The organism is Massilia sp. UMI-21 (genome assembly GCA_015277795.1).
GTDB lineage: Bacteria > Pseudomonadota > Gammaproteobacteria > Burkholderiales > Burkholderiaceae_D > Telluria.
In genome coordinates this window covers 1,893,104-1,950,774 of record CP063848.1, presented here as the reverse complement: position 1 = coordinate 1,950,774, position 57,671 = coordinate 1,893,104, and the positions used below count along the sequence as shown (strand labels likewise).

The window sequence follows — 57,671 nt, the reverse complement described above, 5'->3', positions numbered from 1 at the left end:
AAACTGCAGTGCGTCACGCGCGGCAAGAAGACCAATGTGGCGGTGGGCGACATCGTGCACCTCAAGCGCACCTCGAACGACCAGGCGGTGATCGAGAAGATCGCCGAGCGCACTACCCTGCTCTACCGCTCGGACCAGTACAAATCCAAGCTGCTGGCGGCCAACATCTCGCGCCTGTTCATCGTGGTGGCCACCGAACCGAGCTTCGCCGACGACCTGGTCTCGCGTTCGCTGGTGGCGGCCGAGGCGGCCGGCATCGAGGCCCACATCATCCTGAACAAGGTCGACGTCGAGGAACCGCTGGCGCGCGCCCGCGAGCGCGTCGGCCTGTACGCCGCGCTCGGCTATCCGGTGCACGAACTGTCGGCCCGCACCCGACCCGAGCAGGCGGTCGAGACCCTGATGCCGCTGCTGGCCGGGCAGTCGTCGATCTTCATCGGCCAGTCGGGCATGGGCAAGTCGTCCCTGATCAACCTGCTGGTGCCGGACGCCGACATCGCCGTGCGCGAGATCTCGGAGGCGCTCGACACCGGCAAGCACACCACGACCTTCACCCGCCTGTACTGGCTGCCCGGCGGTGCGCCCGACAGCGCGGCGATCATCGACTCGCCCGGCTTCCAGGAGTTCGGCCTGTACCACCTGACCGAGGGCATGCTGGAGCGCGCCTTCGTGGAGTTCACGCCATTCCTGGGCGGCTGCAAGTACTACAACTGCCGCCACCTGGCGGAACCGCAATGCGCGGTGCTGGACGCGGTCAAGGAAGGCAAGATCGCGAAAATGCGGCACGCGCTGTACGGGCAGCTGCTGCACGAATCTTCCCAGACTTTATATTAACCGTAGGGTGGTCGGCTTCGCCGACCGCGCGTCCGACAAACGGCTGCCCTGCCGTGACGCAAGCAGGATGTGAACGCGCGGTCGGCAGAGCCGACCACCCTACGAAAAACCGCTTTCCCTAACGTCAGGTAAAACCCCTTATAATTCAAGGGATAACACTCAAGCAAAGACGCAAAGACGATATGCCAGTCGCAAAGCCCATCAAGCACTTCCTGCAGTTCTCCGACTTCTCGCTCGATGAATTCGAGTACGTCATCGAGCGCGCCAAGGTCATCAAGCAAAAGTTCAAGGCCTACGAGGTCTATCACCCTCTGGTCGACCGCACCCTGGTGATGGTGTTCGAGAAGAGCTCGACCCGTACCCGCCTCTCTTTCGAGGCCGGCATGCACCAGCTGGGCGGCGCGGCGATCTACCTGAACACGCGCGACAGCCAGCTGGGGCGCGGCGAGCCGGTGGAAGACGCCGGCCAGGTGATGTCGCGCATGTGCGACATCATCATGGTGCGCACCTTCGGCCAGGAGATCATCGAACGCTTCGCGGCCAACTCGCGCGTCCCGGTGATCAATGGCCTGACCAACGAACACCACCCCTGCCAGGTGCTGGCCGACGTCTATACCTTCTACGAGCACCGCGGCCCGATCGCCGGCAAGACGGTGGCCTGGATCGGCGACGCCAACAACATGCTGTACTCCTGGCTGCAGGCGGCCGAGGTGTTCGGCTTCCACCTGAACGTTTCCACGCCCGCCGGCTACGACCTCGACCCGTCGCTGGTGTCGACCGCGCGCTACACCCTGTTCGACAACCCATCGGATGCCTGCGCGGGCGCGCACCTGGTCAACACCGACGTCTGGACCAGCATGGGCTACGAGAAGGAAAATACCGAGCGCCTGAAGGCCTTCGACGGCTTCATCGTGGATGCCGCCAAGATGGCGCGCGCCGCGCCCGATGCCCTGTTCATGCACTGCCTGCCGGCCCACCGCGGCGAAGAAGTCGCCGCCGAGGTCATCGACGGCCCGCAGTCGGTCGTCTGGGACGAGGCGGAAAACCGCCTGCACGTGCAGAAAGCCCTGATCGAGTACCTGCTGCTCGGCAGGATCGACAACTGAGCGAAGACAAGTCATCAAGTAATCGTTTTTTTCACCCACCACCAACCTGTTTGATCGTCGGCCCCGTTGTGTTCAACGCGGGCCGGCTGACCATCCCGACCCCACCTCCCCTCCCACACTGGAATCACCCATGAGCGACATTAAAAAAGTAGTCCTCGCCTACTCCGGCGGCCTCGATACCTCGGTCATCCTGAAATGGCTGCAGGATCACTACAACTGCGAAATCGTCACCTTCACCGCCGACCTCGGCCAGGGCGAAGAACTGGAGCCAGCGCGCGCCAAGGCGATCAAGTTCGGCATCAAGCCGGAAAACATCTACATCGACGACGTGCGCGAGGAATTCGTGCGCGACTTCGTGTTCCCGATGTTCCGCGCGAACACCGTGTACGAAGGCGAATACCTGCTGGGCACCTCGATCGCCCGCCCGCTGATCGCCAAGCGCCTGATCGAGATCGCCAACGCCACCGGCGCCGACGCCATCTCGCACGGCGCGACCGGCAAGGGCAACGACCAGGTGCGCTTCGAACTGGGCGCCTACGCGCTGAAACCCGACGTCAAGATCATCGCTCCGTGGCGTGAATGGGACCTGCTGTCGCGCGAGAAACTGCTGAAGTACGCGGAAGACGCCGGCATCGAGATCGACATGAAGCACAAGAACGGCGGCGCGCCCTACTCGATGGACGCCAACCTGCTGCACATCTCCTTCGAGGGCCGCCACCTGGAGAACCCGAGCGCGGAAGCCGAGGAATCGATGTGGCGCTGGACCGTGTCGCCGGAGCAGGCGCCGAACGAAGCCGAGTACCTCGACATCGAATACGAAAAAGGCGACATCGTGGCCCTGAACGGCAAGCGCATGGGCGCGGCCGAGGTGCTCACCGAACTGAACCGCCTGGGCGGCAAGCACGGCATCGGCCGCCTCGACCTGGTGGAAAACCGCTACGTCGGCATGAAGTCGCGCGGCTGCTACGAAACCCCGGGCGGCGCCATCATGCTCAAGGCGCACCGCGCGATCGAATCGATCACCCTGGACCGCGAAGTGGCGCACCTGAAGGACGACCTGATGCCGCGCTACGCCAGCCTGATTTATAACGGCTACTGGTGGGCGCCGGAGCGCGTCGCGCTGCAGACCCTGATCGACCACACCCAGCAGACCGTCAACGGCTGGGTGCGCGTGAAGCTGTACAAGGGCAACGTGATCGTGGTGTCGCGCGATTCGAAGACCGATTCGCTGTTCGACATGAACATCGCGACTTTTGATGAAGACGGCGGCGCCTACAACCAGGCCGACGCGGGCGGCTTCATCAAGCTCAACGCGCTGCGCATGCGCATCGCCGCCAAGGCGCGCGCCAAGCGCGGCCAATAAGGCACCGACACCGCTCGAGAAAACCGCCTTCGGGCGGTTTTTTTTGTCGAAAAACTTTACGCATGGCCTGGACGGCTGTTGCTGGCGCGACCAAGTGATTGAATCCGCTAAACAATTTCCTCCTGGCACAACAATTGCTTGTTCGATGGCAACTTAACCAGGAGATGTCCATGCGTATCCTCACCCGTGCCGTGCTGCCAGTAATCGCATCCTTCGCCATGCTGGCCAGCAGCCAGGCCGCTACCATCATCGATACCGGCGCCGGCGGCACCACCAGCGGCTACGCATTGGCTTCCTGGCAATGGCTCGGCAATGAATTTGACCTGGATAAGGATTACACGATCACCGGCATCAACGGCTGGATGAGCTCGTGGAGCGGCGGCGCCGTGCAGATGAACGTCACCAACATCATCGCTGGAAAGCCGGGAAGCGCCCTGTATTCGACCAGCTTCACCATCGGCGCCCAGCAGGGTTCCGCGTGGGTAGGCGCGTCCGGCCTGGCCTGGGACCTGCTGGCCGGCACCTATGCGGTGACCTTCACCCCGACCGACAGCCATTTCGACGCCGCCATGGCTTTCGACGCGCCGTCGCCGAGCGGCCAGCTGCACGTCGGCATCGGCGGCGACTGGTACCAGGTGCCTGGCGGTCTCGGCCTGCAGGTGTTCGGCGTCGCGGCGGATGCCGGCGAGGTACCAGAGCCTGCATCGCTGTCGCTGATGGCCATCGCCCTGGCGGGCATCGCGGCCAGCCGCCGCAAGCGCGCCTGAGGGTGGAGAAGCATGGGTTGCGGTTTGCGTACACGCAGCCCGCTTTCCCGCCGCGAACGCAACGATAGCAGGATGGACAAACAATCCCTCGTGTACATCCTCGCCAGCCGCCCGTCGGGCACGCTCCATATCGGCGCCGCCTCGAAGCTGATCCGCCCCGACATCAGCGCCTAGCTCGCACTATTCCTCAAATCGGCCACCGGCTCATGCCCGAAGCGCTGCGACAGCAGGCAGTCGACCAGCGCCCGGGCGCAGTCGCCTGGCGCCACCAGCACCCCGCCCTCCTTCATGTCGACGAAGCGCTGCTTGAGCGGAAAGCGCGCGTCCGGCGTGGCCCGGATCTCCGCCTGCATGTCGGTATCGATCACCCCCGGCGCCAGGCTGACGCAGCGCACCCGCGGGTCGGCGTCGAGCGCGACGGCGCGCGCGTGCTGGTCGAGCGCCGCCTTGGTGGCGCAATACACGCTCCAGCCCGGGTAGGCGCTGCGCCCGGCGCCGCTCGAGACATGCAGGATGCGCCGCTCGGCCTGCGGCGCAGCCTGCACGAAGGCGCTCGAGAGCGCCAGCGGCGCGCCGACGTTCAGCGTGGTCGCGCGCAGCACCGCCAGCGGGTCCTGCTCGGCCAGCGGGCCGACCGGCGTCACCACGCCGGCATTGTTCACCAGCAGCGCCGTGTCGCAGCCGGCCAGGAAAGAGCGCAGCGTATGCCCGCCCAGCCAGGCCGCCAGCGCCGCGCCGTCGCTCAGGTCGACGACGGCCTGCTCCATGCCCTCGCTCGACGCCGCATGTCCGCGCGCCAGCCCCAGCACCGGGATGCCGCGCGCCATCAGTTCCGCCGCGATGGCGGCGCCCAGGCCACGCGAGTGGCCGGTCACGACTGCCTTGATCATGCCTGTCTCCTCAGATGAACACCGGCTCCGGTTCGAGCGCGACGCCATATTTTGCCGCCACATCCGCCTGGATCGCACGCGCCAGCCGCACCACGTCCTCGCCCCGGGCCCCGCCCAGGTTGACCAGCACCAGCGCCTGCTTCGGATAGACGCCGGCCGCGCCCAGCGCCCGGCCTTTCCAGCCGCACTGGTCGATCAGCCAGCCGGCGGCCAGCTTCTCGCTGCCGTCCGGCTGCGCGTGGTGCACCAGCGCAGGATACTGCGCCAGCAGCCGCGCGCAATGGGCGCCCGTGACCACCGGGTTCTTGAAGAAGCTGCCTGCGTTGCCGATCTCCGCCGGGTCGGGCAGCTTGCGGCGCCGGATCGCCTCGACGATGCGTCCGACGTCCTGCGGGCTCGGCGCAGCCTTTTCCGCAGCCTTTTCCGTCGCCTCTTCCACCGCCCGGGCCAGCTCGGCATAGCGCAGGTTCGGGGCCCAGTCCTTGGGGAGCGCGAAGGTGACGTCCAGCACCACCAGCGCGCGCCCTTCCGGGTGCTTGAAGATGCTGTCGCGGTAAGCGAAGCGGCAGGCCGCCGCGTCCAGCGTGCGCAGCTCGCCGCTTTCCAGGTCGTAGGCCGTGAGCGAGTGAAACACGTCCTTGGTTTCCGTCCCATACGCCCCCACATTCTGGATCGGCGCCGCCCCGACCGTGCCGGGAATCAGGGACAGGTTCTCCATCCCGCCCAGGCCCTGGGCCAGGGTCCACCGCACGAAGGCGTGCCAGTTCTCGCCGGCCCGGGCCCGCACCAGCAGCTTGCCGTCCTGTTCGCCCAGTACTTCCTTGCCGCGTCCGACCATGTGCAGGACGATGCCGTCGAAGTCGCGGGTGAACAACAGGTTGCTGCCGCCACCCAGCACCAGGCGCGGCAAGGCGCCGAGCACCGGGTCGCGACGCAGCGCATCGAGCTCGGCGGCGCCGCTTACCGGCAGGTAATGCCGGGCCCGCGCCGGAATGCGGAAGGTGTTGAGGGAGGCGAGCGGGTAGTCGTGGAGGATGGGCAGGTCGGCTTGCATAGGGTGGCGGAGTTTTTTGCCCATTATAGGGGCAAGCCCGCGGCACGCTGTTGCCGTGTGGGCAAATCTGGTGGCCCGAGCAAGGCGTTGTCCGTTAAAATAGAGGGATTCGTCTATATGCATCATCAAGAAAAAGGAAATCGCCATGCCGTCGTTTGATGTCGTCTGCGAAGCAGACATGGTTGAAGTGAAGAACGCCGTCGAACAGTCGAACAAGGAAATCACCACCCGCTTCGACTTCAAGGGCAGCTCCGCCAACGTCGAGCAGAAGGAGAAAGAGCTGACCCTGTTGGCCGACTCCGATTTCCAGCTCGGCCAGGTCAAGGACGTTCTCATCAACAAGATGGCCAAGCGCAAGGTCGACGTGCGCTTCCTCGACGAAGGCAAGGTCGAGAAGATCGGCGGCGACAAGGTCAAGCAGGTCATCAAGGTGCGCAACGGCATCGAGACCGAGGACGCCAAGAAGATCACCAAGCTCATCAAGGAAAGCAAGATGAAGGTGCAAGCCAGCATCCAGGGCGAATCGGTGCGCGTCACCGGCGCCAAGCGCGACGACCTGCAGGCTGCCATGGCCATGCTGCGCAAGGACGTCCAGGAACTGCCGCTGGCCTTCAATAATTTCCGGGACTGAGGTCCAGCGCCCGATACGGCGTGGCAGCGCCCGCGCCCGGGAGTAGAATGACGACTGTGCACTGCGGTCAGTCAATGCATATGTACGCGTAGGGAACTACGGCGGTTTAAGGATTGCAATGAAACGTGTTGATGATTTCCGCCTGCGACTGGGCAACAAGGACTACGTGCCGATCATGATCGGCGGCATGGGCGTGGACATTTCGACCTCCGAGCTGGCCCTGGAAGCCGCCCGTCTCGGCGGCATCGGCCACATCTCGGACGCGATGGTGCAGGATGTGTCGGACCGCAAGTTCGACACCACCTTCGTCAAGGACAAGACCAAGCTCTACAAGTTCAACATCAACAACATGAACAAGGCGGTGGTCCAGTTCGACCTCGACCGCCTGGCCGAAGCGACCCGCCTGCACGTCGGCTCGACCATGGAAGCGAAGAAGGGCGATGGCCTGATCTTCGTGAACTGCATGGAAAAGCTGACCATGAACGCGCCCAAGGAAACCCTGCGCACCCGCCTGTCGGCGGCGATGGACGCCGGCATCGACGGCATCACCATGTCGGCCGGCCTGCACCTGGGTTCTTTTGAGCTGATCAAGGACCATGCACGCTTCCGCGATACCAAGCTCGGCATCATTGTCTCGTCCGTGCGCGCCCTGCAGCTGTTCCTGAAGAAGGTCTCGCGCCTGAACCGCCTGCCCGACTACATCATCGTCGAAGGCCCGCTGGCGGGCGGCCACCTCGGCTTCGGCATCGACGACTGGCGGCAATACGACCTGCACACCATCATGGACGAGATCCATGCCTTCATGCGCGAGCAGGCGCTGGACATTCCGGTCATCGCCGCCGGCGGCATCTTCACCGGCTCGGACGCGGTCGGCTTCCTGGAAAAAGGCGCCGGCGGCGTGCAGGTGGCGACCCGCTTCACCGTCACCCACGAGTGCGGCATGCCCGACCACGTCAAGCAGGAATACTTCCGCGCCAGCGAGGAAGACATCATCGTCAACGGCGTCTCGCCGACCGGCTACCCTATGCGCATGCTCAAGAGCACGCCGGCAATCGGCTCCGGCATCCGCCCGGGCTGCGAATCCTACGGCTACCTGCTGGACGCCACCGGCAACTGCGCCTACATCAACTCGTACAACCGCGAGGTGCAGGCCAGCCCGGACGGCAAGAACATCACGGTGTTCGACAAGACCTGCCTGTGCACGCACATGCGCAACTTCAACTGCTGGACCTGCGGCCACTTCACCTACCGCCTGAAGGACACCACCCACCGCCTGGCCGACGGCAGCTACCAGATCCTGTCGGCCCAGCACGTGTTCGAGGATTACCAGTTCAGCGTCGACAACCAGGTTGCCTTGCCGCCGAAACAGGAAACCGCCGCGGCCTGACAGGCCCGCACCGGCTGTTCCCTATCTTCAAAGCCACGGTCCGCCGTGGCTTTGTGCTTCATGCGCCGCGCATGGCCGAAGGCGTGTAATCTGGTTGCCCCACGAGCGTTTTCGCGAAGGGTGCCGGCATGTCGACCATCGAAGCATCTGCGCAGGTGTGTTTCCTGACCGATGACGAGGGCAAGATCGTGACCTGGAATCCCGCCTGCGCGGCGCTGTTCGGCTGGACGCCGCAGCAGGCCCCGGGCCGGGCACTCACCGACCTCGTCGCCGCGGACATCGGCTGGCCCGCCCTGGCCGCTTCCGGCGGGGCCAAGCTGCCGATGCGCTTCGCCGGCGCGCGCGCAGGCCTTGCCACGCTGTCCCTGCTGCGCCAGTACGACGCCCGCGGCGAGCCGCGCGGCTGGGGCGCGGCCGTCTTCGTCGCACCGTCCGAGGCGCTTTCCGAGGCCGAGCGCATCGGCCGCACCCCGCTGTCCGACGTGGTCGACCTCCTGCCCGGCACCTTCTACGCGGTCGACCGCGAAGGCCGCCTGCTGCTGTGGAACCACAACCTTGAACGCCTCACCGAAATGACGCCCGACGAGCTTGCCGCCGCGCGGGTGAGCGACATGGTCGAGCCGCGCGAACGCCCGCTGGCGATGGAAAACATCCGGCGCGTGTTCGAGGAAGGCGCCGAGGTCTCGATGGAAATCAACTACGTCTCGCGCAGCGGGCGCGAGACGCCGATGATGGTGGGCGGCGCCCGCGTGCGCTGCAACGGCGGCCAATACCTGTTCGGCATGGGCATCGACATTTCCAGGCGGCGCGAACAGGAACGCCAGCTGCGGCTGCGCGAGCGGGCGCTGCACGCGGCCAGCAACGGCATCGTGATCACCCGTTGCGCCGGGCGCGACAACATCATCGAATACGTCAACCCGGCCTTCGAGCGCATCGCCGGCTACCCGGCCCGGGACGCGATCGGGCGCGATGCGCGCTTCATGGCGGCGCCCAACTTCGACGCCCACGAGCGCAGCCAGGTGCGCCTGGCCCTCACCGAACGGCGCGCGGTGAACGTGGTGTTTCGCAACATGCGCAAGAACGGCGATATCTTCTGGAACGACCTGAGCATCACGCCGGTGCGCGACGAGCACGGCGAGGTGACCCATTTCATCGGCATCCTGCAGGACGTCACCGCGGTCAAGCAGCGCACCGAGCACCTCGAGCACGAGATCAACCACGATCCCCTCACCGGCCTGGCCAACCGCACCCTGCTCTGGGACCGGCTCGACCACGCGGTCCACCTGGCCCAGCGCCATGCCTCGATGGTGGCGACCGTGCTGGTCGACCTGGACAACTTCAAGACCGTCAACGACACCTTCGGCCACGAGGCGGGCGACGTGGTGCTCAAGGTGGTGGCGCGCCGCTTGCTGTCGGCGGTGCGCGACAGCGACACGGTGGCGCGCATGTCGGGCGACGAATTCGTGCTGGTGCTGGTCGACCAGCCCTCGGTGCGTTTCACGCTGCGCATGGCCGAGCGGCTGCGGCGCGCGATGACGTTGCCGGTGGCCGTCGGCGGCAACGAAATCCCGGTCGGCGCCAGCATGGGCGTGGCCTTATTCCCCCAGGACGGCAACACGCCGGCCGAACTGGTGCGCGCAGCCGACATGGCGATGTACCACGTCAAGGGCAACGGCGGCGGCGTGCACTTCTTCTCGCCCGAGATGCGCCTGGCCAGCGAAAAGCGCGCCGCGCTGGCCGACAGCATCCGCAGCGCACTCGAGCACGACGAACTGTTCCTGCTGTTCCAGCCGCGCATGGACGCGAAGAGCGGCAAGGTGCGCGGCTTCGAGGCGCTGTTGCGCTGGCGCCATCCGAAGCACGGCATCATGCTGCCGGCCAGCTTCCTGGCCGAGGCCGAAGAGTCCGGCAAGATGATCGAGATCGGCGACTGGGTGCTGGACCAGGCCTGCGCCTTCCTGCACCAGCTGCGCCAGCTCGGCTACACCGGCCTGCCGGTGTCGGTCAACGTCTCGTACCGCGAGTACAGCCGGCACGGCTTCGTTCCCGGCGTCGCCGCGCACGTCGCCCGCTACGAACTGCCGCCCGGCAGCCTCGAGATCGAGATCCCCGAGGCCGACCTGATCCGCAATCCCGCACTCGGACGCGACCTGTCGGCCCAACTGCGCGAGGCCGGCGTGGCGCTCTCGCTCGACGAGTTCGGCAAAGGCATCTCCGATCTCTCCTTCCTGCGCCAGCTGTCGGTGCGCCAGGTCAAGCTGTCGAAAGCGGCGGTGCGCGATATCGCCACCGAGGGCGAAGGCTGCAAGCTGGCCAAGACCCTGATCGACATCGGCCACAACCTCGACCTGGCGGTGGTCGGCGAGGCGGTCGAGACCGAAGAGCAGGTGAATTTCCTGCGCTCGCACGGCTGCGACCAATTGCAGGGACAGTGGTTCAGCGAACCGCTGGCGCCGGATGCGGTCCGCACGATGCTCGACCAGCGCTATCACGTCTAGTACAGCCGCGCCACTTCTGCGCATGGCCGCAACTTTCATCGGAAAGTGCTTGTAATAGTTCGATGTTTAGCTAATAATCATTCATGACTTCCGTTTTCAAAGCCCTGTCCGATCCGACCCGCCGCGCCATCCTGCAGCATTTGCAACAGGGGCCGATGGGCGCCGGCGAACTGGCCGACCTGTTCGACGTATCGAAACCGACCATGTCGGCCCATTTCGCCGTGCTGGTCCAGGCCGGCCTGATCGCGCCCGAGAAACAGGGGCGCACGATCACTTACCGGCTCAGGCTCAGTGTGCTCGAAGACGCCCTGCTCGGGTTTGCGCAAGCCTTCGGGCTGAACGTCACCCGGCCCACCCCGCCCGCTGTTCCACCTACGAAGGAGTAAGCATGAAACCGTCCCCGTCCCCACGTTTTTCCGCATTGCTCCACGCCGTCCTGGCGGCTGCCGCCATCCTTGGCATCTCGGCCCTGCTGGCCTGGGCCGCGCCGGCCTACCTCGATCCGGAATGGGCGCGGCGCCTCGGCGGCGCGCTGCTGGGCGCGGTCGTGGTGGTGTACGCGAATGCGGTCCCGAAGGCGCTGGCGGCGCGCATGCGCTGCACCTCGGCGGCGGCTGACCAGGCCGCGCGCCGCTTCGCGGGCTGGGCCCTGGTGCTGGGCGGGCTCGCCTACATGCTGGCCTGGCTGGTGGCCCCCATCGGCTTGGCGGGCATGCTCGGCGGCCTGGCGCTGGGCACGGCCGTGACCTGCGCCGCGCTCGGCTGCATCCGGATCGGCGCACGCCGCTCCAGCAACTGAGCGAGGAGCCGCCATGCTTGCCATGTTCATGGGTCTCAAGACGATCACGCCGGCCGCACTGCATGCCCGCCTGGGCGCCGACCGGCCCGCGATCTTCGACTTGAATGCGCCACATTCGTGGCGGGCCGCGCGCGTGCCGGGCGCCATCCACCTCGGCGTCGATTTCGATCCGTCGGTCCTGCCGCCGGACCGCGCGGCCGGCCTGGTCTTCTATTGTTCGAACCCACTGTGCAGCAAGGCGCCGCGCGCGGCGCGGCGCGCCGGCAAGCTCGGCTACACCGATGTGCGCGTGATGTCGGCCGGCATTACCGGCTGGCTGTCCGCGCAGTTGCCGACCGACAGCGGCGACTGAACTTGTCTGGTCACCCGTCCTTGTTGATGCGGTTGACCAGGGCGCCGAGCACGTCCTCGGCCAATTCATTGTCCACCTGGCAGGTGCCGGCATTTTCATGCCCGCCTCCGCCGTACTCCAGCATCAGGGCGCCGATGTTGGTGGCCGAGGTCCGGTTCAGGATCGACTTGCCGGTGGCAAACACCGTGTTCTGCTGCTTCACGCCCCACAATACGTGGATCGAGATGTTCGTCTCCGGGAACAGCGCATAGATGATGAAGCGGTTGCCCGCATAGATCACCTCTTCGTCGCGCAGGTCGAGCACCACCAGGTTGCGGTGGAGCTTCGCACAGCGCCGGATCTGCTGCTTGCAACGCTCGCTGTGCTCGAAGTACAGCGTGGTGCGCTCGCGCACGTCGGGCAGTTCCATGATCTGCTCGATCGCGTGCCTGGCGCAGTAGTCGATCAGGGCCATCATCAGCTGGTAGTTCGAGATCCGGAACTCGTGGAAGCGGCCCAGGCCGGTACGCGCATCCATCAGGAAGTTGAGCAGGTTCCAGCCCTGCGGAAACAGCACCTCGTCGCGCGTGAAACGGGCCGCGTCCGCCTTGTCGACCGCCGCCATCATGTCGTCCCAGGCCGCCGGGAAAGTCCTGGCGCCACCGTAGTGGTCGTACACCACGCGCGCCGCCGACGGCGCGTCCGGATGGATGACATGGTTCTCGCGCACGCCGGTATTGCGGATGGTTTCCGACAGGTGGTGGTCGAAGACCAGGTGCGCCGCCGGCACATACGGCAGGTTGGTCGTGATGTCGCGCCGGGTGATGGCGATCTTGCCGTCCTGCATGTCCTTCGGGTGCACGAACAGGATGTCGTCGATCAGGTCGAGATGCTTGAGCAGCACCGCGCACACCAGGCCGTCGAAGTCGCTGCGGGTAACGAGTCGGAATTTATCGTGGTCGGCTGACATCTGCACATCCTTTCAGGAGTCGAAAACGGGACAGCGAGCGGGTCGGGAGCGGTGGGAGCACACCCGAAAAATCATACCTTGCAATGTTTCCGCTTGTCAGCCTTTGCGATGGCGCATCCTGGCTCGGCTGGACGCAATCCATTCCCCGGATCGTGCAGACTGTCGCAAGGGGCTGGCCCCATGGGCGCGCCAGGCGTAAAGTTGCATCATCCCAACAGTTGTAGCGGACCGAAATGTTGTATTTCCGGTACGCGCAAGCGCCGACGCGGTACACTCGCCGCTTGCACCAGATCGAACGAACCAATATGCAAGCAAGGAACACAAGCCCGCACTTTTTCTCGAGCGTCCTGTCGTGGCTCTACCGCGGCTTCGATGCCGTGGCGACCTGGGTCACCCAGCTGTCGTGGTGGAAGTTTTTCCTGTTTGCGATCCTGACCTTGATGGCCGGCGCGATCCTGCAGGAAGAATTGTTTTCCGGCCCGGCCGAAGAAGAAATCACGCGCGCCGAGCGCGACGCCAGGCGCGGCAGCGATGCCGCCATCCTGATCGACGAGAGCGGCATCCGCTTCCACCCGCGCAGCCGCGCGCGCGGCGGCGCCGCCACCGGACCGGAAGCGCCGGCCGCGCCGCCGGAGCCGTCCGGGCTTCCTGATGCGCCTGATGCGCCCGACGCCCCGCCGGTCCCGCCTGTCCCGGCCGCGCCAGCCGCGCCGGCCGCCCCTGCCATGGGCGCCAACGGCGAATCGGTGCACATCGAACTGCCGCCGCAGATCAGCGAAGAACTGTCCAACGCCATCGACGCGGCCGTGGAAGACGCTGCCGAGCAGAAGGTCTCGCGCTACCACAAGCAGGCCTCGACCTGGTTCATGAACTTCGTGGTGCTGTTCGTGCTGGCCCTGTTCGGCACCAAGGCCCTGGTCGGGGGCAAGAAACGCGCCGAAGCGCAATCCCAGGTGGCCAATGCCGCGGCCGAACGCGAGGCCATGCAGCGCCAGCTGTCCGAGACCCGGATGCAGATGATGCAGGCCCAGGTCGAGCCGCATTTCCTGTTCAACACCCTGGCCTCGGTCGAACACCTGATCCGGGTCGATCCGCCGCGCGCCTCGGCCATGCAGCGCAGCCTGATCCAGTACCTGCGTGCGGTGCTGCCGCAGATGCGCGACAACGCCGTGGTCACCGGCCTCGGGCGCGAAGTGGACATGGTCACGGCCTACCTGGACCTGCTCAAGATGCGCATGGAAGAGCGCCTGACGGTCGTGATGCAGGTGCCGGACGGCCTGCGCAGCGCGGCCTTCCCGCCGATGATGCTGCAGTCGATGGTCGAGAACGCGATCAAGCACGGCCTCGAATGCAAGCCCGAAGGCGGCACCCTGAAGATCACCGCCGAGGTGGTCGACAGCAAGCTGCTGGTCACCGTGACCGACGACGGCGTCGGCTTCGGCGTGGTGCCGAGCGACGGCACCGGCCTGGGCCTGCAGACCATCCGCGACCGCCTCAAGCTGCTGCACGGCGACGCCGGCCAGCTGCACATCGCCGCCAACAGCCCGAGCGGCGTGATCGCCATGATCGAGGTGCCCTACCAGCTGTCGAAATGAGCGGCCAGCCCATGCTTGCCTGGCGCGCGGTTTCGTTGAATAATTATCAAATCCTTCAGCCACAGAGACGACCATGCCTACAGCCGCACCCACCGCGATCATCGCCGACGACGAACGACTGATGCGCGACCAGCTGCGCCTGCGCCTGTCCGAGGCCTGGCCGGAACTGGACATCGTCGGGGAAGCGAAGAACGGCGAGGAAGCAGTGCAGCTGGTCGAGCAGCTCCGGCCGGACCTGACCTTCCTCGACATCCGCATGCCGGGCAAGACCGGCATGGAGGCGGCGCGCGAGATCGGCGACCGCAGCCAGATCGTGTTCGTCACCGCCTACGACCAGTACGCGGTGGAAGCCTTCGAGCGCGGCGCGATCGATTACGTGCTCAAGCCGACCGAGCCGGAGCGCCTGAAGCTCACCGTCGACCGTCTCAAGGCGCGCCTGGAGCGTCCGGGCGAAGCGGCCAGCGTCAACGACAGCGTGCAGGCCATGCTGTCGCAGCTGGCCGAGAAGATCGCCGCGCCCAAGCCCAAGCACCTGCAATGGATCCAGGCCAGCATCGGCCAGGACCTGCGCATGATCCCGGTGGAAGACATCCTGTTCTTCCGCTCCGACGAAAAATACACCTGCGTGCAGACGGCCAGCTTCGAAGCCCTGATCCGCAAGCCGGTGCGCGACCTGGCCGAAGAGCTCGACCCTTCGCTGTTCTGGCAGATCCACCGGGCCACCCTGGTCAACGTCAACGCCATCGAAGGCGTGACGCGCGACATCCGCGGACGGCACCTGGTGCTGGTCAAGGGACGGCCCGAGAAGCTCGAGGTAAGCCGCAGCTTCCTGCACCTGTTCAAGCAGATGTGAGGCACGCCCGCCCGGGCCGTCCCGGGCGCCATGGCCCCTTTGTCTCCCGTCAACTCCCTCCGCTTCGCCTCGCCGTAATGTAGAGCTCCCGGCCTCCCATCGGCCCTCATTGGCAGCTTCGCGCATGACACCACAGCGACGCCCCCGCCGGCATGCGCCGGGCACGGCGGTTCTCGTGTTTTCCTTCCTGGGCGGCTATTACGTCGGGCATACGGCGGCCGCGCTGCGCCGGGCACGCAGGGTGCACCGCCCGGTCCGCGCCTTCGACGGGCGGCGCATCGTCAACAGCGCCAGCGACGCCATCCTGTCGATCGACGAGCACGCCGTCATCCTGTTCGCCAACCCGGCCGCGGCCCACATGTTCGCCAGCAGCGTCGGCGCCATGCAGGGCTGCTCGCTGGCGCGCTTCATCCAGCCACCCCACCGCGACGCCGCGACGCCCTACGACTACTTCCCGGCCGGCGGCGGGCGTGCGGGCCGGCGCGCCACCGACTACGCCGTCACCGGCATCCGCACCAACGGCCAGCTGTTCCCGATCGAAGGCTCGATCTCCAGCGTCGAGCACGACGGCCACGAGATCTGCACCGTGATCCTGCGCGACGTCTCCGAGCGCCACCTGGTGCAGCAGAAACTGGCGCGCTCGCACGACCAGCTGCGCCAGCTGTCCTCGGCACTGCAGACCATCCGCGAAGAAGAACGCACCCACATCGCGCGCGAGCTGCACGACGACCTCGGCCAGCTGCTGGCCTCGCTGCGCATGGACCTCACCCTGCTGCAGGGCGGCAAGCAGCTGCCCGAACCGAGCCAGCGCCTGATCGAAGGCATGGAGAGCAATCTCCTGATGGCCATCGCCTCGCTGCGCCGCATCGCCACCAATCTGCGCCCGCGCGCGCTCGACGAGGGCGGCCTGTATTTCGCGCTGCAGGGCCTGCGCGACGACTTCGTCGAACGCCACGGCATCGCCTGCACCCTGCTGGCCGACGAGGCCGAACTGCGCCTCGACGACACCGCCAGCACCGCCATCTTCCGCATCGTGCAGGAAGCCCTGACCAACATCGCGCGCCACGCCGGCGCCACCCAGGCCGTCCTCAACCTCGACCGGGTCGACGGCGCGCTGCTGCTCACCATCCGCGACGACGGCCGCGGCATCCGCAGCGAAGACATGGAAAAGAAGGAATCGCTGGGCCTGGTGGGCATGCGCGAGCGGGTCTGGGCCATGGAGGGCGAGATCACCATCAGCACCGACGACGACGTCGGCACCCGCATCGATATCGTGCTGCCCCTGACCGGCCGCATCATCGGCGAGGAACCCAAGGGCTGAGCGCATCACCGAGCTCCCTTGGCTGTCCGGCATATCAGGATGTCACCAAGCGGAAACATTCCCTCTGTACTATCCGCTTCGATCCGAGTGTTTCAATCACTCGACACCCTGTCCAAACCAAAGGAGCTCTACATGAAGTGCAAAACCCTGGCAGCCGCGCTGCTGTCTTCCCTTCCGCTGTTCGCCCACGCCCAGACCAACGTCACCGTCTACGGCGTGATGGACGCGGCGATCGCCGTGGAAGACACCGACGCACCGGGTGATAGCCGTCGCACCGTGATCAATTCGGGCAACCAGTCGAGCAGCCGGATCGGCTTTCGCGGCACCGAAGACCTGGGCAACGGCCTGAAAGCGCTGTTCAACATCGAAGCCGGCGTCGCCCTCGACACCGGCGCCGCCGATTCCTCGCTGTTCGGCCGCCGCGCCGTGGTCGGCCTGCAGGGCGCCTTCGGCACCCTGACCGTGGGCCGCGAATACAGCCCGATCGCCGCCGTGGCGGGCGCCAGCGACATCCTGGGCCAGGGCATGTTCGGCAGCAACCTGTCGGCCTTCAGCGGGAACCGCCTGACCCGCCGCCTGGCGAACTCGGTCAACTACAAGAGCGAGGCCATGAGCGGCTTCAGCGTCAACGCCGCCTACTCGACCGGCGAGAAGACCGTCGAGCCCTCGGGCGACCTGATGGGCGTGTCGGTGGAATACAAGAACGGCGGCCTGTACCTGGGCGCCGGTTACCACAACGTCGAGCGCCTGGCGACCGGCGACGACAAGGAATACGCCTTCGGCGCGGGCTACAAGTTCGGCGCGGTCGAAGTCAAGGGCAACTACATGGTGGCGGACCAGACCGGCGCCAACAACGAGTACGAGAACGCCAACCTCGGCGCCGCCTACACGTTTGGCCCGAACAAGGTGTTCGTCAACTTCCAGCAGCAGAAGCTCGAGACCGGGGCCAAGGGCAACACCGTGTCGCTGGCCTACACCTACAACGTGTCGAAGCGCACCAATTTCTACACGACCTACGCCCAGCTGCGTAACAACGGCCGCGGCGTGTTCGGCATCAACTCGTCGTCGACCAACGTCACGCCGCCGGCCACCGCGCCGGGCGCCGATCCGTCGGTGTTCAGCCTCGGCGTGCGCCACACGTTCTGATCGCCCGGCGCCACGCGGCCCGGCCGCGTGCGACCCGACATGCCGGCAGCGCCGGCATGTTCTCATTCCGGTGCCGGCCGTCGCGCCGCTCCCCGTCCCTGGATTGACCCGCTCACCTTCGCGCGTCACGCGAACCTGGCCAAGTTTTCAAGTTTAATACGTTCGTGCGGCCATGCAGTGCTTCGCAGGCCTGAACACGCATGCACCTCAAACACGGTGCACACGATTGAAATAATTAGCGATTGCTCAACTTTGCTTACGGTATGATCGTCGGCAAAATTAGCAATTTCTGTTCCCGATTCTCGGCTCGAAGGGGTAGCGCATGACGACAGCGGCACGGAGGCTCGACGGGGCCCTGAATGGGTCCATCAACGGTTTCGACCTGGCGCACGGACCAGACGCCTTGCGCGAGACCATCGAACAACGCATGGCTGCCTTGCTGGCCGATTCCGGCGACCAGGCCGACCTGCTGGCCGCCGCCATGCGCGCCGGCGCGCTCAGCGCCGGCAAGCGCATGCGGCCGCTGCTGGTGATGCTGGTGGCGCGCGACCTCGGCTGCACCTCGCCGGCCCTGGCCGACGTCGCCTGCGCGGTCGAGATGGTGCATGCGGCGTCCCTGATGCTGGACGATATGCCCTGCATGGACAACGCCCGCCTGCGGCGCGGCCGGCCCGCCATTCACGTCCAGTACGGCGAAGACGTGGCCATCCTGGCCTCGGTGGCCCTGCTCAGCCGCGCATTCGGCGTCCTGGCGAGCGCCGTCGACATTGCTCCGGTGACGCGTGCGCGCCTGGTGGCGCGCCTGGCCGAGACGGTCGGCGCCCAGGGCCTGGTGCGCGGCCAATACCAGGACTTGCACGGCGCGGACCTGCAAGGCGGCGCGCGCACGCCCGACGCGATCGCCACCACCAACGAACTCAAGACCGGCGTGCTGCTCGGCGTCGCCGTCGACATGGCGGCCATCATCGCCCAGGCGGACGAAGCGGCCTCAGCCTCGCTGCGCGCCTTCGCGTTGGCGGCCGGCCACGCCTTCCAGATCCGCGACGACTTCCTCGACCTGCCGGGCAAGGACATCGCCCTCACCGGCGCCGACAGCGGCAAGGACACCGGCAAGGACCTCGGCAAGGCCACCCTGCTCGCTTCGCTCGGCTTCGAGGAAGCGCAGCGCCGCCTGGCCCGGCACCTGCACGATGCGCAGCAGCACCTCGAAGACGCGCTCGGCCCGCGCGCCCTCACGCACCGGTTCATGGCCGGCCTGTTTGCCCAAGGCCGCGCCCGCCTGCGCTTCGGCGATGCCGCCGCGCCCGCAACGGCAGCAGCAGCCGCCGATCCGGTGCGCAGCTGCGAAGTGCTGGTGAACTGAAGCAAGGGATCCTCATGGCGCACTTCGGGGTCGTCGCACCCGCGTTCTACAGCCACTACAGCGCGCTGGGCGCGCTCGCCGGCGAACTGGTCGAGCGCGGCCACCGCGTCAGTTTCGTGCACCGGCCGGACGCGGCCGCCTATGTGAAAGATCCGCTGCTGGGCTTCCATGCGGTGGGCGCCGCCAGCCACCCGCCCGGCTCGCTCGCGGCCGCGCTGGAGCGCGCCGCCAGCCCGGGCGGGCCGCTCGGGTTGCGCCGGGTCATCCTCGACATGGCGGCCGCTACCGACATGCTGTGCCGCGAGCTGCCGCGCGCCATCGACGCGCTCGGGATCGACGCCATCATCGCCGACCAGATGGAAGCGGCGGGCGGACTGGTTGCGGAAGGCCTCGGGCTGCCCTTCGTCTCGGTCGCCTGCGCGCTGCCGGTCAACCGCGAGCCCGGCATCCCGCTGCCGGTGATGCCCTTCGACTACGCCGACGACGAACGCGCGCGCAAGGTCTACGAAGGCAGCACCCGGGTCTACGACTGGATGATGGGGCCGCACCGGCGCAGCATCGCGGCCAATGCGCGGCGCCTGGGCCTGTCCGCGCGCGACGGCCTGCACGAGTGCCTGTCGCCGCTGGCCCAGGTCAGCCAGACCGTGGCCGCCTTCGACTTCCCGCGGCACGGCTTGCCGGCGCACTTCCACCACGTCGGCCCGCTGCGCGCCACCGGGCCGCGCGCAGGCGCGCCGGCGCGGCATTTCATGCCCGACATCGCGGCCGGCCGCCCCTTCGTGTTCGCCTCGCTGGGCACCATGCAGGGCGGGCGCTTCAAGGTATTCAAGCGCATCGCCCAGGCCTGCCGCGCGCTCGACGCGCAGCTGCTGGTGGCGCACTGCGGCGGGCTCGATGCGCGCCAGGAGCGCCTGCTGGCACAGGCCGGCGCCACCTGGGTGTGCGCCTTTGCCGACCAGCAGGCGGTGCTGGAACGCGCCGACGCGGTGGTGTCGCACGCCGGTTCGAACACGGTGATGGATGCGATCGCCGCGCGCACCCCGATCCTGGCGCTGCCGATCGCCTTCGACCAACCCGGCACCGCGGCGCGCATCGTCCACGCGGGCCTGGGGCTGAAGGGCTCCGCGCGCTTTTCCGGCAGTGCGCGGCTGGCGCAAGACTTGCGGCGCCTGCTCGACGACGCCAGCTTCGCCACCCGCCTCGACGCCATGTCCGCCAGCCTGGCCGAGGCCGGCGGCACCCGGCGTGCGGCCGACATCGTCGAAGCGGCGCTGCGGGCTGGCCGGGCCGCGCCGGAAACACCCAGCGTGGCCGCCCTTGGATAAGCCGGTTGCCGATCGCGTCGACTACGACCTGGTGCTGGCCGGCGGCGGGCTGGCCAACGGCCTGCTGGCCTGGCGCCTGCGTGCGCTGCGGCCGGAGCTGCGCATCCTGCTGCTCGAAGGCGGCGAACACATCGGCGGCAACCACACCTGGTCCTTCCACGACAGCGACCTGAGCCCGAGCCAGCGCGGCTGGATCGCGCCGCTGGTGTCCAGCCGCTGGCCGCGCTACGCGGTGGCCTTTCCCGATCTGGCACGCACGCTCGAAGGCGGCTATGCCAGCATCACTTCCAGCGACTTCGCGCGCGTGATCGAGCCGGCGCTGGGCGCCTCCCTGCTGACCCGGGTGCGGATCGCATCGGTGACGCCGACCACGGTCGTGCTGGCGAACGGCCAGGCCATCCATGCGCGCGCCGTCATCGACGGACGCGGCATGCGCCCCACCACCCGGCTCTCGCTCGGCTACCAGACCTTTCTCGGCCAGGAGCTGCGCCTCGCGCGGCCGCACGGCCTGGCGGCCCCGGTCATCATGGACGCCGCCGTCGAACAGCAGGGCGGCTACCGCTTCGTCTACCTGCTGCCCTTCGGCCCGGACCGGATCCTGGTCGAGGACACCCATTATGTCGACAGCGCCGCCTGGGAGCCGGAGCGCCTGCGCGCCAACATCGCCGCCTATGCGCGCGGGCGCGGCTGGCAGGTCGCGGCCGTCGAGCGCGAAGAACAGGGCTCGCTGCCGATCGTGCTGGCCGGCGACTTCGACGCCTTCTGGGACGACCTGCACGGCCAGCCCAGCAGCGGACTGCGCGCCGGCCTGTTCCACCCGACCACCGGCTATTCGCTACCGCACGCGGTGCGGCTCGCCGAGCACATCGCCGGCCTCGACGACCTGGGGGCCGCGCCGCTGTTCGCGAGCATCCGCGCCGCGGCGCGCCGCGAATGGCAGGATCAGCGCTTCTTCCGGCTGCTCAACCGCATGCTGTTCCTGGCCGGCCGGCCCGAGGCGCGCTGGCGCGTCATGCAGCGCTTCTACGGCCTGCCGGCGCCCCTGATCGCCCGCTTCTACGCCGGGCGGCTGGGGCTGGGCGACAAGGCGCGCCTACTCAGCGGCAAACCGCCGGTGCCGGTCGTCCAGGCACTGGCGGCCGCATGCAAGATCCACCCCGACCAGATCAGGAAACCAGCATGAACCAGAAACAGAACGCCGTGGTCATCGGCGCCGGCTTCGGCGGCCTCGCGCTCGCCATCCGCCTGCAGGCCGGCGGCCAGCAGGTCACGCTGCTCGAGAAGCGCGACAAGCCGGGCGGCCGCGCCTACGTCTACGAAGACGAAGGCTTCGTGTTCGACGCCGGGCCGACCGTGATCACCGATCCATCCTGCATCGAAGAGCTGTTCGTGGCCAGCGGCAAGCGCCTGGCCGACTACGTCGACCTGCTGCCGGTCGCGCCCTTCTACCGCCTGTGCTGGGAAGACGGCAGCCATTTCGACTACGCCAACGACCAGGAGGCGCTCGACCGCCAGATCCACGCGCGCAACCCGGCCGACGTCGAAGGCTACCGGCGCTTTCTGGCCTATTCGAAGGCCGTGTTCGACGAAGGCTACCTGAAGCTGGGCGCGGTGCCCTTCCTGTCGTTCCGCGACATGATCTCCGCCGGCCCGCAACTGGCGCGGCTGCAGGCCTGGCGCAGCGTCTACAGCCTGGTGGCGCGCTTCATCCAGGACGAACACCTGCGCCAGGCGTTTTCCTTCCACTCGCTGCTGGTGGGCGGCAACCCGTTCGCGACCAGCTCGATCTACACCCTGATCCACGCGCTCGAGCGCAAGTGGGGCGTGTGGTTCCCGCGCGGCGGCACCGGCGCCCTGGTGCGCGCCATGGTGCGCCTGTTCGAGGACATCGGCGGGCGCATCGAGGTGAACGCGCCGGTGGCGCGCATCGAGGCATCGGGCAAGCGCGTCACCGGCGTGCGGCTGGAAGACGGCCGCCTGTTCCCGGCCGATGCGGTGGCCTCCAATGCCGACGTGGTGCATACCTACGGCACCCTGCTCGGCGCGCATCCGCGCGGCGCGGCCGAAGCGCAGTCGCTGCGCAAGAAGCGCTTCAGCAATTCGCTGTTCGTGCTCTACTTTGGCCTGAACAAGCACCACGAGCAGCTGCAGCACCACACGGTCTGCTTCGGCCCGCGCTACCGCGAGCTGATCAAGGATATCTTCCAGGGCCAGCAGCTGGCCGACGACTTCTCGCTGTACCTGCATGCGCCCTGCGTGACCGACCCTTCGCTGGCCCCGCCCGGCTGCGGCAGCCACTACGTGCTGGCGCCGGTGCCGCACCTGGGCAATGCGCCGATCGACTGGTCGGTAGAAGGCCCGCGCTACCGCGACCGCATCTTCGACTATCTCGAGCAGCGCTACATGCCGGGCCTGCGCAGCCAGCTGGTCACCAGCCGCTTCTTCACCCCGGTGGACTTCCGCGACCAGCTCAACGCCCACCTGGGCTCGGCCTTCTCGCTCGAGCCGATCCTGACCCAGAGCGCCTGGTTCCGCCCGCACAACCGCGACAGCGAGCTGGCCAACCTCTACCTGGTGGGGGCCGGCACCCATCCCGGCGCCGGCGTGCCGGGCGTGATCGGGTCGGCCAAGGCGACGGCCGGGCTGATGCTGGCCGAGGCGGGCGTCCTCGGGCAGGAGCTGCGGGCATGAGCGAAGCCTTGATGGACCATGCGACCCGCACCATCGAGGTCGGGTCGAAAAGCTTTGCCGCCGCGGCGCGCCTGTTCGACCCGGCCACGCGGCGCAGCGTGCTGATGCTGTATGCCTGGTGCCGCCACTGCGACGACGTGGTCGACGGCCAGGAGCTCGGCTTCCAGGTCGCGGGCGCGGCCCCGCACGATGCTGCCGCCGCGCTGGCGCTGCTGGAATCGCAGACGCGCCGCGCCTACGCCGGCGAGCCGATGCGGGAGCCGGCCTTCGCCGCCTTCCAGGAAGTCGCGCTGCGCCACCGGATCGACCCGCGCTTCGCGCTCGACCACCTGGCCGGCTTCGCCATGGACGTCGAGGGCGCGCGCTACGAGACCATCGACGACACCCTGCGCTACTGCTACCACGTGGCCGGCGTGGTCGGGCTGATGATGGCCTCGATCATGGGCGCCCACGATCCACGCGTGCTGGACCGCGCCTGCGACCTGGGCCTGGCCTTCCAGCTGACCAATATCGCGCGCGATATCGTCGAGGATGCCGGCATCGGCCGCTGCTACCTGCCGGCGCAGTGGCTGCGCGAAGCGGGCATCCCGCCGGACGAGCTGGCCGATCCGCGCCACCGCGCGGCGCTGGCGCGGGTCGCGGCGCGGCTGGTGGACTATGCCGAGCCCTACTACGACTCGGCATGCGCCGGCATCGCCGCCCTGCCGCTGCGCTCGGCATGGGCGATCGCCAGCGCGCGCAATGTGTATCGCCAGATCGGCATCGAGGTGAAGCGGCGCGGCGCGCGCGCCTGGGACGTGCGCGTCGGCACCAGCAAGGCGGCCAAGCTGCGGCTGCTGGCGACGGGCGCCGGCACGGCGCTGGCTTCGCGCCTTAGTGTGCGTGATCCTGCGGCGCGCCCGCGCGATCCGGCGCTGTGGCAGCGTCCGGGCGGCGCGGTGGACGTCCCCCGTGCTGCGCATGCAAAGCCTGCTTGAGCTTGTGCACGGGCGGCGCGTACAGGAAACCGAAGGATACGGCGCCGTCCCTGCCCTCGACCGCATGGTGCATGCGGTGCGCCTGGTACAGGCGCTTGAGATAGCCGCTGCGCGGCGTATGGCGGAACGGCCAGCGCTGGTGCACCAGACCGTCGTGGGCGACGAAATACAGGAAACCGTAAGCGGTCATGCCGGCGCCGATCCATTGCAGCGGCCAGGCGCCCCTCGTGCCGAACCAGATCAGGGCGATCGCCAGGCCGGCGAACACCACGGCGTACAGGTCGTTCTTCTCGAACCAGCCGGTGCGCGGCTCGTGGTGCGAGCGGTGCCAGCCCCAGCCGAACCCGTGCATCACGTACTTGTGCGCCAGGATGGAAAACACTTCCATGAACACGACGGTGAACAGGACGATGAGAGCGTTGAGCAGCATGGCGCGGGGACGGTAGAAAGGATATCGGGAGCCTAACACATACGTGTTCACGCACGGCTGCCATTACCCCGCCGCCGCGGTTCAGCGACGGTACACGCATTGTTATTATCAAAGAAAGGACAAGCATGCATCAACTCCGCACCATCCTGCTCTCCTGCGCCATGCTGCTGGCCGCGCTGCCGGCATCGGCTGCGACCGTCGAAGTCAGGGTCACCAACGTGGCCGGCGGCAAAGGCAAGGTCAACGTCGCCGTGTGCGACCGCGCCCGTTTCCTCAAGCAATGCGCCTACAGCGCCTCGGTGCCGGCCCGGGAAGGCGAGACCGTCGTCACCCTGAAGGACATTCCACCCGGCACCTGGGCGGTGCTGGCCTACCAGGACGAGAACGAGAACATGGAACTCGACCGCAATTTTATCGGCATCCCGAAAGAGAACTACGGCTTCAGCCGCGATGCCGCCAGCCGCTTCGGGCCGCCCGGTTTCGAGGACGCGGCGATCGAGGTCCGCGAAGGCACGACGCTCGCACCGATCCGCCTGCACTGAAACCGTGCCGCCCTGCCCCGCCGGCGAGCCGCGCAGTCGGCCGGGCATGCTGCAGCGCACTATTCGGGGGCGCCCGTTTCAGGCTAAAAAATAACAATAGGAATCAAACAAGGCTTCGGGTATCGTTGCACACCACACGCGGCCGGGCAGCGTTTCCGGCCATGGTTCGCACACAAGACTTGTTACGGGGATCACGACAATGAATGAGTTGGTCAACACCATCAACGGCTATGTCTGGAGTACGGCGCTGATCGCGCTGTGCCTGGGCACCGGCCTGTATTTTTCCATCCGATCGCGCTTCCTGCAGCTGCGTCACGTGCGCGAGATGACGCGCCTGTTACTGGACGGTAAAAGCTCCGACCAGGGCGTCTCCTCCTTCCAGGCACTGACCATGACGCTGGCCGGCCGCGTCGGCACCGGCAATATCGCCGGCGTCGCCACCGCCCTGACCTTCGGCGGCCCCGGCGCCATCTTCTGGATGTGGATGGTGGCCTTCCTCGGCGCCAGCTCGGCCTTCGTCGAATCGACCCTGGGCCAGGTGTACAAGGAATCGATCAACAAGCAGTTCCGCGGCGGCCCCGCTTTCTACATCGAGAAAGGCCTGGGCATGAAGTGGTATGCCCTGATCTTCGCCTTCACCACCATCCTCGCCACCGGCCTGCTGCTGCCCGGCGTGCAGGCCAACTCGATCGCCGAGAGCCTGAAGAACGCCGCCGGGGTCGACACCACCATCACCGGCGTGGTGCTGGCGATCGCGCTGGCCTTCATCATCTTCGGCGGCGTCAAGCGCATCGCGCACTTCGCCGAATTCGTGGTGCCCTTCATGGCGCTCGGCTACATCGTGGTGGCCTGCATCATCATCTCGCTGCACATCGAGCAGCTGCCGGGCGTCGTGGCGCTGATCTTCCGCTCGGCCTTCGGCCTGGACGCGGGCTTCGGCGCCATCCTCGGCATGGCGATCCAGTGGGGCGTCAAGCGCGGCGTGTACTCCAACGAAGCCGGCCAGGGCACCGGACCGCAGGCTTCCTCGGCCGCCGAGGTCAGCCATCCGGCCAAGCAGGGCCTGGTGCAGGGTTTCTCGGTCTATGTCGACACCCTGTTCGTGTGCTCGGCCACCGCCTTCATGCTCCTGATCACCGGCCAATACAATGTCCAGGCGCCGGACGGCACCCCGATGTTCACCGGCATCCAGGGCGTGGCGGCCGGCCCCGGCTACGTCCAGACCGCGCTGGAAAACATCCTGCCGGGCTTCGGCTCGATGTTCGTCGCGATCGCCCTGCTGTTCTTCGCCTTCACGACCATCGTCGCGTACTACTACATCGCCGAAACCAATATCGCCTACATCAATCGCCGCATCGGGCGTCCGTGGATGACCTTCCTGCTGAAGATCGCGCTCATCGGCGCCACCTTCTACGGCACCATCCGCACCGCCGACGCCGCCTGGGCCTTGGGCGACCTGGGCGTGGGCCTGATGGCCTGGCTGAACATCGTGGCCATCCTGCTGCTGCGTAACGTGGCCTTCAAGTGCCTGCGCGACTACGAGGCCCAGAAAGCCGAGGGCAAGGATCCGGTCTTCGATCCGGTGGCGCTGGGCATCAAGAACGCCGACTACTGGGTGCAGCGCAAGGCCGAAGCCGCCCTGCGGGAAAAATCGGGCGGCGTCGCGGCGACCGATACCGCCCACTAGGATTGCCGCGGCAGCGGCCGCACCGCCCGGAGCGGCCGCTTGTCAACGCTGCTATAATGGCCACGGGTGTTCGTGCCAATGTCGGCACGGCAGGATGCGCGATGGTCGGGCCGCCACGCGGCTCTTTTGCGACCTTACATGACCGACATGATGCCATCCCGCCCCTGCCCGAGCTCCCCCGCCACACCTGTCCTTTCCCGTGTTTCCCGTGTTTCCCGTGTTTTCCATGCCGCCCGAGGGGCCGCATGATGCGCATCGAACGTCGCCTTTCCCAGACTTTCAAGGAATTCATCCATTCGAGCAAGGCCGGCGGCATCGTCCTGATCGCCTGCACGCTGGTGTCGCTGGCGCTCGCCAATTCGGCGCTCGGCCCGGCCTACCTCGGTTTCTGGCACCAGTATGTGGCAGGCCTGAGCATCGAGCACTGGATCAACGACGCCCTGATGGCGATCTTCTTCCTCCTGATCGGCCTCGAGCTCGAGCGCGAACTGTACAACGGCGAGCTGTCCGACCTGAGAAATGCCATGCTGCCGATGCTGGCCGCCGCAGGAGGCATCGCGGTGCCGGCCCTGATCCACTTCGGCCTGAACGGCGGCACGCCGACCCAGGCCGGCGTCGGCATCCCGATGGCGACCGACATCGCCTTCGCGCTCGGCGTGCTGGCCCTGCTCGGCAGCAAGGTGCCGGCCTCGCTCAAGATTTTCCTGACCGCGCTCGCCGTGATGGACGACCTCGGAGCGATCGTGGTCATCGCGCTGTTCTACACCAACGAACTGTCCTTCCTCTACCTGCTCGGCGCGCTGGCCGTGTTTGCCGGCCTGCTGGCGATGAACCGCGTGCTGCGCATCATGGCGCTGCTGCCGTATCTGCTGGGCGGCGCGCTGATGTGGTTCCTGATGCTCAAGTCGGGGGTGCATGCGACCATCGCCGGCGTGTTGCTGGCCTTTGCGATTCCCTTTTCGGCCAGGGAAGACGATACGCACTCGCCCTCGCACCGGCTGGAACACGTCCTGCACAAGCCGGTCACCTTCCTGATCCTGCCGCTGTTCGCGCTGGCCAACACCGGCATCGTGATTGGCGCGGGCTGGGCCACCGAACTCCTGAGCCCGAACAGCATGGGCATCATCCTGGGCCTGGTGGCCGGCAAGCCGGTCGGCATCTTCCTGTTCAGCTTTGCGGCGGTGACGCTCGGGCTGTGCCGCCTGCCGCTCGACCTGGCCTGGCGCCACGTCATCGGGGCGGGCCTGCTGGGGGGCATCGGCTTCACGATGTCGATCTTCATCACCAACCTGGCCTTCACCGGCGCGCTCGAGGCCATCAACGCGTCCAAGATGGCGATCCTGGCCGCCTCGCTGGTGGCGGGCGTGGCCGGCTTCGTCTGGCTCAAGCTGCTGGGAGCGCCGCTGCCCACGGATACCGACACCGACACCATGGACTTCGAAACCGATGAGGTGACACGGCCCTGAAGACCGTGAAGCCGCCGGGCGCGGGCCCGGCGGCTTCACGGCTCAGCGTGCTTTCGCCCGGGTCGACATCGCCACGATCGCGCTGCCGGCCGCGACCACCAGGGCGTCTTCGATCAGGCCGCTACGGGTCTGGCCGATGCGCGCCATGGCCTGCTTGCGGCCGGCAAGCGTCAGGTAGGCAAGCGGCACCGCGGTGGCGACCGCCGCCACCGCGCCGGCCTTCTCCCGGCCATGGGGCGCCAGTGCCGCGCCGGCAATGCCTGCGCTCATCACGCGCGCCAGCAGCCCCAGGAACACCGTGCGGTCCGGCGCGCTCTTCATCTTGTCGCCGTAGAGCTCCCCGGCACCCATGGCAAGCGCGCCATATTTGAACAGCGGACGATCGAGAAGGAAGAGTTCTCCCGGCGTATCGCGCCGTGCCAGGCGTGCCGTGGCAAGCGTGGCCATCGGGGTCATGGAACGGGCGCTGGCGACGGCGCCGATCAGAATGGAAGACAGCAGGCTGGAAGTGCGCATGATGGTGGATCCCTGTGCAAAGTGGTTGGTCGGCGCGTCGATGCGATCCGGCCCCCGGCAGCCCTGCTCGCCCGAAGCGAGCTTCCCGCCTGTTGAAGGCGGCCTGATCCGCATGACAGTCACTCGACTGTAGCGTCCGCGCCATTTTGATGTCGCCACCCAGGTTTCGGCGGCCGCCAGGCAGGCGCGGCGCCGTCCACCTGCCGCCATCTTCAGGCGGACAGGCCTTTTTGCAGCAACTCGGCCACCAGCTGGTTCAGGTCGAGATCGCGTTCCTTGGCGAGCTGTTGCAGTTGCTGGACCAGGTCGCCATTGAGCTTGACGGCAAACGGCACCAGTCCCAATGCGCGGTCACGGTCACGCTGCGCGCGGCGGTCGGGGGCGACGGCCTTGCCCGCCGCACCGAAGCTGGCGCCTTCCGCGCCCATCTGGTTCATCAGTTTCTTCGCGTCGCTCTTTGCCAGGTCGGTTCGTTTCATCGTCTGCCTTTCCATTATCGAAGCTGGATTCTACCCGCGAACGGGACGGCTGACGATGCACGCATCCGGTTCTGTTAGCCCAGACGCCCATTCATTTCTGGTCGCGTCGCTGGCCGCGCGCCGTATCGAGCAGCGCCAGCAGCGCGGCGGCATGGCCACCCCGCGGCCAGCCGATCAGGTGTCCGGCCAAGCGGCCATTCTCGAGCAGGAAAAACTCGGGGGTGTTGGCTTCGGCGAGCACGGCCCATTCCCGTCCCGTAGGCAACCCGCAGGGGCAGCGTAGGATTCGCCGCGTTCCACTCCGCCAGGTATCCGAAGGGAATCGGTGCGCGCGGCGGCGTCAGCAGCTTGAGCCCGACCTGGCGCAGACGCGCCAGCAGGACCGGGTTCGAGCGCAGGGCGGCGAGCGCGTCGTGCGAGAAATGGCAGCCGGAACCGACCACCATCACCAGTTCGATACCGGGAGGCGGATCGGCCGCGGCTTCCAGCCGGCTCGCCAAGCCGGCCCGGCAACGATCACTTCAGGCGGCAGGTCAGCGCCCAGCAGCTGTCCCAGCGCCCGATCTTGATCTCGCGCACAGCCGTACCCAGGCGCTTGCGCAGGGCGCTGTCGGTCGGGTAGTTCTTGGGCAGCTCGTGACGATTACCCTCGGCATCCATGAACTGGGCCCAGGTATTGCCCTGCTGGTCGGTGCGCGCGACCGTGGGGCTGGCGCCTTCGACGTATTCGTCGTCGATCAGCACCAGCAGCGCGTTCGCGCCGATGCGCGCGCGCAGGCCGGCCAGGAAGGCATCCTGCTCCTCCTTCTTGAAGTGCGACCACAGGAAGCCGGCGAACACGGCCGTGAATTTCCCGAGTTCGGCCGGCAGCTCATTGGTCAGATTCAAGGCGTCGACCACGCGGTAGGTGACGTTTTCCAGCCCTTCCCCGTGCTCGCGCGCCACGTTCAGCATCGCTTCGCTGACGTCGGTCGCCAGCACCGAGGTGGCCGTTTCGGCGATGACGTCGGTGAAGTAGCCGGTGCCGCAGCCCAGTTCGAGCACGGTATGGCCGCGCATCAGCTCGGCGACCTGCTCGGCCACGTCGTCGAGATCGTCCTGGCGGTCCTCGTCGCTCTCGTCGTGGAACTGGGCGTCGTAGTGGTCGGCGATCGCGGTGTAGAAATCTGCAACAGGCTTAGTGCTCATAGGTATTTCCTTGGTTCTTACAGTTCGTAGTTTTCGCCGCCGCGCATCGCAGCCTCGACCATCTTGCGGTTGAGCGTCGGGGTGAGCAGCTCGATGAAGGTGTAAACATAGCTGCGCAGGTAGGCGCCCTGCTTGACCGCCACGCGCGAGGTATTCATGCCGAACAGGTGGCCCACCGGAATCGCGCGCAGGTTGCGGTCGCGTTCCGGATCGAAGGCCATGCCGGCGATGATGCCGACGCCCATGCCCAGTTCGACATAGGTCTTGATCACGTCGGCGTCGATCGCTTCCAGCAGGACGTCCGGCTTCAGGCTGCGCAGGCCGAAGGCATGGTCGATCTTGCTGCGGCCGGCGAAGGCGGCATCATAGGTGATGACTGGGTAGCTGGCAATTTCCTCCAGCGACACCGCTTTCGAGCGCAGCAAGGGGTGCTCGGGCCCCACCACCAGCACGTGTTCCCATTGGTAGCAGGGCAAGGTGATCAGGCCGTCGATGGCGGCGATCGACTCGGTGGCAATGGCCAGGTCGGCCTGGTCGTTCTTGACCATGTCGGCGATCTGCTTCGGGTTGCCTTGCAGCAAGGACAAGCGCACCTTGGGATATTTCTGCATGAAGCCCTGTACCACCTTCGGCAGCATGTAGCGGGCCTGGGTGTGGGTGGTGGCGATGGTGAAGCTGCCGCTGTCGTGGGCCGCGTATTCCTTGCCGATGCGCTTGAGGCTGTCGATCTCCTGCATGATCAGCTCGACCGACTGCAGCACCAGCCGGCCGGGCTCGGTGAGCCCGCGGATGCGCTTGCCGTGGCGGGTGAAGATGTCCACACCGAGCTCTTCCTCGAGTTCGATGATGGCTTTCGAGACCCCGGGCTGGGAGGTGAACAGCGCCTTGGCCGCATCGGTCAGGTTGTAGTTCTGGCGGACGGCTTCGCGCACGAAGCGCAGCTGGTGGAGATTCATGAAGTGAGAGTTGGATTCTTGTGATTGTGTCAGCGGATGACATTCTAAGATGCTTATTCAAGTTACGCATATAAGCAAATGAAATCTCCGTAGTTTGGAATATAGGCAGCGGACCCTAAACTTGTCCCTACATTTAACGGGTGGACAATGTTTGCAGCGTCCATCCTCACTGGACCAGACCATGTATCGCTACGACCACTACGACCATCTCATCGTGCGCGAACGCATTGCGCAGTACCGCAGCCAGGTGGAACGCCGCCTCTCCGATGAGCTGACCGAGGAAGAATTCATCCCCCTGCGCCTGCAGAATGGCCTGTACATGCAGCGCCACGCCTACATGCTGCGCGTGGCGGTGCCGTATGGCCTGCTGTCCTCGGCACAGATGCGCATGTTCGCCCATATTGCTCGCAAGTACGACCGCGGCTACGGCCATTTCACCACCCGCCAGAACATCCAGTACAACTGGATCGAACTGGAGCAGACCCCGAGCATCCTGGAAGACCTGGCTTCGGTCGAGATGCACGCGATCCAGACCTCCGGCAACTGCATCCGCAACATCACCACCGACGAGTTCGCCGGCGTGGCCGCCGACGAACTCATCGACCCGCGCCCCTTCGCCGAGATCCTGCGCCAGTGGAGCACCTTCCACCCCGAGTTCATCGCGCTGCCGCGCAAATTCAAGGTGGCGATCAACGGCGCCATCGAAGACCGCGCCGCGATCGCCATCCACGACATCGGCCTGACCCTGGTCAGGAACGATGCGGGCGAAGTCGGCTTCAAGTTCATGGCCGGCGGCGGCATGGGCCGCACCCCGATCCTGGGCTCGGTGATCCGCGACTTCCTGCCGTGGCGGCACCTGCTGACCTATACCGAAGCCGTGATGCGCGTGTACAACCAGCACGGCCGCCGCGACAACAAGTACAAGGCCCGCATCAAGATCCTGCTCAAGGCCCTGGGGGTGGAAGAGTTCACGCGCCAGGTGGAAGAAGAATGGGCCGACCTGAAGGACGGTCCGGAAACCCTGAGCCAGGAAGAATTCGACCGCGTGGCCCAGTGGTTCCAGCCGCATGGCTATGCCACCCTCGAAGACAGCGACCCGAGCGCGGCCCATGCCGACAACCGCGCGTTTGCCAACTGGGTCAACCGCAACGTCAAGCCGCACAAGGTGCCGGGCTACGCCGCCGTGCTGCTGTCGCTCAAGAAGACCGGCGTGCCGCCGGGCGACGCCACCGCCGAGCAGATGGACTTCGTGGCCGAACTGGCCGACGAGTACAGCTTCGGCGAACTGCGCGTGACCCACGAGCAGAACCTGGTGCTGGCCGACGTCGAGCAATCGAAACTGTTCGAGCTGTGGCAGCTGGCCAAGGCCAAGGGCCTGGCAACGCCGAACATCGGCCTGCTGACCGACATCATCGCCTGCCCGGGCGGCGACTTCTGCTCGCTGGCGAACGCCAAGTCGCTCCCGATCGCGGCCGCCATCGCCGAGCGCTTCGACAACCTCGACTTCCAGCACGACATCGGCGACATCGAACTGAACATCTCGGGCTGCATCAACGCCTGCGGCCACCACCACGTGGGCGCGATCGGCATCCTGGGCGTGGACAAGGACGGCAGCGAGTGGTACCAGGTGTCGATCGGCGGTTCGCAGGGCAACAACGCGGCGATCGGCAAGATCATCGGCCCGTCCTTCTCGGCGCAGCAGATGCCGGAAGTGGTCGGCCGCCTGCTCGAAGTCTATGTACGCGAGCGCTTCGAGGGCGAGCGCTTCGTCGACACCGCGCAGCGCCTGGGCGTCGCGCCATTCAAGGAATACGTGTATGCCACGCCGATCGCGGCGGGCGCACTGGTTGGAGAAGACCACTATGCCTAATCTCGTGCTGCACAAGCAGATCATCAAACACCGCGACGTGGTCGAGGACGACTGGAGCGTGCTGCGCCTGCTGGAGGGCGAGGCGCCGGAGACCGTCGCCGTCCCGGACGGCAAGATCATCGTCCCCCTGAGCGTGTGGCAGGCGCAGCGCCCGGCCTTGAGCGGCCGCGCCGACATCGGCGTCTGGCTGGCCCCGGACGAGCAGGCCGCCGCCATCCGCGACGACCTGCAGCGCCTTGGCGTGGTGGCCGTGGACTTCCCCAAGTTCTCGGACGGCCGCGGCTACTCGACCGCCTTCAACTTGCGCAAGCGCCTCGGCTACCAGGGCGAGCTGCGCGCCATCGGCGACGTGCTGCGCGACCAGCTGTGGCCCCTGTCGCGGGTCGGCTTCGATGCCTTCGCCACCCGCCAGGACCGCAGCATCGTCGATGCGCTCAAGGGCTTGACGGTGTTCTCGGAAACCTACCAGGCCTCGGTGGACCAGCCGCTGCCGCTGTTCCGCCGCGCGCCGCGCGGCACCCCGCCGGAACTGCTCGATGCCGGCGCCGGCATCTGAGGAATCCACCATGAGCGAGCCGAACTTGCCACTGCAGCGCCGCGTCGAAGAAACGCAAGCCATCCTGGCGCGCATCGCCCGCGATTTCTCGCCCGCCGTGTTCGCATCGAGCCTGGCGGCCGAGGACATGGTCCTGACCGACCTGATTCTCAAGGCGAAGCTGCCGATCGGGATCTTCTCGCTCGAGACCGGCCGCCTGCACGCCGAGACCCTCGACATGCTGGACCGGGTCCGTGCGACCTACGGCTACGAGATCGCCCTGTTCAGGCCACAGCCGGAGGCGGTGGATGCCTACGTGGCGCAGAACGGCCTGAACGCCTTCTACGACAGCGTCGAGATGCGCAAGGAGTGCTGCCGCATTCGCAAGGTCGAGCCGCTCGGCCGCGCGCTGAGCGGCAACAGGGCCTGGATCACCGGCCAGCGCCGCGCCCAGTCCACCACCCGCGCCGAGCTGGCGGTGCAGGAAGACGATGCCGCACACGGCATGCAGAAGTTCAATCCTCTCACCGACTGGCTCGAAGCGGACGTCTGGGAATACTTGCGCAGCGAGCAGGTGCCGTACAACGCCCTGCACGAGCGCGGCTACCCCTCGATCGGCTGCGAGCCCTGCACCCGCGCGATCCAGCCGGGCGAGGACCTGCGCGCCGGCCGCTGGTGGTGGGAAAACCCCGAATCCAAGGAATGCGGCCTGCACGTAGTCGACGGCAAACTCATTCGCATCAAATCCGTGGCGGCTTGATCACGTCACCCAAAGGCACAACAACATGACGACAGTATTCGACAACCCCGGCGTGCTCACCGACGCGCATCGTGAAATTAACGCGCGCCACCTCGACGCCCTCGAATCCGAGGCCATCCACATCCTGCGCGAAGTGGCGGCCGAATGCAGCAATCCGGCCCTGCTGTTCTCGGGCGGCAAGGATTCGGTCGTCCTGCTGCGCCTGGCCGAAAAGGCCTTCCGCCCCGGTAAATTCCCCTTCCCGCTGGTGCACATCGACACCGGCCACAACTTCGACGAAGTGATCGCCTTCCGCGACGCCCGCGTGGCGGAACTGGGCGAGCGCCTGATCGTCGGCTCGGTCGAGGATTCGATCCGGCGCGGCACCGTGCGCCTGCGCAACCCGGCGCTGGATTCGCGCAACGCGGCCCAGGCCGTGACGCTGCTGGAAACCATCGCCGAACACGGTTTCGATGCCTGCATCGGCGGCGCCAGGCGCGACGAAGAGAAAGCGCGCGCCAAGGAGCGCATCTTCTCCTTCCGCGACGAGTTCGGCCAATGGGACCCGAAGGCCCAGCGCCCGGAATTGTGGGACCTGTATAACACCCGCGTCCATCCGGGCGAGAACATGCGCGTGTTCCCGATCTCGAACTGGACCGAACTCGACGTGTGGCAGTACATCGCCCGCGAAAAGCTGGCCCTGCCCCCGATCTACTTCGCGCACGAGCGCCAGGTCATCCCACGCAATGGCCTGCTGGTGCCGCTGACGCCGCTGACCCCGGCCCGCGAGGGCGAGACGGTCGAAACCCGCACCGTGCGCTTTCGCACCGTGGGCGACATCTCCTGCACCTGCCCGGTGGCCTCGCATGCCAGCACGGTCGAGAACATCATCGCCGAGACCGCCATCACCGAAGTGACCGAGCGCGGCGCAACCCGGATGGACGACCAGACCTCGGAAGCCTCGATGGAAAAACGCAAGAAGCAAGGATATTTCTGATGAACGCCCCCACCGACAACTTCGCCGAAAACGCCAACCAGCGCGGTCTGCTGCGCTTCATCACCGCCGGCTCCGTCGACGACGGCAAGAGCACCCTGATCGGCCGCCTGCTGTACGACAGCAAGGGCATCTTCGCCGACCAGCTGGCCGCCGTCTCGCGCTCGAAGCACAAGCGCACCGTGGGCGACACCATCGACCTGTCGCTGCTGACCGACGGCCTGGAAGCCGAACGCGAACAGGGCATCACCATCGACGTGGCCTACCGCTACTTCGCCACCCCGAAGCGCAAGTTCATCATCGCCGATACCCCGGGCCACGAGCAATACACCCGCAACATGGTCACCGGCGCCTCGACCGCCGACGCCGTGATCATCCTGGTGGACGTCTCCAAGGTGAAGCTGGGCGACGATGGTTCTGTCACGCTGCTGACCCAGACCAAGCGCCACTCGACCATCGCCAAGCTGCTGCAGATCGAGCACGTGATCGTGGCCGTCAACAAGATGGACCTGGTGGACTACGACCAAACGGTCTACGAGCGCATCGTCGGCGCCTACCGCGCATTCGCCGACTCGCTGGGCCTGAAGGACGTGACGGCGATCCCGCTGTCGGCCCTCGGCGGCGACAACGTGGTGACCGCTTCCGGCAACATGCCCTGGTACCAGGGCCCGACCCTGATCGACCTGCTCGAAGCTTTGTCCGTGTACGACGAGTCGCACGCCGCGCCCTTCCGCTTCCCGGTGCAGCTGGTGGCGCGCCACAACGGCCACGAAGCCAATGACTTCCGCGGCTACATGGGCCGCATCGAGTCGGGCAAGGTCTCGGTGGGCGACAAGCTCGTCGTCCAGCCTTCGGGCCAGGGCGCCACGGTGAAGGACATCGTGACCTTCGATGGTTCGTTGCAGTCCGCCGTGGCCGGCCAGTCGGTCACCCTGCTGCTGAACGAACACCTGGACATCTCGCGCGGCGACCTGCTGGCCGGCGCCGATCAACCCGCGACCCAGCTCAGGCAGGTGGTGGCGGACCTGTGCTGGATGTCGGACGAGCCGCTCGACATGCGCCGCAAGTACTGGATCAAGCACGGCACCCGCCAGACCGCGGCCAGGCTCAAGCAGGTCGACAGCATCCTGGACGTCAACACCCAGCAGCGCGTGGCGGGCAATCCCACCGAGGGCCTGAAGCTGAACGACATCGCCACCGTGCAGCTGAGCGTGCAGCAGCCGCTGGCGGCCGACGCCTATTGCGACAACCGCGCCACCGGCGCCTTCATCCTGATCGACGAAGTCACCCACCAGACCGTGGCAGCGGGTATGATCCGACTGGATCAATAAGCGAAGGGGTCTGCATGGCGCATTCAGGGGCACTCGGCAAAGTCTATCTGGTGGGAGCCGGCCCCGGCGCTGCCGACCTCATCACCGTCCGCGGCGCGCGCCTGCTGGCGCAGGCCGACGTCGTGCTCTACGACGCGCTGGTCACCTCCGACATGCTCGACCTGTGCCGCCAGGCCGAGCTGATCTCGGTCGGCAAGCGCTCGGGCCAGCGCTCCACGGCGCAAGTCCACATCAACCAGCAGCTGGTCGAATGCGCCGGCAAGTTCCGGCAGGTGGTGCGCCTGAAAGGCGGCGACCCGATGCTGTTCGGGCGCGCCGACGAGGAACTGCGCGCGCTGGAAGCGGCCGGCATCGAGGTCGAAGTCGTTCCCGGCATTACCACCGCGGTCGCGGCGGCGGCCGCCGCCCGGCAACCGCTCACCAAGCGCGGCGTGGCGCGCAGCGTTGCCTTCTTCACCTCGAGCACTGAAAGGGACCGGCCGGACAGGCCGATCGCCGCCCCGCCTGCCCTGCCCGAAACCGACACGCTGGTGCAGTACATGGGCGGGCGCGAAGCCGCGGCCACCGCCGAACGCCTGCTGGCGGAAGGACGCCGTCCCGATCTGCCGGTGGTGGTGGTGGAAAACTGCAGCCGGCCCGACGAGCGCATCCTGCGGCTGACTTTAAGCGACCTGGCGCGCGGGCTGGAGCCGGGACACGGGCCGGTGCTGGTGATGCTGGGCGAGGCGCTCGCCAAGCGCGAACATCAACGGTAGGGTGGACGGCTATGCCGTCCGCGCGTTCAGCTGGCGCAAGTTCTGTGGCAGAGCATCCGTGAGTCGGACGCGCGGACGGCGAAGCCGTCCACCCTACGATGCATGCCACTGAACCAGCTTATCCACCGTAAGGCGTAAATTCGATCCCGTTCTGGATCGACCCGATCACCTGCGCCTGGTTCTCGGCGCTCTCGCTGAAGAAAGCCAGCACCTGCGCACGCGGGGTGTGCTGCTCGGCCAGCACCTGCATCCAGTAATCGCGGCCGGCGCCTTCGGCGCTGCGGTGCAGCACATTGTTGTACAGGAGCTCGACGAACTGCGCGTCGCCGGCATCGGCGCCGTACAGGCTCTTGAACTCGGCGCTGGTCGCGAAACCGGCCGCCACCTGCTCCAGGCTCACGCCCGCATCCATCATCTTGATCCAGTAGCCGACGCCCGCCTTGTCCGGGGTCCGGTTGAATGCCGCCGTGTACATGCGGTAGGCCTGGCCGGCGATGCCGTCGATGTCGAGCGCCACCGACACATCGGTAAAGCTCAGGCGTTCGACGTTCACCAGCGTATCGGTGCCGCCGGTTCCGAAGCGGTCGGCGACGGTCACGCCGCCCTCGGTACGCGCGATCTCGAACAGGCTCTTGTAATTGCCGTAGTCGACCGTGTCGATGCCGGCCAGGCCGTCGATCCTCTGGTTGCCTGCCACTGCCTTGATCAGGTCGGCGCCGTTGCCGCCGCTGATCGTGGCGGCGGTCGAGGAGCCGCTTCCGGTGCTCGTGCCCGAGTTGCCGGGGCTCGTCGGCGTCGGTGTCGGTGTCGGTGTCGGTGTCGGTGTCGGTGTCGGTGTCGGTGTCGGTGTCGGTGTCGGCGTCGGGTCCGGCGCCGCGGCGACCGGCGGGGCCGGGTCGGCCCCGGCCAGCACACGCGCCTCGACCTGCACCGTCCCGTTGTCCTGGGTGTCGACCCAGGCGGCGGCGAAACCGCCGTCGGCCAGCGCGCTGAGCACCGGCTTGGCCTGGTCGCCCTGCCGCATCTCGTTGATCCCGAATTCGCGCGCATCGAGGGCGGCGCCATCCGCGTCGAAGCGCCGGCCGAACACGCCGCCGCGGTCGAAGTCGCCGCTGTCGCTCTGCCATGCGACCAGGAAGCCGCCATCGGCCAGCGCGATCGCGGTCGACTCGAAACGGCCGCCGCCGCCGTCGAGGTTCGCCTGCGTCATGTTGCCGACCAGCTTGCCGGCCGCATCGAAACGCTGGAAGAAGATGTCGGTGCTCGCAAAGCCCCAGGGAGAGTTGGCGTAGCTGTCCCAGGTGACCACGAAGCCGCCCCCGGCCAGTGCGGTCACCGCCGGTTGCGGCGCCGCGGTGGCGCGGCTTGCGGCCAGCCCGTCCCCGCTCGCCACGATCGGGGCGCCGCCTGCCAGCGCGGCATAGACGTTGCCGTCGCCGATTTCGCCCCACGCGACGACGTAGCCGGTGGCGGTGGCCGCAATGCTCGGGCTGAAGGCGGTGCCAAGGGCGCCGTAGACCTGCTCGATGCCGGTCGGGGTGCCGTTGGCGTCGGCAGTGCGCACGTGCACCTGGCCGCCGCTGCGCCAGGCCAGGGCGAAGCCGCCGTCGGCCAGGGCCGTCACGTCGGGCATCGCGGTGTCCGCGGCGGCCGCGCCCACGACGACTTCGGCGCCCGGATTGCCGTTGGCATCCACGATGCGGTAGGCGATGCGCGTGCCGGCGCCGTCGGTGCTGGTGTAGGCCACCACCGAACGTCCGCCCGCCAGCGCCGCCAGCGCGGGCGCAGCGTCGAGCGCGGCGTCGTTCGTCGGGCTGAGCGCGAATGCCGCCCCCTGCGCCGCCCCGGCGGCAGTGCGCAACTGCCCGACGATGCTGCCGTCTGCCGACTGCCATGCCGTCATGAACGCGCCGGTCGACAGCGTCGCCATGTCGGGATTGGCCGATGCTGCGGCCGCGCCGAGCACGAGCTCGCTGCCGAATCCGGCCAGGTCGCGCGAGCTGCCTGCTTCGACCGTGTACACCAGGGTCTCGGCGACGCCATGGCCCGGCAGCGGATTGCCGTTGCCGTCGAGCTGGTAGCGGTCGTAGTAATGGGCGGTGACCGTCGCCGCCGAGCCGGCCGCGGGCAGCAGCGCCGCGTCGTTGACGATCAGGCGCGCGCTGCTGTCGGTCGCGGGGTTGTAGGCAATCGAGAACAGGCCCGGCACCGACTGGGCATCGATGACCCAGCGTCCGCCGGTCGGCAGGCCCCAGTCGATCGGGGTCAGCGTCGCGGCGACTTCGCCGCTGCGCAGGGTGGTCAACAGGATATCGCGGTCGTCGACGATGCCGACGGGGGCGTAATCAGTGGTATCGGTGCTCATGGGGGGCATCTTGCTGGTAGGTGAGCGCGCGGAGTGCGCGGCACTGGATACCAGTCATAATGCCTCACGGAAATTTCTATTTAAAGACAGAAATTAAATTCTCTCCGGCAATATGGCGGAAAACCAACGTAATCTTGCCTGCCTTGCCAAGGGTGTTAACGCTTCGCCAGCATCAGAGCGCGCTACGCACCGGCGCCGGCCGGCAAGCAGCCTCAGCCGAGCGAGCGCAGGCAATAGTCCGTCATGGCCGCCTGCACCCCGGGATCTTCGCCGATGGCGCCGACCACATGCAGGCGCAGGCCGGGATGGGCGGCGCGGATGCCGTCCGCCAGCTGCGGCAGGTCGCGCAGCAGGTGGCCACCCTGCCCCAGGAATACCGGCACGATCGTGATGTCTTCGGTGCCGTCGCGCACCAGCGCCTCGACCGTGGCGGGCAGGCGCGGCTCCATCAGTTCGAGGAAGGCCAGCGTGACGCCGACATCGGGCAGCCGGGCCTGCGCCTGGTCGCGCAGCCGTTCGAAAGGCAGGGCCCAGCCTGGTGCGCGGGCGCCGTGGGCGAACAGGACGAGTGCACGTTTCATCAATGTCTCTCCACCCACCACAGGGCGCCGATCGCCAGCAGCAGGAATAGCAGGCTGGGCGCGGCCGCGGTCATGAAGGCCGGCAGCGCGGTCAGTACGCCCAGGTTCGAAAACAGCGCATTCAGCAGCAGGAAGCCCACGCCGATCATGATGCCGACGAAGATCTTGAGGCTGACGCCGCCGCTGCGCGTGTGCAGGTAGGCGAAGGGCAAGGCCAGGGCCATCAGGACCAGGATCGACAGCGGATCGATGATTTTCTTCCAGAACGCCACCTTGAAGCGGCCGGTCTCCTGGCGGTTCTCGGCCAGGTGGCGGGTATAGACCGCCAGCTCGCTGGCCGACATGCGTTCGGGTTCGGAACGCGAGACCGACAGGATCTTGGGGGTGATCTCCGAGGCCAGGTCCATCGTGTCGAGCTTGCGGGTGGCGACGGCGGCGGTGTCCTGGCCGAAGGCGGCGGCGATCGACTGGCCCTGCGGCGCCGGGGTGCCGGGCGGGGGCAGCGCGCGGCTGTTGGAGAACATGGTCTCGGTGACCCCGCTCAGGCGCCAGGTATTGTCGCCGCGGTAGCTGCCGGCGTCGGCGGTGATCAGGGCGCGCATGCGCATGTTGGCGTCGAACTCGTACAGGCGCACGTCGACCAGTTGGCCGTCGGAGCGGATCTGGCGCACATTGAAGAAACGCGTGCCCACCACCGGGCCCTTGACGCCGTCGGTATGAATGCTGTCCTTGGTCCACATCCCCGAGCGGAATTCCGCCGACAGGGTCGAGCCCTTGGCGGCGAGGCGCACGCGCTCGGCCAGCGGGGCCGTGCGGGGGGTGATCAGCTCGCCGAACACGAAGGTGATCAGGACGAACACCACGCCGACCTTGAACAGCATCCATCCCGCCATCCGCGTCGACATCGAGGAGGCCCGCATGATGGTGAATTCGGAGCTCGAGGCGAACTGCGCCATCGTGTAGATGGTACCGATCAGGGCCGCCACCGGCATCACCTGGTACACGTTGCCGGGCACCAGCAGCAGCACGTACATCAGCGCATGCTGGAATTCGTAGCCGCCCTTGCCCACCGAGGGCAGCTCGCTGGTCAGGTCCATGAAGGAGATCAGGGCGAGAAAGGCGACCAGCACGAAGCTGACCGCCTGCGCGATGTTGACCGCGAAGTAGCGCTGCAGGACCGTCATTGCGCCTCCGCCTTCGCCGGGGCCGCCTTGCCGCGGCCCGCCCGGCGCCGCTTCCAGGCATTGAGCAGGGCCAGCGGATGCCAGCGGTGGTTGACGTTCAGGCGCCACGCGAACAGCGCCGCGACCGTGAGCGCGGCCGCCAGGTGCAGCGGCCACCAGGCGACGTCGAAATCGAGCTTGGCGCGCTTGACGCTGTTTTCCATCAGTTTGTTCAGGTTCAGGTAGGTGAAGAAGATCAGCAGCGCCAGGATCATGTTGGCCGAACTGCCGGCGCGCGGGTTGACGAAGCCGAGCGGGATCGCCAGCAGCATCAGCACCAGGCAGATGATCGGCGTCGAGATCCGGTCCAGCAGCTCGGCGCGGGTGTACTGGTTCTCGATCTGCAGCAGCACCGAGGTGGGCAGCGCATTGCTGGGCGTGTCGGTGCCCAGCACCGGCGTCCTGGTCGCGACCCGCATCTTGTAGCGCTCGAATTCCATCGACTGGAAATCGGCCTGCCCCGGCGTGCCCTGGTAGCGGCGCCCGTTGCTCAGCACCAGGTACTGGCCGCCCCCGGCGTCGGACTCGATCACGCCTTCCTTGGCAACCACCACCGAGGTGCCGCCGTTCTTGTCACGCGAATTGACGAACACGTTCTGCACCACGGTAGCGCCGGTGGTGGAGCGTTCGACGAAGAACACGCGGTCGCTGGATGAGGATTCGCGGAACTGGCCGGGGGCGACGCGCTTGAGGTCTTCGCGCTTCTGGAAACGCTCGACGAACTCGGCGCGCTTGAGCGCGGCCCATGGGGCGGCCACCAGCGACAGGGCCGCGACCAGCGCCACGATCGGCAGGCCGAAGCTGAGGACCGGGGCGATCCAGCGCCGCAGCGACATGCCGGAGGCGAACCAGACGACCATCTCGGAATCGCGGTAGCTGCGCGTGACCGCCGCCAGCACCGAGATGAAGACCGTGAGGGTCAGGATGGTCGGCAGGTAATTGAGGATGGCGAAACCGATCAGGGCCAGGACGTCGCCCGGGTCGACCTTGCCGCCGGCGGCCGTGCCGAGGACTTTGATGAGCGTCCAGGTGACCAGGATCGTAAACAGCACCGTAAAGGTGGCGCCGGCGGAACTGGCCAATTCACGTTGCAGGGCGCGTCGAAAGATCATTCAATAAATAGCTATAATTGCAGGTTAGGCACAGCGGTAAATAAATCTGCCTTACCGCGGCACCGCGAAAACGAACCGGAGAACCAAAAATGGACTTTAGCATAAAAGCATTCGACACCAAGAACACCCTGGCCGCGGCGAAAGCCGGCGTGATCGCAGTCGCCGTGTTCGAGAACAAGAAACTGTCGCAGGCTGCCAAAGCGCTGGACGCCGGCGGCGACATCAGCGCCGCGCTCAAGTCCGGCGACATCAGCGGCAAGGCCGGTTCGACCCTGCTGCTGCGCGGCGTGACCGGCGTCGCCGCGGCGCGCGTGCTGCTGGTAGGCATGGGCACGACCGAGGCGCTGAGCGAAAAGAGCTACAGCAGCGCGGTCGGCGCAGCCTTGAAGGTGTGCGGCACCCTGGGCGCGACGGATGCCATTATCGCATTCCCGCTGGCGGATGTGAAAGACCGCGACGTCAACTGGGCAGTGCGCGCACTTGTGATCGCGGCCAATGAGACCGAGCACCGTACTGATACGCAAAAGAGCAAGAAGGATCCGGCGCCCGCCGGCGTGCGCAAGATCGTCATCGCCGCCGACGCCGCGAACGCCGCCACCCAGCTCAAGCCGGTGCTGGCCCAGGCCGTCGCGATCTCGAACGGCATGGCGCTGACCAAGGAACTGGGCAACCTGTCGCCGAACGTCTGCACCCCGACCTACCTGGCCAACACCGCGCGCGCGCTGGCCGACGACTATGGCTTCGACATCGAGGTCCTGGAACGCAAGCAGCTCGAAGCCCTGAAGATGGGCAGCTTCCTGGCGGTGGCCAGGGGCAGCGACGAAGCGCCCAAGTTCATCGTCCTGAAGCACATGGGCGGCAACAAGAAAGATGCGCCGGTGGTCCTGGTCGGCAAGGGCATCACGTTCGACAGCGGCGGCATCTCGATCAAGGCGGGTCCCGGCATGGACGAGATGAAGTACGACATGTGCGGCGCCGGCTCGGTGCTGGGCACCTTCCGTGCGATCGGCGAGATGGGCCTGAAGCTGAACGTGATCGGCATCGTGGCGGCCTGCGAGAACATGCCCTCGGGCCGCGCGACCAAGCCGGGCGACATCGTGACCTCGATGAACGGCCTGACCATCGAAATCCTGAACACCGATGCCGAAGGCCGCCTGGTCCTGTGCGACGCCCTCGCCTACGCCGAGCGCTTCAAGCCGGCCGCCGTGGTCGACATCGCCACCCTCACCGGCGCCTGCATCGTGGCCCTGGGCCACCATACCAGCGGCCTGTTCACCCGCCACGACGACGCCCACGACGGCCTGGCCCAGGAACTGCTCGACGCCGGCAAGCAGGCCGGCGACGTGGCCTGGCGCTTCCCGCTGGGCGAGAACTACAACGAGCAGCTGAAGTCGAACTTCGCCGACCTGGCCAACATCGGCACTCCGGGCGCCGCCTCGATCACCGCGGCCTGCTTCCTGGAGAATTTCACCCGCAACTACACCTGGGCGCACCTGGACATCGCCGGCACCGCCTGGAAGTCGGGCGCGGCCAAGGGCGCGACCGGCCGTCCGGTGCCGCTCCTGACCACCTTCCTGATGAACCGCGTGTAATGCGCCCCGGCCCCGCGATGAAATATTCTTTCATCCTGGGGCTGTGGTGAAATATTATTTCATCAATAAAAACAGCCCCGCGTGCGGGGCTGTTTTTTTTCAGGGCCGGGCTTGTCTGCGCCCGGCGCTTCAGAACACCGGGCTCTCCACCCGCTGCGCCGCCAGTTCTTCGCGCGGGGCGGCCGGCGCCATCAGCACCGTCAGGTTGGCTGGGTATGACCACCCTGCTCCCGAGTACCGGTCCACGATCAGACCCATGCCGGCGCTGATGACCACATTGCCCATCAGGCTGAGCGCGTCGGGGCGCGATCCGACCTGCTCCTGTCCGGCGCCCGTTCCCGCCTTCTTGCAATCGACGACCAGCGGCGCTGCGCTGCGCGCGATGGTGACGCGTCCCGGCGCCACCACGAACCAGCGGCCCAGGTCATTGCTCAGCAGGCATCCCACCCCGACGACCTCCTGGTAGTCGAGCACGGCGTGCAGTTCGAGCTGTTGTTGTCGCGGCGCATCGGCCACGGTGGCGCAGCCGCCCAGGACGAGCGGCAGGGCCAGCAAAAAAAGGGGAAAACGCGACATGGAACCCACCAGGCTATGCTTCATGCTGCCATTAACGGCAGCCTGAAGCAAATGCTGAGGGCTTGCCGGCCTATTCCTCGCGCGCGGCCTGGCTGGTGGCGCAAGGCAGGCCGGAGAGCGGGTCGGTAAGCGGGTCTATAAGCGGGTCGGTAAGCGGGTCGGAAAGCGCGGCGAAGCGCGGCAGCGCCGCGCCGTCGACGCCAACGGTCTCGAAGAACGCGGCGCGCGGACGCACCCAGACGGTGCCGTCCTGGCCGCGGTACACCATCACGGGCGTGTAGTCCGCTTCCATGACGGCTTCGCAGACCAGCTCGTAGATGCCGCCCTTGTAGTGGCGGTAGCGCCTGGCAGCCGGCACTCAGGCCTTGCTGTCGGCCAGCGCCTTCTGCTTTTTCTTCAGGCCCTGGATCACCTTCAGCACGCCTTCCATGCCGGCGGCTTCGTCCAGTTCGCTGAACGCATCGAGCACTTCGTTGAGTACGCGGTTGCGCACCATGGCTTCGTCCTGGGTGAGCGCAGGCTTCTGCTCCGCTTCCTTGGCGAACTTCGACGGCGCCTCGGCCGCAGCCTTGGCGCCATGCGTCAGGGCCGCCTGCCAGATGACCCAGCGGCGCTGGGTTTCATAGACGAGGTATTCCTCGGGTTTGTCCTCGCGGCGGCGGGTGATATGGCCTTCGCGTTGGGCCCACGCTTCGAATGCAGTGCGCATTTCAGTCCTTTGTAAATCAGCGTTCGGGTTCATTTGCTATCGAAAAAACAAGATTCCGAATATTACCACTTTGCACTGTGCCAACATGCCCGCACGATTGGTGGGCCGCAGGCTACCGAACTTGTTTCTCAATCTGTAAATAGTACAAGGTTAGTTGCACCAGCGCAATAACTTTATTCCCACTGGGAAACAGTGTTACATGCTTTCGCGCTAGTTTAATGCTTTTGCGAACGTTTTTACAGCCCGCACTGCATAAATTACACGTTTATTTATTATTCTATTAATTTATTCTAACATAGCAGATTACACGCTACGCAATGTTAGTGCCTACCTAACAACAATTGCTGCACGTTCAGCATAAATACAACTGTCACATCAATCACGATTATTCGTGGGACATGGGAAGGCCGGTTCGTCGCAGCCGGCGGTATGGCAAAACCAGCATCACCACTTGCTCAAGCCAGTGCAGTGACACGCATGGCTGACAACGCATCTCTCAAGACCGAAGGCATCAGCGGGGAATCTGAAGAGGAAGGCCACCGCGATTGGCTGGAAGTAATAAGGTTTTCGACGCGCTCGACCAGCCTGGCGTCAATGTCGGCGAAAGCTGGAGTGTTGGTATGTCCATATCGCTGGGCCATATAAATTGCCTGAGTGGATGCCTGAAAGTAATCATAGACGGCAACATGGCAAGGTTGAGATGCGTCGCTGGTCCATCAAGCTTTCCGAGCCTAAAGGTGCCCATGAAAAACTGCATGAATTGATAGAAAGGACGTGGCCATGGGGTGCTGCAGCGCATAACTGGTGTATTTGGCCTTGATTTTTGAAACGAACATTTCACGCTCGACCATCAACAGGAAGGCAAGGGCTGGCAGGCCGGTAAAAGCCGGCCTTGGCCGCAATACCGCTCATATCACCATGGACAGCGTATACTCTCTGGCTAACCCAGCCCGAGCGGGCAGCGTAGCGTGCTGCCAGCTACTTGTATCACCCGTTTTCCATCGTAGAGAGCCGATTGCATGAAGATAGCCACCTGGAACGTCAACTCGCTGAAAGTCCGCCTCCCGCACCTGCTCACCTGGCTCGCAGCCAATCCGGTCGATGTCCTGTGCCTGCAGGAGACCAAGCTCACCGACGACAAATTCCCGGTGGCCGAGATCGAAGCGGCCGGCTACCGGGTCGCCTTCAGCGGCCAGAAGACCTATAACGGCGTGGCGATCCTGTCGCAGCATCCGATCGAGGACGTCCAGAAGAACAACCCGCGCTTCGAGGACGAGCAGCAGCGCATCCTGGCGGCCACCATTGGCGGCATGCGCATCGTGTGCGCCTACATGCCCAACGGGCAGGACATCGGCAGCGACAAGTTCAGCTACAAGATGGCCTGGCTGGACGCCCTGCGCGCATGGATCGCGGCCGAGATGGCGGCGCATCCGCAACTGGCCCTGCTGGGCGACTACAACATCGCGCCGGAAGCGCGCGACGTGCACGACCCGGCCGAGTGGGAGAACCACATCCACTTCACCGCGCCGGAGCGCGAACAGATGGACGCGCTGATGGCCCTGGGACTGCGCGACGCCTTCCGCCTGTTCGAACAGCCGGAAAAACAGTACAGCTGGTGGGACTATCGCCAGATGGCCTTCCGCCGCAACCGCGGGCTGCGCATCGATCACATCCTGCTGAGCGAGGCGCTGGCGCAGCGCTGCACCGCCTGCCATATCGACCGCGAGACCCGCAAGTGGGAGCAGCCGTCGGACCACGCGCCGGTGGTGGCGGCGCTCGCGGATTGATCCTTGCCGCGGCCGACCGGCGGGCCGCCTAGCCGTCGATCATCGCGAGCACGGAGCCGACCAGCAGCCGCGCCGCGTCCGACGCCGGCAGAGGCCGCGCGAACAGGTAGCCCTGGGCGAACTGGCAGCCGTAAGCGCCCAGCAGCGCGTACTGCCCTTCGGTCTCCACGCCTTCGGCCACCACCGACAGCCCCAGGCTGTTCGCCAGCGCCATCACGGCCGCCACGATCGCGCGGTCTTCCGCGCTGGCCTCGAGTTCGCGCACGAAGGCGCGGTCGATCTTGATCTTGTGTACCGGGAAGCGCTTCAGGTAAGCCAGGCTCGAATAGCCGGTGCCGAAATCGTCGATCGACAGGCGCATGCCCATGTCGTTGATCTGGCGCAGGATTTCCAGGGTCTGGCCGCCGTGCTGCATCAGCGCGGTCTCGGTCAGTTCGAATTCCACCAGCGCGGGGTCGATGCCGGTCTCGCCGACGATGCGGCGCATCGAGCTTACCAGGCCGTCGTGCATGAACTGGCGCGCCGACAGGTTGATCGCAAGCGGCACGGCAAGCAAGCCCTGGCGCTGCCAGGCCATGCTCTGCTCGCAGGCGCTGCGGATCACCCATTCGCCCACCGCCACGATCATCCCGTTCTCTTCCAGGATCGGGATGAACTCGTCGGGCCCGACCAGCACCCGGTCGCCGCCGACGCTGCGGCGCCAGCGCAGCAGCACCTCGAGCGCGTGCAGGCGGCGCGTGGCGGTGTCGATGATGGGCTGGTAGTGCAGTTCGAATTCCCCGCGCGGCAAGGCGCCGCGCAACTGCGACTCGAGTTCGAAGCGCCGCGCCGCCGCCTGGTTCATGCGCTGGTCGAAGAACTGGTAGTTGTTGCGCCCGGCCGCCTTGGCATGGTACATGGCGGCATCGGCCTGGCGCATCAGGGTGTCGACGTCCTTGCCGTCGTCCGGACACAGGCAGATGCCGATCGAAGGCGTGATGTGCAGGCTGTGCCCTTCGAACGGAAACGGCGTGGCCAGCGCGTCGATGATCTTGTCGGCGACCTGCGCGCATTCGGGCGCGCCGCCGATATCCGGCAGCAGCACCACGAATTCGTCGCCGCCCAGGCGCGCCACGGTGTCGCTGTCGCGCACCGCCGCGCACAGGCGCCGCGCGACCTCGCGCAGCAGGTGGTCGCCGGTGGCATGGCCGAGCGAGTCGTTGATGGTCTTGAAACGGTCGAGGTCGAGGAACATCACGGCCAGCTTGCGGCCGCTCCGGCCGGCCGCACGCAGGGCGCAGTCGAGCCGGTCCGACAGCAGTGCGCGGTTCGGCAGCCCGGTCAGGCTGTCGTGGTAGGCCATGTGGTGCACGCGCGCCTCGGCCTGGCGGCGCTCGACGATCTCTTCCTGCAGCAGGCGGTTGGCGCCGGCCAGTTCGGCGGTGCGCTCGGCCACGCGGATCTCGAGTTCGTCGCGTGCGCGCCGGATCGCGTCGGCGGCCTCGCGCTGCGCGGTGACGTCGTCCAGCAGCCAGACGCTGCGTCCGCCCTGCGCGGCCTGGTCGAACAGGCGCCCCGACAGGCGCGCCCAGAACAGCGTGCCGTCGCGCCGCGCGAGCCGGTATTCGGCCGTATGCACTTGCCCGGCTTCGAAGCTGCGCGCGGTGTCCTGGCGCGCCGTGCGCCAGGCCGCTTCGTCGGGATACAGGGCGCGCACCGGCGTGCCGTCCATGCCGCCGGCAGGGCTGCCGAACAGCTCTTCCATCTTGGTGTTGCAGTGCAGGGTAAGGCCTCCCTCGACCACGGCGATGCCGAGCACCGCGTTGTCGAGGATGGCGCGGTTCTCCATCAGGGCGTTGCGCAACTGGACTTCATCGAGACGCTCGCGGGTGCGGTCCTCGAACATCCAGATCGCCCCCAGCTCCGGGTCCTCCGGGTTGAACAGGTAGCCGTTGAGCTGGCCCCAGATGCGCGAGCCGTCCTTGCGCACCAGTTCGGTCTCGGCGCGGTAGGGAACGCCACGGGCCAGCTGCGGGTAGGCCATCGCGCCGAAATCGTGGAAGGCCTGGTCGTCCGGGTAGACGATGCGGGTCGAGCGCCCCAGGGCTTCGCCGTCGCGGTAGCCGAACATCGCGCCAAAGGCCGGGTTGTAGCGCTGGATGATGCGCTTGCGCGTGTACATGATGCCGATCGTGGCGTTGGTCATGATCGCCTGCACCTCGAACAGCGTCTGGCGCACCTCGGTCACATCCTCGACGATCCAGATGGTGCCCGCTTCGCGCGCGCTCGGGTCGACCGCCCGGCCGCGCAGGCGCGCCCAGATGATCGAACCGTCGCGGCGCCGGAACGGATACTCGCCCTTCTCGAACAGGCCGCCGGCAGCCAGGACCGGATAGGCTTCCGTCGTCAGCGCCTGGTAGTCCTCCGGCGAACCGAACACCTGCGTGGGATGCAGGCTGCTCAGTTCGGCATAGGAATAGTCGAGCAGCTCGCAGATGCGCGGATTGCAGGACTTGAACTGGCCCGGCAGCGTGAACACGATGCCGACCGGCGCATTTTCCAGGATAGCGCGCTGCTCGCGCAAGGCGATGCGCAGCATCTCGTGTTCGAGATCGCCCTCATCGCCCGTCGGAGGGAAGTCCGCGGGGGCCATGACGGCTGCGAGGGGAAACTCGGCGGAGTGTCGGTCCATGGTGGCTCTTGATTGTCTCTTGGCTAACTTGCCATTTAGCAATCATAAACCACAAACCAACGATGCTCCAAAACCAACAAGCATGAAAAATGGGCCGTGTTGTTGCGGCCCATCAAATGCGTGAATTACCGGCACTTCCTTAGAAACAATCGCCCGGCACCCGCACCCAGCCTTCCATCAGGACGCGGGCGCTGCGGCTCATGATCGCCTTGGCCACGCTCCACTCGCCGTTCGCGTACACCGCTTCGGCGCCGACCCGAAGGGTGCCGGACGGATGGCCGAAGCGCACCGCGCTGCGATCGCCGCCGCCGGCCGCGAGGTTGACCAGGGTGCCGGGAATGGCGGCGGCGGTGCCGATCGCCACCGCGGCGGTGCCCATCATCGCGTGGTGCAGCTTGCCCATCGACATCGCGCGCACCAGCAGGTCGATCTCGGCCGCCCCCACCTGCTTGCCGCTCGAGGCGAGGTAGTTGGCCGGCCTGGCGACGAAGGCGACCTTCGGCGTGTGCTGGCGCTTGGCGGCCTCCTCGATGCTGGAGATCAGCCCCATGCGCAGGGCGCCGTGGGCGCGGATGGTCTCGAACAGGGCCAGCGCGCGCGGATCGCCGTTGATGGCGTCCTGCAGTTCGGTGCCGTCGTAGCCGATCGCCTCCGCGTTCACGAAGATGGTCGGGATGCCGGCGTTGATCATGGTGGCCTTCAGCACCCCGACACCGGGGACCTCGAGTTCGTCCACCAGGTTCCCGGTCGGGAACATCGCACTTGGCGCACCCGCGCCGGCGCCCTCTTCCTCGGCCGCCGGGTCGAGGAATTCGAGCTGTACCTCGGCCGCCGGGAAGGTCACGCCATCGAGTTCGAAGTCGCCGGTTTCCTGCACCGCGCCCTGGCTCACCGGGACGTGGGCGACGATGGTCTTGCCGATATTGGCCTGCCAGATGCGCACCGTGGCCATGCCGTCTTGCGGCACGCGCTCGGGGTCGACCAGGCCGCTGGCGATGGCAAAGGAACCCACCGCCGAGGACAGGTTGCCGCAGTTGCCGCTCCAGTCCACGAAGGGCTTGTCGATCGAGACCTGGCCGAACAGGTAGTCGACGTCGTGCTCCGCACGCGTGCTGCGGGCCACGATCACGGCCTTGCTGGTGCTCGAGCTGGCGCCGCCCATGCCGTCGATCTGCTTGCCGTAGGGGTCGGGGCTGCCGATCACGCGCAGCAGCAACGCATCGCGCGCAGGGCCGGGCACGCGCGCGGCTTCCGGGAGGTCTTGCAGGCGGAAGAAGACGCCTTTACTGGTGCCGCCACGCATGTAGGTGGCGGGGATCTTGATTTGGGGAGTATGTGCCATAGTTTTTCCGTTCTTGTAGGGTGGGCGGCTTTGCCGCCCACGCGTTCAAGCGGTCTGAGAACAGCCGCGCCACAATTCGACCGTGATTTGAACGCGTGGGCGGGAGACCCGCCCACCCTACGGTTATGCAGCTGCTTTTGGCGCCGACGACTCGAGGAAATCCTGCGCGAAGCGCTGCAGCACGCCGCCCGCCTCGTAGATCGCGACTTCCTCGGCGGTGTCGAGGCGGCAGGTCACCGGGACCTCCACGCGCTCGCCGTTCCTGCGGTGGATGACCAGCACCAGCTCGGCGCGCGGGGTGCGCGCACCCAGCACGTCGTAGGTCTCGGTGCCGTCGAGCTCCAGGGTCAGGCGGTTGACGCCCGGCTTGAACTCGAGCGGCAGCACGCCCATGCCGACCAGGTTGGTACGGTGGATGCGTTCGAAGCCTTCGGCCACGATCGCTTCCACGCCCGCCAGGCGCACGCCCTTGGCCGCCCAGTCGCGCGACGAGCCCTGGCCGTAGTCGGCGCCGGCGACCACGATCAGCGGCTGCTTGCGCTGCATGTAGGTCTCGATGGCTTCCCACATGCGCGTCACCTGCCCCTCCGGCTCGATGCGCGCCAGGGAACCGGCTTTCACGGCGCCGGCCTGGTCGCGCACCATCTCGTTCTTGAGGGTCGGGTTGGCGAAGGTGGCGCGCTGCGCGGTCAGGTGGTCGCCGCGGTGGGTCGCGTAGGAGTTGAAGTCTTCTTCCGGCAGACCCATCCTGGCCAGGTACTCGCCGGCCGCCGAATCGGGCATGATCGCGTTCGACGGCGACAGGTGGTCGGTGGTGATGTTGTCGCCCAGGATCGCCAGCGGACGCATGCCGGCCAAGGTGCGTTCGCCCGCGAGCGCGCCTTCCCAGTACGGCGGACGGCGGATGTAGGTGCTCTGCGCACGCCAGTCGTACAGCGGGCTGACCTGCTCGCCATCGTCCACGACACGCGCGAACATCGGCGTGTAGACCTTGCGGAACTGCTCCGGCTTGACGCTGTTTTCCACCACGGCGTCGATTTCCTCGTCCGAGGGCCACAGGTCCGCCAGGCGGATCTCTTTACCGGCGCTGTCCACGCCCAGCACGTCCTTCTCGATATCGAAGCGGATGGTGCCGGCGATCGCGTAGGCCACCACCAGCGGCGGCGAGGCCAGGAAGGCCTGGCTTGCATACGGGTGGATGCGGCCGTCGAAATTGCGGTTGCCCGACAGGACCGCGGTCGCATACAGCTCGCGCTCGATGATCTCCTGCTGGATGCTTGGCTCGAGCGCGCCGCTCATGCCGTTGCAGGTGGTGCAGGCGAAGGCCACCACGCCGAAGCCCAGCTTTTCCAGCTCCGGCATCAGGCCGGCTTCTTCCAGGTACAGGGCCACCGCCTTGGAGCCCGGCGCCAGCGAGCTCTTGACCCAGGGCTTGCGCAGGAGGCCGGCGCGGTTGGCGTTGCGGGCGATCAGGCCGGCCGCGATCATGTTGCGCGGGTTGTTGGTGTTGGTGCAGCTGGTGATCGCCGCGATGATCACGGCGCCGTCCGGCATGCGGCCTGTTTCATTCTCGACCACGCCCGAGATGCCGCGCTGGGCCAGCTCCGAGGTCGGCACCCGCTTGTGCGGGTTGGACGGGCCGGCGATGTTGCGCACCACGCTCGACAGGTCAAACGACAGCACGCGCTCGTACTGGGCCGTCTTGAGGCTGTCGGCCCACAGGCCGGCCTGCTTGGCATAGGTCTCGACCAGCTGCACGGTCTCTTCCTCGCGGCCGGTCAGGCGCAGGTACTTGATGGTCTGCTCGTCGATGTAGAACATCGCGGCGGTGGCGCCGAATTCCGGGGCCATGTTGGAGATGGTGGCGCGGTCGCCCAGGGTCAGGCTGGATGCGCCCTCGCCATGGAACTCGAGGTAGGTGGAGACGACCTTCGAGGCGCGCAGGAACTCGGTCAGCGCCAGCACGATGTCGGTGGCGGTGATGCCGGGCTGCGGCTTGCCGGTGAGTTCGACGCCGACGATGTCGGGCAGGCGCATGTACGAGGCGCGGCCCAGCATCACGCTTTCGGCTTCCAGGCCGCCCACGCCGATCGCGATCACGCCGAGGGCGTCGACCATCGGGGTGTGCGAGTCGGTGCCGACCAGGGTGTCGGGATAGGCCACGCCCTTCTCTTGCTGAATCACCGGCGACATGCGTTCCAGGTTGATCTGGTGCAGGATACCGTTCCCCGGCGGGATCACGTCGACGTTCTGGAAGGCCTTCTTGGTCCACTCGATGAAGTGGAAGCGGTCTTCGTTGCGGCGGTCTTCGATGGCGCGGTTCTTGGCGAAGGCGTCCGGGTCGAAGCCGCCGCACTCGACGGCCAGCGAGTGGTCAACGACCAGCTGGGTCGGGACCACCGGATTGACCAGGGCCGGGTCGCCGCCTTGCAGCGCGATGGCGTCGCGCAGGCCGGCCAGGTCGACCAGCGCGGTCTGGCCCAGGATGTCGTGGCAGACCACGCGCGCCGGAAACCACGGGAAGTCGAGTTCGCGCTTGCGTTCGATGATCTGCTTGAGTGCGTCCTCCATGCTGGCCGGGTCGCAGCGGCGCACCAGGTTCTCGGCCAGCACGCGCGAGGTGTAGGGCAAGCTGTCGTAGGCGCCGGGCTGGATGGCGTCGACCGCGGCGCGCGTGTCGAAGTAGTCCAGGCTGGTGCCAGGGAGGGGTTTGCGGTGGTTGGTGTTCATGGTTCGGGATTCTCCGAGTTGACCTTAGAACCGTCATTCCCGCGAAGGCGGGAATCCAATTTCAGCTGCGGACCATTCACACAAACTTGGATCCCCGCCTGCGCGGGGTTGACGGTCTTGAGGGTGCGGGGCGACGGACGCGCCGCGCTGATTCGTCGATTAGTTGCGATTGGCGATCGGCACGAACTGCAGGTCTTCCGGACCCACGTAGTTCGCGCTCGGGCGGATGATCTTGTTGTCGATGCGCTGCTCGATGATGTGCGCGGCCCAGCCGGAGGTGCGCGAAATGACGAACAGCGGCGTGAACATGGCGGTCGGCACGCCCATCATGTGGTACGAGACGGCCGAGAACCAGTCCAGGTTCGGGAACATCTTCTTGACTTCCCACATCACCGATTCCAGGCGCTCGGCGATGTCGAACATCTTCATCGAGCCGGCTTCTTGCGACAGGGTGCGCGCCACTTCCTTGATCACCACGTTGCGCGGGTCGCTGATGGTGTACACCGGGTGGCCGAAGCCGATCACGACTTCCTTGTTCGCCACGCGGTTGCGGATGTCGGCCTCGGCCTCGTCGGCGTTCTCGTAGCGCTTCTGGATGTCGAGGGCCACTTCGTTGGCGCCGCCGTGCTTCGGGCCGCGCAGCGCGCCGATCGCGCCGGTGATGGCCGAGTGGATGTCGGAACCGGTGCCGGCGATCACGCGCGAGGTGAAGGTCGAGGCGTTGAACTCGTGCTCGGCGTACAGGATCAGCGAGGTGTGCATCGCGCGCACCCAGGAGTCGCGTGGCTTTTCGCCGTGCAGCAGGTGCAGGAAGTGGCCGCCGATCGAGTCGTCGTCGGTTTCGACCTCGATGCGCTTGCCCGAATGGCTGAAGTGGTACCAGTACAGCAGCATCGAGCCGAACGAGGCCATCAGGCGGTCGGCGATGTCGCGCGCGCCCGGCACGTTGTGGTCGTCCTTCTCCGGCAGCGTGCAGCCCAGCACCGACACGCCGGTACGCATCACGTCCATCGGATGGGCGCTGGCCGGCAGCGCTTCCAGCGCGCTTTTCACCGCCTGCGGCAGGCCGCGCAGCATTTTCAGCTTGGCCTTGTAGCCCTTCAGTTCGGCCACGGTGGGCAGCTTGCCGTGCACCAGCAGGTAGGCGATCTCTTCGAACTCGCAGGACGTGGCGACGTCCAGGATGTCGTAACCGCGGTAGTGCAAATCGTTGCCCGACTTGCCGACCGAGCACAGTGCGGTATTGCCGGCGGCAACGCCGGACAGGGCCACCGACTTCTTCGGCTTGAACGTTGGGGTCTCGTTGTTCTGGGTGCTCATGCGTGGATCTCCTGACTCTTTACTTGGTTTTCTTTTGGGCGAACAGTGCGTCCAGCTTCTGTTCGTAGCTGTGGTAGTCGATGCGGTCATACAGTTCGGCGCGGGTCTGCATCGTGTCCAGCACGTTCTTCTGGGTGCCGTCGCGGCGGATCGCGTTGTAGACGTTCTCGGCCGCCTTGTTCATGGCGCGGAAGGCCGACAGCGGATACAGGGCGATGGCGACCTTGGCACTGCGCAGTTCGTCCAGGGTGAACAGCGGGGTCGAACCGAACTCGGTGATGTTGGCCAGCACCGGCACCTTGACGGCATCGGCGAACTGCTTGTACATCTCGAGGCTGGTCATCGCTTCCGGGAAGATCATGTCGGCGCCGGCTTCCACGCATGCAACCGCGCGCTCGATGGCGGCGTCCAGGCCCTCCACGGCCAGCGCGTCGGTGCGCGCCATGATCACGAAATCCTCGTCGGCGCGGGCGTCGGCGGCTGCCTTGACGCGGTCGACCATCTCGTCCTTGCTCACGATTTCCTTGCCCGGACGGTGGCCGCAACGCTTGGCGCCGACCTGGTCTTCGATGTGGCAGGCGGCGGCGCCGGCCTTTTCAAGGGAGCGGACGGTGCGCGCGACATTGAAGGCGGACGAGCCGAAGCCGGTATCGATATCGACCAGCAGCGGCAGGTCGCAGACGTCGGTGATGCGGCGCACGTCGACCAGCACGTCTTCCAGGCCGGAGATGCCCAGATCGGGCAGGCCCAGCGAACCGGCGGCGACGCCGCCGCCGGACAGGTAGATGGCGCGGTAGCCAGCGCGCTTGGCCAGCAGCGCATGGTTGGCGTTGATCGCGCCGATGACCTGCAGCGGGGATTCTTCCTGGACGGCCTGGCGGAACGCGGCGCCGGCGGAGTGATGGCTCATGCTTTAGCTCTCGAATGATGGGTTGATCGAATACGGACTTGATATGCAAACAGCGTGCCAGTCTTTTCGCCGATGCGCTTTCGCTGTAAATTCAAGGACTTGCCGCCCCCCCCCTGCGCAGCATACCCGCATCTGCCATCTCATGTGTTTCAGATGGATGAAACATGAAATGCAAATGAAACATGATACCAATAAAAAAGGTTCATCGCGCTTTGCCGGGGAACGCATCCTTGATTTTCAGGAAGAAATAAGATGCATCCCGAAATCCGTAGGCCATGCGCTTGATGACCTTGATGCGGTTGTTGACGCCTTCCAGGATCGATGAGCTCATCGGATAGATGGCCGAAGCCAGGATGCCGCGCCGGTATTTGGCCAAACGTTTGGCGAATTGGATTACCGGAGCGATTTGGCTTTGAAGGGCGAGTTTGAGCCAGGTTTTCCATCGACGAGCACCTTCCCGGACCGATGGGGCATACCAGATTTCCTTCAACTCGGTCTTGAGCAGGTAGACCGTCGCCAAAGGCTGGTTGGCAGCCAGCAGCTCCTCCAGTTTGACGGCCTGTTCGGCTTTCAGGTTGTCGCGGTTGCGCAGTAACAGCCAGCGGCTACGCTTGATGACCTTGCGGGCCTTTGATTCGGCACGCAAGGCATTGGCTTGGTCGACGCGAACCCGGTCTACCACTTCGCGGCCGAAGCGGGCCACCACGTGAAACAGGTCGTAGACGACTTCCGCGTTCGGGCATTGCTGGCGAACTTCGAGGTCCATCGCCGTGTTCATGTCCATGGCTACGGCTTCGATTCGCTGACAGCCTTGCTCTCCCAGCAGCTCGAAGAATGGTCGGATCGCTTCCCGGCTATTACCCTCTCCAACCCACAGCACCCGCATTCGCTCGGCATCCAAGGCCACAGTGGCATAGCGGTGGCCTTTGTGCAGCGCGAATTCGTCCATGACCAAGCGCTGAACGCCTTCTGCCGAGAAGTCACCATGCAGGTGTTTCAGCCGCCGATGATCGATGTCCTTGATGGTGTGCCAGTGCAGGCCGGTCAGTCGGGCCACATGGGCTATCGGGAGCAGCTGCGCCAACGCCTCGACCCAAAGGCGCACGCGGTGCGTAATGCGAGCTCCCCGGTCAAGCCAAACAATGTGCTCGGCCACCCGTGCATTGCAGTGATGACAGTCCAGCCGCCGAACCGGCACATCGAGCCAGACGCGCTTGTCCAGAACGTCACGATCGCGCACCTTACGCCTTCGGCGTTCATGCACCAGGGCACAAGGCTGGAGGCACGCTCCGCACACGGCATCACTTGCCGGGCAGGTGTCGAGAACGATTAACAGCGACCCGTCTTCTTGTTCCTGGACGGTG

The 57,671-nt window shown here is 66.5% G+C and carries 52 protein-coding genes (2 of these 52 running past the window's edge); 30 read left to right on the top strand and 22 right to left on the bottom strand.

The genetic code is table 11. The features are described from left to right. The 4 genes from rsgA to IM543_08675 all read left to right on the top strand — a co-directional run. Positions 1-834, top strand: partial view of a ribosome small subunit-dependent GTPase A gene (gene rsgA / locus IM543_08690; GenBank protein ID QOY95894.1) — the 3' portion only. Its footprint begins 81 nt before the window's first position; 834 of the gene's 915 nt are visible here — the last part of the coding sequence; the start codon falls outside the window, past its left edge; it ends in the stop codon at positions 832-834. 182 nt (positions 835-1,016) lie between these two features. Beyond that, a complete protein-coding gene (argF, locus tag IM543_08685) occupies positions 1,017-1,940 on the top strand; it encodes an ornithine carbamoyltransferase (GenBank protein ID QOY95893.1) in 924 nt (307 codons plus the stop codon). Between the two features lie 130 nt (positions 1,941-2,070). Next, complete coding sequence (locus tag IM543_08680) at positions 2,071-3,303, top strand: argininosuccinate synthase (protein ID QOY95892.1); 1,233 nt, start codon at positions 2,071-2,073, stop codon at positions 3,301-3,303. Positions 3,304-3,473: 170 nt separating this feature from the next. Next, on the top strand, positions 3,474-4,070 hold the full coding sequence (locus tag IM543_08675; protein ID QOY95891.1) for a PEP-CTERM sorting domain-containing protein: 597 nt from the start codon (positions 3,474-3,476) through the stop codon (positions 4,068-4,070). Positions 4,071-4,240: 170 nt separating this feature from the next. On the opposite strand, the gene IM543_08670 is transcribed toward IM543_08675, so the two are convergent. Continuing rightward, positions 4,241-4,960, bottom strand: coding sequence for an SDR family oxidoreductase (locus IM543_08670; GenBank protein ID QOY95890.1), 720 nt, complete (start codon positions 4,958-4,960; stop codon positions 4,241-4,243). Positions 4,961-4,970: 10 nt separating this feature from the next. Further along, positions 4,971-6,014 (bottom strand): UDP-N-acetylmuramate dehydrogenase, encoded by a 1,044-nt coding sequence (gene murB / locus IM543_08665; protein QOY95889.1) that lies wholly within the window; start codon positions 6,012-6,014, stop codon positions 4,971-4,973. A gap of 145 nt (positions 6,015-6,159) precedes the next feature. Here murB and IM543_08660 point away from each other — a divergent pair, with 145 nt between their 5' ends. From IM543_08660 to IM543_08635, 6 genes are all read left to right on the top strand, one after another. Further along, the gene (locus IM543_08660; protein ID QOY95888.1) at positions 6,160-6,645 is read left to right on the top strand and encodes a YajQ family cyclic di-GMP-binding protein; all 486 of its coding nucleotides are present in this window, start codon (positions 6,160-6,162) and stop codon (positions 6,643-6,645) included. A 118-nt stretch (positions 6,646-6,763) separates the two neighbouring features. Next, a complete protein-coding gene (locus tag IM543_08655; GenBank protein ID QOY95887.1) occupies positions 6,764-8,032 on the top strand; it encodes a nitronate monooxygenase in 1,269 nt (422 codons plus the stop codon). A 128-nt stretch (positions 8,033-8,160) separates the two neighbouring features. Further along, on the top strand, positions 8,161-10,530 hold the full coding sequence (locus IM543_08650; protein ID QOY95886.1) for an EAL domain-containing protein: 2,370 nt from the start codon (positions 8,161-8,163) through the stop codon (positions 10,528-10,530). Between the two features lie 83 nt (positions 10,531-10,613). Then, complete coding sequence (locus IM543_08645; GenBank protein QOY95885.1) at positions 10,614-10,916, top strand: winged helix-turn-helix transcriptional regulator; 303 nt, start codon at positions 10,614-10,616, stop codon at positions 10,914-10,916. 2 nt (positions 10,917-10,918) lie between these two features. After that, positions 10,919-11,329, top strand: coding sequence for a hypothetical protein (locus IM543_08640; protein QOY95884.1), 411 nt, complete (start codon positions 10,919-10,921; stop codon positions 11,327-11,329). Between the two features lie 13 nt (positions 11,330-11,342). Further along, positions 11,343-11,681 carry a rhodanese-like domain-containing protein gene (locus IM543_08635; GenBank protein ID QOY95883.1) on the top strand — a complete coding sequence of 113 codons (339 nt, stop codon included), beginning with the start codon at positions 11,343-11,345 and terminating at the stop codon, positions 11,679-11,681. Between the two features lie 10 nt (positions 11,682-11,691). Here the strand turns inward: IM543_08635 and IM543_08630 are convergent, their stop codons facing one another. Beyond that, complete coding sequence (locus tag IM543_08630; protein ID QOY95882.1) at positions 11,692-12,630, bottom strand: exopolyphosphatase; 939 nt, start codon at positions 12,628-12,630, stop codon at positions 11,692-11,694. Positions 12,631-12,935: 305 nt separating this feature from the next. On the opposite strand from IM543_08630, the gene IM543_08625 reads away from it, so the two are divergent. The 9 genes from IM543_08625 (at position 12,936) to IM543_08585 (ending at position 23,901) form a co-directional block, all read left to right on the top strand. Continuing rightward, the gene (locus IM543_08625) at positions 12,936-14,225 is read left to right on the top strand and encodes a histidine kinase (GenBank protein ID QOY95881.1); all 1,290 of its coding nucleotides are present in this window, start codon (positions 12,936-12,938) and stop codon (positions 14,223-14,225) included. A 73-nt stretch (positions 14,226-14,298) separates the two neighbouring features. Next, positions 14,299-15,078, top strand: a complete 780-nt coding sequence (locus IM543_08620) for a response regulator transcription factor (GenBank protein QOY95880.1) — start codon at positions 14,299-14,301, stop codon at positions 15,076-15,078. 124 nt (positions 15,079-15,202) lie between these two features. Further along, positions 15,203-16,399: a PAS domain S-box protein gene (locus IM543_08615; protein QOY95879.1), complete on the top strand. Its 1,197-nt coding sequence runs from the start codon at positions 15,203-15,205 to the stop codon at positions 16,397-16,399. Between the two features lie 132 nt (positions 16,400-16,531). After that, positions 16,532-17,545, top strand: a complete 1,014-nt coding sequence (locus IM543_08610) for a porin (GenBank protein QOY95878.1) — start codon at positions 16,532-16,534, stop codon at positions 17,543-17,545. 322 nt (positions 17,546-17,867) lie between these two features. Further along, complete coding sequence (locus tag IM543_08605) at positions 17,868-18,908, top strand: polyprenyl synthetase family protein (GenBank protein QOY95877.1); 1,041 nt, start codon at positions 17,868-17,870, stop codon at positions 18,906-18,908. 14 nt (positions 18,909-18,922) lie between these two features. Continuing rightward, positions 18,923-20,233 (top strand): glycosyltransferase, encoded by a 1,311-nt coding sequence (locus tag IM543_08600; protein ID QOY95876.1) that lies wholly within the window; start codon positions 18,923-18,925, stop codon positions 20,231-20,233. Then, on the top strand, positions 20,226-21,416 hold the full coding sequence (gene crtY / locus IM543_08595) for a lycopene beta-cyclase CrtY (protein ID QOY95875.1): 1,191 nt from the start codon (positions 20,226-20,228) through the stop codon (positions 21,414-21,416). Before IM543_08600 ends, crtY begins: the two co-directional genes overlap by 8 nt. Then, positions 21,413-22,924, top strand: coding sequence for a phytoene desaturase (locus tag IM543_08590; GenBank protein ID QOY95874.1), 1,512 nt, complete (start codon positions 21,413-21,415; stop codon positions 22,922-22,924). The genes crtY and IM543_08590 overlap by 4 nt, the downstream gene beginning before the upstream one ends. Further along, entirely contained in the window at positions 22,921-23,901 is a 981-nt protein-coding gene (locus tag IM543_08585) for a phytoene/squalene synthase family protein (protein QOY95873.1), read from the top strand. Before IM543_08590 ends, IM543_08585 begins: the two co-directional genes overlap by 4 nt. Here the strand turns inward: IM543_08585 and IM543_08580 are convergent. After that, the gene (locus IM543_08580) at positions 23,798-24,331 is read right to left on the bottom strand and encodes a sterol desaturase family protein (protein ID QOY95872.1); all 534 of its coding nucleotides are present in this window, start codon (positions 24,329-24,331) and stop codon (positions 23,798-23,800) included. The genes IM543_08585 and IM543_08580 overlap by 104 nt on opposite strands. Positions 24,332-24,456: 125 nt before the next feature. On the opposite strand from IM543_08580, the gene IM543_08575 reads away from it, so the two are divergent. From IM543_08575 to nhaA, 3 genes are all read left to right on the top strand, one after another. Then, on the top strand, positions 24,457-24,873 hold the full coding sequence (locus tag IM543_08575) for a DUF2141 domain-containing protein (GenBank protein QOY95871.1): 417 nt from the start codon (positions 24,457-24,459) through the stop codon (positions 24,871-24,873). Between the two features lie 199 nt (positions 24,874-25,072). Continuing rightward, the gene (locus IM543_08570; GenBank protein QOY95870.1) at positions 25,073-26,560 is read left to right on the top strand and encodes an alanine:cation symporter family protein; all 1,488 of its coding nucleotides are present in this window, start codon (positions 25,073-25,075) and stop codon (positions 26,558-26,560) included. 245 nt (positions 26,561-26,805) lie between these two features. After that, positions 26,806-28,026, top strand: a complete 1,221-nt coding sequence (gene nhaA, locus IM543_08565; GenBank protein ID QOY95869.1) for a Na+/H+ antiporter NhaA — start codon at positions 26,806-26,808, stop codon at positions 28,024-28,026. A gap of 42 nt (positions 28,027-28,068) precedes the next feature. Here the strand turns inward: nhaA and IM543_08560 are convergent, their stop codons facing one another. From IM543_08560 to IM543_08540, 5 genes are all read right to left on the bottom strand, one after another. Further along, positions 28,069-28,542, bottom strand: coding sequence for a hypothetical protein (locus IM543_08560; protein QOY95868.1), 474 nt, complete (start codon positions 28,540-28,542; stop codon positions 28,069-28,071). 212 nt (positions 28,543-28,754) lie between these two features. After that, positions 28,755-29,021: a hypothetical protein gene (locus IM543_08555; GenBank protein ID QOY95867.1), complete on the bottom strand. Its 267-nt coding sequence runs from the start codon at positions 29,019-29,021 to the stop codon at positions 28,755-28,757. Between the two features lie 91 nt (positions 29,022-29,112). After that, on the bottom strand, positions 29,113-29,262 hold the full coding sequence (locus IM543_08550; protein QOY95866.1) for a hypothetical protein: 150 nt from the start codon (positions 29,260-29,262) through the stop codon (positions 29,113-29,115). Between the two features lie 275 nt (positions 29,263-29,537). Next, complete coding sequence (locus IM543_08545) at positions 29,538-30,209, bottom strand: class I SAM-dependent methyltransferase (GenBank protein QOY95865.1); 672 nt, start codon at positions 30,207-30,209, stop codon at positions 29,538-29,540. Between the two features lie 17 nt (positions 30,210-30,226). Beyond that, complete coding sequence (locus tag IM543_08540) at positions 30,227-31,165, bottom strand: CysB family HTH-type transcriptional regulator (GenBank protein ID QOY95864.1); 939 nt, start codon at positions 31,163-31,165, stop codon at positions 30,227-30,229. 181 nt (positions 31,166-31,346) lie between these two features. Between IM543_08540 and IM543_08535 the strand changes: the two genes are divergently transcribed. The 6 genes from IM543_08535 to cobA are packed head-to-tail and all read left to right on the top strand — an operon-like array spanning position 31,347 to position 37,389. Continuing rightward, complete coding sequence (locus tag IM543_08535) at positions 31,347-33,035, top strand: nitrite/sulfite reductase (protein ID QOY95863.1); 1,689 nt, start codon at positions 31,347-31,349, stop codon at positions 33,033-33,035. Further along, positions 33,028-33,591 carry a DUF934 domain-containing protein gene (locus IM543_08530; GenBank protein QOY95862.1) on the top strand — a complete coding sequence of 188 codons (564 nt, stop codon included), beginning with the start codon at positions 33,028-33,030 and terminating at the stop codon, positions 33,589-33,591. Before IM543_08535 ends, IM543_08530 begins: the two co-directional genes overlap by 8 nt. Before the next feature lie 10 nt (positions 33,592-33,601). Continuing rightward, on the top strand, positions 33,602-34,330 hold the full coding sequence (locus IM543_08525; protein QOY95861.1) for a phosphoadenylyl-sulfate reductase: 729 nt from the start codon (positions 33,602-33,604) through the stop codon (positions 34,328-34,330). A gap of 25 nt (positions 34,331-34,355) precedes the next feature. Then, positions 34,356-35,306: a sulfate adenylyltransferase subunit CysD gene (gene cysD, locus IM543_08520; protein QOY95860.1), complete on the top strand. Its 951-nt coding sequence runs from the start codon at positions 34,356-34,358 to the stop codon at positions 35,304-35,306. Next, positions 35,306-36,634: a sulfate adenylyltransferase subunit 1 gene (locus tag IM543_08515; protein ID QOY95859.1), complete on the top strand. Its 1,329-nt coding sequence runs from the start codon at positions 35,306-35,308 to the stop codon at positions 36,632-36,634. Before cysD ends, IM543_08515 begins: the two co-directional genes overlap by 1 nt. 14 nt (positions 36,635-36,648) lie before the next feature. Then, positions 36,649-37,389, top strand: coding sequence for a uroporphyrinogen-III C-methyltransferase (gene cobA, locus IM543_08510; protein QOY95858.1), 741 nt, complete (start codon positions 36,649-36,651; stop codon positions 37,387-37,389). 118 nt (positions 37,390-37,507) lie between these two features. On the opposite strand, the gene IM543_08505 is transcribed toward cobA, so the two are convergent. The 4 genes from IM543_08505 to lptF form a co-directional block, all read right to left on the bottom strand. Beyond that, a complete protein-coding gene (locus IM543_08505) occupies positions 37,508-39,754 on the bottom strand; it encodes a DUF4214 domain-containing protein (GenBank protein ID QOY95857.1) in 2,247 nt (748 codons plus the stop codon). Positions 39,755-39,966: 212 nt separating this feature from the next. After that, positions 39,967-40,335 carry a CbiX/SirB N-terminal domain-containing protein gene (locus IM543_08500; GenBank protein ID QOY95856.1) on the bottom strand — a complete coding sequence of 123 codons (369 nt, stop codon included), beginning with the start codon at positions 40,333-40,335 and terminating at the stop codon, positions 39,967-39,969. Next, positions 40,335-41,519: an LPS export ABC transporter permease LptG gene (locus IM543_08495; GenBank protein QOY95855.1), complete on the bottom strand. Its 1,185-nt coding sequence runs from the start codon at positions 41,517-41,519 to the stop codon at positions 40,335-40,337. Before IM543_08495 ends, IM543_08500 begins: the two co-directional genes overlap by 1 nt. Further along, positions 41,516-42,670: an LPS export ABC transporter permease LptF gene (gene lptF / locus IM543_08490; protein ID QOY95854.1), complete on the bottom strand. Its 1,155-nt coding sequence runs from the start codon at positions 42,668-42,670 to the stop codon at positions 41,516-41,518. Before lptF ends, IM543_08495 begins: the two co-directional genes overlap by 4 nt. Before the next feature lie 89 nt (positions 42,671-42,759). On the opposite strand from lptF, the gene IM543_08485 reads away from it, so the two are divergent. Further along, positions 42,760-44,262, top strand: coding sequence for a leucyl aminopeptidase (locus IM543_08485; GenBank protein ID QOY95853.1), 1,503 nt, complete (start codon positions 42,760-42,762; stop codon positions 44,260-44,262). A gap of 129 nt (positions 44,263-44,391) precedes the next feature. On the opposite strand, the gene IM543_08480 is transcribed toward IM543_08485, so the two are convergent. From IM543_08480 to IM543_08470, 3 genes are all read right to left on the bottom strand, one after another. Further along, positions 44,392-44,847, bottom strand: a complete 456-nt coding sequence (locus IM543_08480) for a hypothetical protein (protein ID QOY96585.1) — start codon at positions 44,845-44,847, stop codon at positions 44,392-44,394. Positions 44,848-44,908: 61 nt separating this feature from the next. Continuing rightward, positions 44,909-45,196, bottom strand: a complete 288-nt coding sequence (locus IM543_08475; protein ID QOY95852.1) for a DUF1653 domain-containing protein — start codon at positions 45,194-45,196, stop codon at positions 44,909-44,911. Beyond that, the gene (locus IM543_08470; protein QOY95851.1) at positions 45,197-45,547 is read right to left on the bottom strand and encodes a hypothetical protein; all 351 of its coding nucleotides are present in this window, start codon (positions 45,545-45,547) and stop codon (positions 45,197-45,199) included. It lies immediately after the preceding gene. A gap of 1,019 nt (positions 45,548-46,566) precedes the next feature. On the opposite strand from IM543_08470, the gene xth reads away from it, so the two are divergent. Then, complete coding sequence (xth, locus tag IM543_08465; GenBank protein QOY95850.1) at positions 46,567-47,334, top strand: exodeoxyribonuclease III; 768 nt, start codon at positions 46,567-46,569, stop codon at positions 47,332-47,334. Positions 47,335-47,362: 28 nt separating this feature from the next. Here xth and IM543_08460 read toward each other — a convergent pair whose 3' ends face one another. The 6 genes from IM543_08460 to IM543_08435 form a co-directional block, all read right to left on the bottom strand. Next, the gene (locus IM543_08460; GenBank protein ID QOY95849.1) at positions 47,363-50,005 is read right to left on the bottom strand and encodes an EAL domain-containing protein; all 2,643 of its coding nucleotides are present in this window, start codon (positions 50,003-50,005) and stop codon (positions 47,363-47,365) included. Positions 50,006-50,144: 139 nt separating this feature from the next. Next, complete coding sequence (prpF, locus tag IM543_08455; GenBank protein ID QOY95848.1) at positions 50,145-51,347, bottom strand: 2-methylaconitate cis-trans isomerase PrpF; 1,203 nt, start codon at positions 51,345-51,347, stop codon at positions 50,145-50,147. A gap of 123 nt (positions 51,348-51,470) precedes the next feature. Then, entirely contained in the window at positions 51,471-54,077 is a 2,607-nt protein-coding gene (acnD, locus tag IM543_08450) for a Fe/S-dependent 2-methylisocitrate dehydratase AcnD (GenBank protein ID QOY95847.1), read from the bottom strand. Positions 54,078-54,236: 159 nt separating this feature from the next. Continuing rightward, the gene (prpC, locus tag IM543_08445; protein QOY95846.1) at positions 54,237-55,397 is read right to left on the bottom strand and encodes a 2-methylcitrate synthase; all 1,161 of its coding nucleotides are present in this window, start codon (positions 55,395-55,397) and stop codon (positions 54,237-54,239) included. 19 nt (positions 55,398-55,416) lie between these two features. Continuing rightward, a complete protein-coding gene (gene prpB / locus IM543_08440; protein ID QOY95845.1) occupies positions 55,417-56,307 on the bottom strand; it encodes a methylisocitrate lyase in 891 nt (296 codons plus the stop codon). Positions 56,308-56,509: 202 nt separating this feature from the next. Then, positions 56,510-57,671, bottom strand: the 3' portion of a protein-coding gene (locus tag IM543_08435; protein ID QOY95844.1) for an ISL3 family transposase. Its footprint extends 50 nt past the window's final position; 1,162 of the gene's 1,212 nt are visible here — the last part of the coding sequence; its start codon lies beyond the right edge, outside the window; its stop codon occupies positions 56,510-56,512.

Bases quoted from the DNA above. Each gene is read 5' to 3' on its own strand.
- argF (QOY95893.1), top strand. From the start codon at position 1,017: ATGCCAGTCGCAAAGCCCATCAAGCACTTCCTGCAGTTCTCCGACTTC.
- IM543_08680 (QOY95892.1), top strand. From the start codon at position 2,071: ATGAGCGACATTAAAAAAGTAGTCCTCGCCTACTCCGGCGGCCTCGAT.
- IM543_08675 (QOY95891.1), top strand. From the start codon at position 3,474: ATGCGTATCCTCACCCGTGCCGTGCTGCCAGTAATCGCATCCTTCGCC.
- IM543_08670 (QOY95890.1), bottom strand. From the start codon at position 4,960: ATGATCAAGGCAGTCGTGACCGGCCACTCGCGTGGCCTGGGCGCCGCC.
- murB (QOY95889.1), bottom strand. From the start codon at position 6,014: ATGCAAGCCGACCTGCCCATCCTCCACGACTACCCGCTCGCCTCCCTC.
- IM543_08660 (QOY95888.1), top strand. From the start codon at position 6,160: ATGCCGTCGTTTGATGTCGTCTGCGAAGCAGACATGGTTGAAGTGAAG.
- IM543_08655 (QOY95887.1), top strand. From the start codon at position 6,764: ATGAAACGTGTTGATGATTTCCGCCTGCGACTGGGCAACAAGGACTAC.
- IM543_08650 (QOY95886.1), top strand. From the start codon at position 8,161: ATGTCGACCATCGAAGCATCTGCGCAGGTGTGTTTCCTGACCGATGAC.
- IM543_08645 (QOY95885.1), top strand. From the start codon at position 10,614: ATGACTTCCGTTTTCAAAGCCCTGTCCGATCCGACCCGCCGCGCCATC.
- IM543_08640 (QOY95884.1), top strand. From the start codon at position 10,919: ATGAAACCGTCCCCGTCCCCACGTTTTTCCGCATTGCTCCACGCCGTC.
- IM543_08635 (QOY95883.1), top strand. From the start codon at position 11,343: ATGCTTGCCATGTTCATGGGTCTCAAGACGATCACGCCGGCCGCACTG.
- IM543_08630 (QOY95882.1), bottom strand. From the start codon at position 12,630: ATGTCAGCCGACCACGATAAATTCCGACTCGTTACCCGCAGCGACTTC.
- IM543_08625 (QOY95881.1), top strand. From the start codon at position 12,936: ATGCAAGCAAGGAACACAAGCCCGCACTTTTTCTCGAGCGTCCTGTCG.
- IM543_08620 (QOY95880.1), top strand. From the start codon at position 14,299: ATGCCTACAGCCGCACCCACCGCGATCATCGCCGACGACGAACGACTG.
- IM543_08615 (QOY95879.1), top strand. From the start codon at position 15,203: ATGACACCACAGCGACGCCCCCGCCGGCATGCGCCGGGCACGGCGGTT.
- IM543_08610 (QOY95878.1), top strand. From the start codon at position 16,532: ATGAAGTGCAAAACCCTGGCAGCCGCGCTGCTGTCTTCCCTTCCGCTG.
- IM543_08605 (QOY95877.1), top strand. From the start codon at position 17,868: ATGACGACAGCGGCACGGAGGCTCGACGGGGCCCTGAATGGGTCCATC.
- IM543_08600 (QOY95876.1), top strand. From the start codon at position 18,923: ATGGCGCACTTCGGGGTCGTCGCACCCGCGTTCTACAGCCACTACAGC.
- IM543_08590 (QOY95874.1), top strand. From the start codon at position 21,413: ATGAACCAGAAACAGAACGCCGTGGTCATCGGCGCCGGCTTCGGCGGC.
- IM543_08585 (QOY95873.1), top strand. From the start codon at position 22,921: ATGAGCGAAGCCTTGATGGACCATGCGACCCGCACCATCGAGGTCGGG.
- IM543_08580 (QOY95872.1), bottom strand. From the start codon at position 24,331: ATGCTGCTCAACGCTCTCATCGTCCTGTTCACCGTCGTGTTCATGGAA.
- IM543_08575 (QOY95871.1), top strand. From the start codon at position 24,457: ATGCATCAACTCCGCACCATCCTGCTCTCCTGCGCCATGCTGCTGGCC.
- IM543_08570 (QOY95870.1), top strand. From the start codon at position 25,073: ATGAATGAGTTGGTCAACACCATCAACGGCTATGTCTGGAGTACGGCG.
- nhaA (QOY95869.1), top strand. From the start codon at position 26,806: ATGATGCGCATCGAACGTCGCCTTTCCCAGACTTTCAAGGAATTCATC.
- IM543_08560 (QOY95868.1), bottom strand. From the start codon at position 28,542: ATGCGCACTTCCAGCCTGCTGTCTTCCATTCTGATCGGCGCCGTCGCC.
- IM543_08555 (QOY95867.1), bottom strand. From the start codon at position 29,021: ATGAAACGAACCGACCTGGCAAAGAGCGACGCGAAGAAACTGATGAAC.
- IM543_08545 (QOY95865.1), bottom strand. From the start codon at position 30,209: ATGAGCACTAAGCCTGTTGCAGATTTCTACACCGCGATCGCCGACCAC.
- IM543_08540 (QOY95864.1), bottom strand. From the start codon at position 31,165: ATGAATCTCCACCAGCTGCGCTTCGTGCGCGAAGCCGTCCGCCAGAAC.
- IM543_08535 (QOY95863.1), top strand. From the start codon at position 31,347: ATGTATCGCTACGACCACTACGACCATCTCATCGTGCGCGAACGCATT.
- IM543_08530 (QOY95862.1), top strand. From the start codon at position 33,028: ATGCCTAATCTCGTGCTGCACAAGCAGATCATCAAACACCGCGACGTG.
- IM543_08525 (QOY95861.1), top strand. From the start codon at position 33,602: ATGAGCGAGCCGAACTTGCCACTGCAGCGCCGCGTCGAAGAAACGCAA.
- cysD (QOY95860.1), top strand. From the start codon at position 34,356: ATGACGACAGTATTCGACAACCCCGGCGTGCTCACCGACGCGCATCGT.
- IM543_08515 (QOY95859.1), top strand. From the start codon at position 35,306: ATGAACGCCCCCACCGACAACTTCGCCGAAAACGCCAACCAGCGCGGT.
- cobA (QOY95858.1), top strand. From the start codon at position 36,649: ATGGCGCATTCAGGGGCACTCGGCAAAGTCTATCTGGTGGGAGCCGGC.
- IM543_08505 (QOY95857.1), bottom strand. From the start codon at position 39,754: ATGAGCACCGATACCACTGATTACGCCCCCGTCGGCATCGTCGACGAC.
- IM543_08500 (QOY95856.1), bottom strand. From the start codon at position 40,335: ATGAAACGTGCACTCGTCCTGTTCGCCCACGGCGCCCGCGCACCAGGC.
- IM543_08495 (QOY95855.1), bottom strand. From the start codon at position 41,519: ATGACGGTCCTGCAGCGCTACTTCGCGGTCAACATCGCGCAGGCGGTC.
- lptF (QOY95854.1), bottom strand. From the start codon at position 42,670: ATGATCTTTCGACGCGCCCTGCAACGTGAATTGGCCAGTTCCGCCGGC.
- IM543_08485 (QOY95853.1), top strand. From the start codon at position 42,760: ATGGACTTTAGCATAAAAGCATTCGACACCAAGAACACCCTGGCCGCG.
- IM543_08470 (QOY95851.1), bottom strand. From the start codon at position 45,547: ATGCGCACTGCATTCGAAGCGTGGGCCCAACGCGAAGGCCATATCACC.
- xth (QOY95850.1), top strand. From the start codon at position 46,567: ATGAAGATAGCCACCTGGAACGTCAACTCGCTGAAAGTCCGCCTCCCG.
- IM543_08460 (QOY95849.1), bottom strand. From the start codon at position 50,005: ATGGACCGACACTCCGCCGAGTTTCCCCTCGCAGCCGTCATGGCCCCC.
- prpF (QOY95848.1), bottom strand. From the start codon at position 51,347: ATGGCACATACTCCCCAAATCAAGATCCCCGCCACCTACATGCGTGGC.
- acnD (QOY95847.1), bottom strand. From the start codon at position 54,077: ATGAACACCAACCACCGCAAACCCCTCCCTGGCACCAGCCTGGACTAC.
- prpC (QOY95846.1), bottom strand. From the start codon at position 55,397: ATGAGCACCCAGAACAACGAGACCCCAACGTTCAAGCCGAAGAAGTCG.
- prpB (QOY95845.1), bottom strand. From the start codon at position 56,307: ATGAGCCATCACTCCGCCGGCGCCGCGTTCCGCCAGGCCGTCCAGGAA.